Genomic DNA, 57,671 nt, shown 5'->3' on the forward strand with positions numbered 1-57,671 from the left:
GACCACAAACCGGTAAAAAAGTGCAATGCTCAGGCGGCTAAAAGTTCTTTTGCGTTCGCCAGCGTGTTGCGAGTGACCTCACTTCCACCCAGTAAACGTGCCAGTTCCTGCAGGCGTGAGCGTTTGTCCAGGCTCTGCATATGGGTTTCAGTCATTTCGCCATCGGTTTCTTTGCTGACGAAGAAGTGCTGATGGCCACAGCCTGCAACCTGCGGCAGGTGAGTCACACACATCACCTGAGTTGATTCACCCAGCTGGCGCAGCATTTTGCCCACCACGGCGGCAGTTGGTCCGCTAATACCAACATCGACCTCATCGAAGATCAGGGCCGGGGTATCCATCTTACGAGCGGTAATCACCTGAATAGCCAGCGCGATGCGCGACAGCTCACCGCCGGAGGCCACTTTCGCCAGCGGCTGTAGCGGCTGGCCGGGGTTGGTGCTGACGCGGAAATCAATGCGATCGCCGCCTTCCGCCGTCAGGTGCTCAGGGTTGAACTGTAGATCGATAGTGAAGCGGCCGTGCGGCATTGACAGCGCGTGCATACTTTCGGTGATTAGGCGCCCCAGCTCTTCGGCAAAGTGCGCGCGGCGTTCATGCAGCTGTTCGGCGCAGTGCAATGCGGCTGCGTGGTGTTCGCTTACCGCCTGCGTCAGTTCATCCTGATCGCTTTCCTGCTGGTCCAGCAGTTGTTGTTCTGCCAGCAGCTGCTGATGGAAGGAGGGCAGCTCCTTCGGCGCGATATGATGCTTGCGGGCAAGGCTGATCTGCCGCGACAGGCGCTGTTCCAGCTCCTGAAGGCGATTAGGGTCCAGATCCAGCCGATCGCAGTAGTGGCGCAGCTCGTCGCTGGCTTCGCTAATCTGGATCGCAGCCTCTTCCAGCATGCCAAACACGCCGCTGAGTTTGTCATCCATCTCGGTAAGCTCGCCCATCAGTTGACGAACGGTATACAGCTGGCTTTGCAGATTATGATCTTCGCCATCCGCCAGCATCAGCAGCGCCTGCTGGCTGACGGAGAGCAGATGGCCGCTGTTGGCCTGGCGCTTATACTCTTCATCGATCTGCTCGTACTCGCCCTGTACCGGGGCGAATTCATTCAGCTCTTTCAACTGGTACTGCAGCAGTTCGCGGCGCGCTTCCCGCTCCTGTGCCTGCTGCTGATGGTGTGCCAGGTTGCGGCAGCTCTGGTGCCACTGGCGATAGCGCTGCGCCATGTTTTGCAGCAGCAGCGTTTCGCCCGCGTAGGCATCCAGCAGGGTTTTCTGGTGTTCGGGTTTGAGCAACAGCTGATGCGCGTGCTGGCCGTGGATCTGAATCAGCGCCTGGCCCAGTTCACGCAGCTGGGAGAGCGGCACCGAAGTGCCATTGATGAATCCGCGTGAGCGGCCATCGCTGCTGATAACGCGGCGCAGCAGGCACTCGTTGCCGTCATCCAGCTGGTTATCGCTCAGCCAGCGCTGGGCTGAAGGCGTATCCTTCAACGAAAAGCGGGCGCAGATATCCGCACGGGATGCGCCCTGGCGAACCATATCCGCTTCGGCACGACCACCCAGACAAAGCCCCAGCGCGTCAATAGCGATGGACTTACCCGCACCGGTTTCGCCGGTGATTGCCGTCATGCCGCGCTGAAAGTCGATCTCCAGTTCACGAACGATAGCAAAGTTACTGATGGTCAGTTGTGCCAGCATAGTTGCCTTCCTGTATGAAAACACATATATGGTTTTTCATACAGTATATACTGGTTTTATGACCAGTAAAGTAGCCAGGCACAGATTTAGAACAATTTTTTTGACCAGCCAAGTTTTGAGCTTAGCGTATTGAAATAGTTATAATTTTTTGGGTGGATAAGATTGAGGTGGTAATCGCTACGGCGGATCAGCACATCTTCCCCTTCCTGGATCGGCAGGGCGATCTGGCTGTCGCAGCTGATTTCCAGATCGCTGCGCAGGGAGGAAAAGCGCAGGCGGATCGTGCTGCTGCTGTTAATCACCAGCGGTCGCGCCGAAAGGGTGTGCGGGAACATTGGCACTATCGCAATCGCGTCCAGCGATGGAGTTAAGATCGGGCCACCCGCTGAGAGAGAATAGGCGGTGGAGCCAGTCGGCGTGGAGATGATCAGGCCGTCGGAACGCTGCGAAAAGGCGAAACTCTCATCGATATAAACTTCAAACTCAATCATATGGGCGACTTTGCCCGGGTGCAGGACCACTTCATTGATGGCGGTGCCGATGCGCGGTGCACCTGACTGACGGCAAACCTGTGCTTCCAGCAAAAAACGGCTTTCTACAAAGTATTCGCCTTCCAACACGTCCGCCAGCTGCTGCTGGGCGTTGTCCGGGTCGAGATCGGTCAGAAAACCGAGATTACCACGGTTGATGCCGATAACCTTAATATCATAACGCGCCAGCACGCGTGCGGCACCGAGCATATTGCCGTCACCGCCGACCACCACCGCAAGGTCCGCTTTCTGGCCGATTTCGGCCAGCGTGCCGGTTTCCACCCCTTCCAGTTTCAACTCGCGGGCAATCTGGCGCTCAATGATCACCTGATAGCCGCGTGCAGTGAGCCAGCGGTACAGCATTTCATGGGTGGTGAGCGCGGTAGGATGCCGGGGATGACCGACGATCCCGATGCAGTTGAAGTGGTTGTTCATGATTCTGGCATTCCTTACGAGGTAAACTCCCCCGACAATGTGACTGGTTCCCTTGAAACCGCGATTCTGATCCCCATAATAAGCGAACCAGCGATGGAATATGCACAAACGCGGAGAAATTCATGAGTAGTAAAGAACAGAACACACCAAACGAGCAAGTCTCAGACGAAATTGAGATCGAGCAGGCGAAAAACCAGGCTACAGAAGCAGCAGATGGGGTGGACCCGCGCGATGAACGTATTGCGCAGCTTGAAGCCCAGCTGGCTGAATCTCTGGGCGGAGTGCGCGATGCGCAGCTGCGCGCTCAGGCCGAGATTGAAAATATTCGCCGTCGTGCGGAAATGGACGTTGAGAAGGCGCACAAGTTTGCGCTGGAAAAATTCGCTAACGAGCTGCTGCCGGTAATCGACAGCCTTGAGCGTGCACTGGAAGTGGCTGATAAGACCAACCCGGAACTGGCTGCGATGATCGAAGGTATCGACCTGACGATGAAATCGCTGCTGAACGCGGTGGGTAAATTTGGTGTGGAAGTGGTGGGCGATACCAACGTACCGTTCAACCCGGATGTGCACCAGGCGATGTCGATGATGGAATCCGAAGACGTTGCGCCAAACCACGTAATGATGGTGATGCAGCGCGGCTACACCCTGAACGGTCGCCTGTTACGCCCGGCGATGGTTGCGGTGGCAAAAGCGAAAGCCTGATAGTTAAATCATAAAAAAAGCACCGCAAGGTGCTTTTTTTATCGCGGTTATTCAGGAAGATGTGGCGTCCAGTCTATCGGCGCTTCATTCCGTTCAATCAGCCACTGATTGGTTTTAGAGAAGTGCGCGGAACCGAAGAAGCCACGATGGGCCGACAGCGGGGAGGGGTGCGGAGCCTGTAAAACGTGGTGGCGCTTCCGGTCAATAATGCTGCCTTTCTTCTGCGCATGGGTACCCCACAGCAGAAAGACCACGCCTTCGCGATGCTGATTGATTGCGGCAATCACGTTATCAGTAAAGGTTTCCCAGCCAAATTTAGCGTGTGAGTGCGCTTTGCCACCTTCAACGGTCAGAACGGTGTTGAGCAGCATGACGCCCTGATGCGCCCAGCTTTCCAGAAAGCCGTGATTAGGCCGCTGAAACCCGGGAATATCCGTCACCAGCTCTTTGTACATATTCACCAGTGACGGCGGTACCGCCACGCCCGGCAGGACGGAAAAGGCCAGGCCATGTGCCTGATTCGGGCCGTGATAAGGGTCCTGGCCCAGAATAACCACTTTTACCTGCCCCAATTCCGTCAGGCGAAAAGCGTTAAACACGTCTTTTTGTGGCGGATAAACCGTTTTGCCGGCCGCACGCTCTGCGGCGACCGCAGCCAGCGTTTCCCTGAAGTAAGGTTTCTCTTTTTCCTCAGCCAGCACATCGTGCCAGGTCATGGTATTGACCATCGCCAACTCCTTTAAGTCTGTAGAACGCGTAGCTTAGCGTGGTTTGATAAGGGGTTAAACTTAAAAAATAATTGAATATTTACAAAAATATTAGAAATTCAAGTCAAGGGAATATTGATATAAAACAGAATGTTACTTTCTGAGCCCTAATTGACGATTTCCATCAGTTGATTTGGGTCAAAGAGGGGAGCATTTGGGGCTGATATACAGAAGACTGGTTTATCCATTCAACCGTGCGCAGTTTCAATCTGCGCCCACTGCCTGGGAGGCAACATCATGATTACCGGAATTCAAATTACTCAAGCAAAAAATAGCGCACTGCTGAATTCATTCTGGCTGCTGGACAGCGAGAAAGCGGAAGCTCGCTGCGTATGTGCGAAATCTGGCTACAGTGAAGATCAGGTTGTGCCGGTCAGCGATCTGGGGCAAATCGAATATCGCGAAATTCCGCTGGAAGTTAAACCCGAGGTGCGTGTAGAAGGCGGTCAGCATCTGAATGTGAACGTACTGAGCCGCGAAACGCTGGAAGAAGCGGTTAAGCATCCGGAAAAATATCCGCAGCTGACTATCCGCGTATCAGGCTATGCCGTGCGTTTCAATTCTCTGACGCCGGAACAGCAGCGTGATGTGATTACCCGTACCTTTACTGAGAGTTTATAAGCGATAATCACCGGATTTTATTGGTGAGCTGTTGATAAACGCATCACGCCAGCATTCGGTTTAATTTACTGATTGCTGGCGTTTTTTTTATCTTTCAGCAAGCTTTGACGTTAGCCGGGAAACGGGTAATGAATACAGTGCCTCATTTTCGCTTCAACGGCTTGTTTTTACCGCTAAGGGGCAAAAAAAAACCGCCCATCGAAGGCGGTTTTTTGTTATGCAGTGTGATTATTCAGCACCGTCGGTTTTAGCAGCGCTTGGCTTGCGGCGTTTACCAATGTTTTTGGTATCGCGGTGACGCAGTTTAGCGCGCGGCTTCTCGTCTTCTTTCGCCTTTTCTTTTTTCTCTTTGCGCTTCGCCAGCACCTTTTTAGATGGTTTGCCTTTCAGCTTCTCATTTGGTGGACGGGTAGTCGGGCGCAGTTCTTCGATGACGCGCGACTTCAGCGGCTCCTGGATATAGCGACTGATTTTGCCCAGCAGCAGGTGATCGTGCGCTTCAACCAGCGAGATAGCGATGCCTTTCTTACCGGCACGGCCTGTACGACCAATGCGGTGCAGATAGGTATCTGCCGTTACCGGCATATCGAAGTTGAATACGTGGCTGACATCATCGATATCAATACCGCGCGCGGCGATATCAGTAGCGACCAGTACGTTAACGCGGCCTTCAATAACACGCTTGATGGCCTCGTTACGCTTGGCCTGCACCAGTTCCCCTTCGAGGTAGCTGGTATTGATCCCGGCTTCACGCAGCCACGCGCAGACTTCATGAACGCGCTCACGCTTACGCACGAAGATCACTGCACGGGTCACTTCCGGCTGTTTAAGCAGGTGAATAAGCAGGGCGGTTTTATGCTGCGTATCATCCGCACGGTAATACCACTGCTGGATTTTTTTACGCTCGCGGCGCGCCGGATCGGCTTCAACTTCGACCGGCTCGTTCAGAATACGCTCGGCGAAGTCCTTGATGGCTTCCCCTTCCAGCGTGGCGGAGAACAGCAGCGTCTGTTTACGCCAGCGCGTTTCGGCGCTGATAGTCTCAATATCCTGCGCAAAGCCCATGTCCAGCATGCGGTCGGCTTCATCAAGGATCAGGGTTTCAACCGCGCGGCAGTCAAAGTTCTCTTCTTTAATGTACTGCAGCAGACGTCCGGTGGTGGCTACCACCAGATCCTGGTTTTCGCTGAAGACTTCCGCGTGGTTCATAAATGCCACGCCGCCGGTAATGGTCGCGATGTCCAGGTGGGTATGTTTAGCGAGTTCACGTGCCTGCTCGGCAACCTGCATGGCCAGTTCGCGCGTTGGCGTTAAAATCAGAACGCGCGGAGGGCCGGACTTCTTACGCGGGAAGTCGAGCAGGTGCTGCAGGACGGGCAGCAGGTAGGCCGCAGTTTTGCCTGTACCGGTTGGTGCCGAACCCAGAACGTCGCGACCCTCCAGTGCTGGCGGGATCGCCGCGGCCTGAATGGCAGTGGGGCGCGTGAAGCCTTTTTCCTGCAGAGCTTCCAGCAGGCTTTCGTCTAGTTCGAGTTCGGAAAAAGTGGTTACAGTCATGGTCTACCTCAGTTTGGGGCGCTGATTATAGACAGATTGAACGCGATCTTCATCTGTTTGTATCGGGTTAATGACTTTTCCTTCGTCATGGTTTGCCCTATGCTAGCGCCGTTTCTCTTTCAGGTCAGTCAAATGTCGCAACAGAAAGCCATTCTCCGTGCCAACGGGTTTACCTTTAAACAATTTTTCGTCGCGCACGATCGCTGTGCCATGAAGGTGGGGACCGACGGCGTACTGCTTGGGGCCTGGGCTCCGGTTGCTAACGTCCGCCGCGTGCTGGATATCGGTACGGGCAGCGGTCTGATTGCACTGATGCTGGCGCAGCGTACCGCGGAATCGGTACAGGTTGATGCCGTCGAGCTTGATGCGGCGGCGGCAGAGCAGGCGCAGGAAAACGTTGCCGCGTCGCCGTGGCCGGACCGAATTCGGGTTCATCAGGCTGATATTCTTGAATGGACGACGGGTTGTGAACAGCGTTATTCGCTGATTGTCAGCAATCCGCCCTATTTTGCACCGGGTTCGGACTGTGCGACCCCGGAACGCGCTTCCGCCCGTTATACCGGCGCGCTCACGCATGAAGCACTGCTGGGCTGTGCCGAGCAGCTCATCACGGAAGACGGATTTTTCTGCGTGATCCTGCCGGAATCTGCCGGGAGTGCGCTGGTTGAGATTGCCCTACAGCGCGGCTGGCATCTGCGGTTCCGCACCGATGTGGCAGATAACGATACCCGGCCACCGAACCGCGTCATGCTGGCGCTATCGCCACAGGCGGGTGAGCAGATGCTGGATCGTATGACGATTCGCGGGCCGGATCAGCACTACTCTGAGGCGCACTGTAGTCTGACCCGCGACTTCTATTTATTCCGCTAATCGGGGAGCCAGCACCGTCGGTCTGGCTTCGCCCAGTGCTTCAGGATAGTCGAGCGTATAGTGCAGGCCGCGGCTTTCTTTGCGATCGAGGGCGCATCGCACCATCAGTTCGGCAACCTGTACCAGATTGCGCAACTCCAGCAGGTTGTTAGAAATGCGGAAATTGGCGTAGTACTCGTCAATTTCCTGCTGCAGGGTGTTAATGCGCCGCAGCGCGCGTTCCAGGCGTTTAGTGGTGCGAACAATCCCCACGTAGTCCCACATAAACAGCCGCAGTTCATGCCAGTTATGCTGGATCACCACGCGCTCATCGGAATCGTCCACGCGGCTTTCATCCCATACCGGAAGCGCCGTCACTATTTCAACGTCAGCCAGGCGGCGATCGATATCTTCCGCCGCTGACCAGCCGTAAACAAGGCACTCCAGCAGAGAGTTTGAAGCCAGGCGATTTGCGCCGTGCAGCCCGGTATAGCTGACTTCCCCAATGGCATACAGCCCGCTGAGATCGGTTTGTCCCTGCTGATTTACCATCACGCCACCGCAGGTATAGTGCGCCGCCGGAACGATAGGGATCGGCTGGCTGGTGAGATCGAAGCCCAGCGTCAGCAGCTTTTCGTAAATGGTAGGGAAATGCGCGCGGATAAAGTCCGGCGGCTGATGGCTGATGTCCAGATACATGCAGTCAGCACCCAGCCGCTTCATTTCGTGGTCAATCGCCCGGGCTACGATATCACGCGGCGCCAGTTCGCCGCGTGCATCGAAGTCCGGCATAAAGCGGGAGCCATCAGGACGTTTTAGCAGTGCGCCTTCACCGCGGAGAGCTTCAGTCAGCAGAAAGTTTCGGGCATCAGGATGGAACAGGCAGGTGGGGTGGAACTGATTAAACTCAAGATTGGCGACCCGACAGCCGGCACGCCATGCCATCGAGATACCGTCGCCGGAAGCGACATCCGGATTGGTGGTGTATTGATACACTTTTGCTGCGCCGCCGGTTGCCAGCACCACGGCCCGCGCACGGCAGGACTCCACTTTTTCACGTTTGCGGTTCCAGATATAGGCGCCGACTACCCGGCGTTCACCCGGCAGGCCGATCTTGTCGGAGACGATCAGGTCAACGGCGTTGCTTCGTTCAATCAACGTAATGTTGGGGTGGCTAAGCGCCTGGCTGACCAGGGTTGTTTCAACGGCTTTGCCGGTGGCGTCGGCGCTGTGCAGGATACGGCGGTGGCTATGGCCGCCTTCGCGAGTTAAGTGATAAGGCTGCTCGCTGTTTCCTGCCGTCTCTTTGTCGAAAAGTACGCCGTTATCAATCAGCCACTGCACGCAGTGGCGGGCATTACTGGCGATAAAAGAAACGGCATCGCGATCGCACAGCCCGCTGCCGGCGATGAGCGTATCCTCAATATGGGATTCAATGCTGTCAGTTTCATCAAACACCGCCGCAATGCCGCCCTGAGCATAAAAAGTTGAACCTTCGCTGACCGGGCCTTTGCTGAGCACGGTAACGCGGTGTTTTGCCGCAAGGCGCAGCGCCAGAGAAAGGCCAGCTGCACCGCTGCCAATAATCAAGACATCACAGCTGTAATCGGAAGAATGCGTCATGGTGTTTAATTTACTAAACAGGTTGTTTGCTGAGCATAGCATTCAAATTAATCAGGCAAAAAGGCTTTTTATCGACCAGTGTGCAGAGTGTGAGCTGTATTAAGATGTGGAAATTTGCCGCGTACATCAGGCTTAACACGCAATTCAGGGTTATTAATAGTGTGAGCCGAAGCTTTTTGAAGCGATTAGAGGGTGAAAAACCTGGCCCCATGCGTTACTCTGCGGGCGTTATCAGGGTGATGAACCATGAGTTCAGGTTTCAAAGAAAGGCAGTGGCCTACAAATCGGTAAGAATGCATAAAAAAGCGAGCTGATTTGTAAATATGTCCTGATGACCTCACAAAAATAATGGCGTAATGGAACTTCTCCAATGAAAACCACTCAAATCGCGTGCTTGCTCGAAAACAATATTGGGTTATCACTGGGAGTTTGGTTACGCGTGGAAACAGATTTGGGGAGATTTTACCTCGGATGAGCGAGCAGTTAACGGATCAGATTCTCGTTGAGCGTGTGCAGAAGGGCGATCAGAAGTCATTCAATTTACTGGTAGTACGCTACCAGCATAAAGTGGCAAGCCTGGTTTCCCGCTATGTACCTTCAGGAGATGTTCCTGACGTTGTGCAGGAATCATTTATTAAAGCCTATCGTGCGCTGGAATCGTTCCGGGGAGATAGTGCTTTCTATACCTGGCTCTATCGAATTGCCGTCAATACGGCTAAAAATTATCTGGTGGCTCAGGGGCGTCGTCCGCCGTCCAGCGATGTGGACGCTATCGACGCAGAAAATTTCGAAAGTGCGGGAGCGCTGAAAGAAATTTCGAACCCTGAGAACTTAATGTTGTCAGAAGAACTGAAACAGATAGTTTTTCGTACTATCGAAACGTTACCCGAGGATCTGCGCATGGCGATTACACTGCGCGAACTTGATGGCCTGAGCTACGAAGAGATAGCGGTTATCATGGATTGTCCGGTGGGTACGGTTCGGTCACGAATTTTTCGTGCACGAGAAGCTATTGATAATAAAATTCAACCGCTTATCCAACGTTAGTAATAACGTACACAGGAAGGGTATTGAGGCATGCAGAAAGAACAACTTTCCGCTTTAATGGATGGTGAAGCACTGGATACCGAGCTGATGTCGGCTCTCAATTCCGATGCAGCACTACAGAAAAACTGGGAAAGCTATCATCTGATCCGCGATACGCTGCGTGGCGATGTCCCACAGCTGCTGGATTTTGATATCGCTGCCCGCGTGGCCGCGGCTATCGAAGATGAGCCAGCGAAAACTGTCATCCGATTGATCCCGGAAGCTCAGCCGAAACCCGAAGAAGCTGCAGCGATGCCGTTCTGGGGCAAATTACGTCCATGGGCTGCTCAGATTACTCAGGTTGGCCTGGCCGCCTGCGTTTCACTGGCGGTCATCGTCGGCGTTCAGCAGTACAATAAGCCCGTTGTAGGCCAGTCCTCCGATTCTCCGGCGTTTAATACGCTGCCGATGATGGGGCAGGCTTCGCAGGTTAGCCTTGGCGTGCCGTCTGAAAACGCAACCAGCACCAGCAAAGTCAATCAGCAGGTGCAGGATCAGCGTCGTCGCGTGAATGCACTGCTGCAGGACTATGAGCTTCAGCGTCGTCTGCATGCAGAACAGCTGCAGTTCGATCAAAATCCTGACCAGCAGGCTGCTGCTCAGGTTCCCGGTAATCAGTCCTTAGGAATGCAACAGCAGTAATGAAGCAGCTTTGGTGTGCCGTCAGCCTTCTGGCTGGCAGCCTGATGTACTCCTCTGTCGCCCCGGCACAATCTCCGTCCGGGGCGCTGTTACAACAGATGGAGCAGGCAAGCCAGTCTCTCAGTTATGAACTCGCCTATATCAATGTCTCCAGACTGGGGATCGAATCCCTTCGCTATCGTCATGCGGTCATTGACAACAAAACCTACGCACAGCTGCTGCAAATGGATGGGCCTCGTCGAGAGATCATTCAGCGCGGCAGTGAAATCAGCTATTTCGAACCAGGCCTGGAACCCTTCACCATGGCTGGCGATCATATCGTTGATTCGCTGCCTGCGCTGGTTTATGCCGATTTTCAGCATCTTGCCAGCAACTATGATTTTGTTCCGGTTGGCCGCACGCGTATTGCCGATCAGCTTTGTGAAGTGATTCGAATCGTCTCTCGCGACGGTACCCGTTATGGTTATGTTGTCTGGCTGGACAGTGAAACTAAACTGCCGCTGCGTGTTGATTTGCTCGATCGCGATGGTGAAACGCTTGAGCAGTATCGCGTGATCAGTTTTGCCGTCGATCAGGGCGTCAGTAAGTTGATGCAGGGACTGGAAACTGCGAACTTGCCGCCTTCGCTGTCGGTGCCTGCGGGTAACAAGGTGGCGTTCAACTGGAAGGCAGGATGGTTACCGGCCGGAATGAAGGAAGTGGCGCAGAGCCGACGCCAGATCCCATCGCTAAACCGCCCGGTAGAATCGCGCCTCTACTCTGATGGTCTGTTCAGCTTCTCGGTAAACATTACTCTTGCCGATAAAAACAGCACCTCTCAGCAATTGCGCACTGGGCGTCGTACGGTGCAAACTGAAGTGCGTAATAATGCGGAAATTACCGTAGTGGGTGAATTGCCACCTGCTACTGCTAAACGCATTGCTGACAGCATTACTTTAGGTACGACACCATGATGAGAGAATGGGCTACGGTTGTCTCGTGGCAAAACGGCGTGGCTACGCTGCATTCGGAAATTAAAACCTCCTGCAGCAGCTGTTCCGCGCGTAAAGGCTGCGGCAGCCATATGCTGAACAAGCTTGGTCCGAAAAATGCCCATGTGATGAAAATTGCCAGTGCCGAGCCGTTGATTCCAGGCCAGCGTATTGAGTTGGGTATTGCTGAATCCAGCCTGCTGAGTTCGGCGCTGCTGGTTTATATGTCGCCGCTGGTCGGATTGTTTATTATTGCCGGGTTGTTCCAGATGCTGTTCCACAGCGATTTGGCCGCTGCCTGCGGTGCGCTGCTGGGCGGTATTGGTGGTTTTATCATCGCCCGCGGTATTTCCAGCGTGCTGGGCCGTTCCGCTTCGTACCAGCCGGTAATTCTCAGCGTGGCACTGCCGCCGGATGCGCTGCACGTCTCCACCGATGCCTGATCCTTATCGCCTCTGCCCCGGTCAGTACCTGGCGGGCAGAGTGATACCTCGCCTAATATTTGCGCAATTCTTTGTTTCCACGCCGTTGCTGGTACTATTGGCACCCCGCGATGATTCCACCCCTTTGATATGTAGTGTAGAATGCAGCCTTTCGGGCCTCTGTTCGCCTGTGATATCACGCTCTCCTGATTTTATATCGCGAGAGTTCCAGAATTTGTAAGGCAGAAAAACCTCAATAATGAAGCACATAAGAAACTTTTCGATCATCGCCCACATTGACCACGGCAAATCGACGCTCTCTGACCGTCTGATTCAGATTTGCGGTGGCCTGACCGAACGTGAAATGGCTGCACAGGTTCTGGATTCCATGGATTTAGAACGTGAGCGCGGCATTACCATTAAAGCGCAGAGCGTTACCCTCGATTATCACGCTCCTGATGGACAGACCTACCAGCTGAACTTCATCGATACCCCGGGACACGTTGACTTCTCTTACGAAGTTTCCCGTTCTCTGGCGGCGTGTGAAGGCGCACTGCTGGTGGTTGATGCCGGTCAGGGTGTTGAAGCCCAGACGCTGGCAAACTGCTATACCGCGATGGAAATGGATCTGGAAGTGGTGCCGATTCTGAATAAGATCGACCTGCCAGCTGCCGATCCTGAGCGCGTTGCTCAGGAAATTGAAGATATCGTTGGCATCGACGCTACTGATGCAGTGCGCTGCTCGGCGAAAACCGGCGTTGGCGTGCCCGACGTACTGGAACGTCTGGTACGTGATATTCCGCCGCCGGAAGGCGACCCGGAAGGCCCGCTGCAAGCGCTGATTATCGACTCCTGGTTCGATAACTATCTGGGCGTTGTGTCGCTGGTGCGTATCAAGAACGGCACCATGCGCAAGGGCGACAAGATCAAGGTGATGAGCACCGGTCAGGTTTACAACGCCGACCGCTTAGGTATTTTCACACCAAAACGTGAAGATACCGACGTGCTGAACTGTGGCGATGTAGGCTGGCTGGTCTGTGCGATTAAAGACATCCTCGGTGCGCCGGTGGGCGATACCCTGACGCTGGCACGTAACCCGGCGGATAAAGCGCTGCCTGGCTTCAAAAAAGTGAAGCCACAGGTTTACGCCGGTCTGTTCCCGATCAGCTCCGACGACTATGAAGCCTTCCGCGACGCGCTGGGCAAGCTGAGCCTGAACGACGCTTCTCTGTTCTACGAGCCGGAAAGTTCAACGGCCCTGGGCTTTGGTTTCCGCTGCGGCTTCCTTGGTCTGCTGCACATGGAAATTATCCAGGAACGCCTGGAGCGTGAGTACGATCTCGAACTGATTACCACGGCGCCAACCGTAGTGTATGAAGTACAAACCACCGATGGTCAGATTGTCTATGTCGACAGCCCAGGCAAACTGCCGCCGCTGAACAATATTGAAGAGCTGCGTGAGCCGATTGCAGAATGCCATATGCTGCTGCCGCAGGAGTACCTCGGAAACGTGATTACGCTGTGTATTGAAAAACGCGGCGTGCAGACCAACATGGTTTACCACGGTAATCAGGTTGCGCTGACCTATGAAATTCCAATGGCGGAAGTGGTGCTCGATTTCTTCGACCGCCTGAAGTCGACTTCACGTGGCTATGCGTCACTGGATTACAACTTTAAGCGCTTCCAGGTCTCTGACATGGTGCGCGTGGATGTGCTGATCAACAGCGAGCGTGTTGATGCGCTGGCGCTGATCACCCACCGTGATAACTCGCAGTATCGCGGCCGCGAACTGGTCGAGAAGATGAAAGATCTGATCCCTCGTCAGCAGTTTGACATTGCGATTCAGGCGGCGATTGGTACGCACATTATCGCTCGTTCAACCGTTAAACAGCTGCGTAAAAACGTTCTCGCCAAGTGTTACGGCGGTGACGTCAGCCGTAAGAAAAAGCTGCTGCAGAAACAGAAAGACGGTAAGAAACGCATGAAGCAGGTGGGTAACGTTGAGCTTCCGCAGGAAGCGTTCCTTGCCATTCTCCACGTAGGTAAAGACAGTAAATAAGCCCACATTTAGGGCTTTGAGGGAACTGGAATGGCTAATATGTTCGCCCTGATTCTGGCGATAGCAACGCTGGTCACCGGGATTATCTGGTGTATCGACAAGTATAAATGGGCACCGGCCCGCCGGGCGAAGCGCGCAGCGGCAAAAGCCGAAGGCACGCCAGAAACCAAAGCGGATAAACAGCCGGGCTGGGTAGAAACTACGGCATCGGTGTTCCCTGTACTGCTGGTGGTTTTCGTGGTGCGTTCATTTATTTTTGAGCCGTTCCAGATCCCTTCAGGATCGATGATGCCGACGCTGCTGATCGGGGATTTTATCCTCGTGGAAAAATATGCTTATGGCATCAAAGACCCGATCACCCAGACTACGCTGATCCCAACCGGGCATCCTAAGCGTGGTGACGTGGTGGTATTTAAATACCCGAAAGATCCAAGTCTGGACTATATTAAGCGTGCCATTGGTGTTCCCGGCGATCGGGTTACCTACGATCCGCTGAGTAAAACGGTATCAGTCACGCCTGGCTGCGGTGGTGGCAAGTGTGAAACCGCGCTGCCGGTGACTTACTCTGACGTAGAGCCAAGCGACTTTATCCAGACCTTCAGCGGTTTTAACGGCAATGAAGCCGGCAATGGTTTCTTCCAGGTGCCGCAGGGTGAATCCATGCCTGGTGGTCTGCGCCTGGCAACGCGTAATGAAACACTTGGCGACGTGACTCACCGGATTCTACTGGTGACTCAGATGCCAAGCCAGGCCGCTTCTTACTATCAGCAGCCAGGCCAGGAGCAGTCCACGTGGGTTGTGCCGCAGGGCATGTACTTTATGATGGGCGACAACCGAGATAACAGCGCCGACAGCCGCTACTGGGGCTTTGTCCCGGAACGCAATCTGGTGGGTAAAGCGACGGCTATCTGGATGAGCTTCGAAAAACAGGAAGGCGAATGGCCGACCGGCGTACGTCTGAGCCGGATTGGTGGCATTCACTAATACTCATCGTAGGGTGAGTATATTTAACGGTTGGCTTCCCGCTTTGGGGAGCCACTGCACACGAAACAGATCGTGTTGGTGTTCAGGCTCAGCCCTGTTCCGTGTGCAGCATAATTGACGCATTCAGAAATTGGTAACGCATGAACCCCATCGTAATTAACAAGCTTCAACGCAAGTTGGGCTACACTTTTACTCATCAGGAATTGTTACAGCAGGCACTGACTCACCGTAGCGCCAGCAGCAAACATAACGAGCGACTGGAATTTCTGGGCGACTCTATTCTGAGCTATGTCATCGCCAATGCCCTTTATCATCGCTTCCCGCGCGTGGATGAAGGCGATATGAGCCGTATGCGAGCCACGCTGGTTCGCGGTAATACGCTGGCGGAAATGGCACGAGAGTTTGACCTCGGTGAATGCCTGCGCCTTGGGCCGGGCGAGCTGAAAAGCGGCGGTTACCGTCGTGAATCGATTCTGGCTGATACGGTCGAAGCGCTGATCGGAGGGGTATTCCTCGACAGCGATATCAGAACGGTTGAGCAGCTGATCCTCAGCTGGTACGCCAGCCGTCTTGAGCAGATCAGCCCGGGCGATAAACAAAAAGATCCGAAAACGCGCCTGCAGGAGTTTCTGCAGGGTCGCCATCTGCCGTTGCCATCCTATCTGGTGGTGCAGGTCCGTGGCGAAGCGCACGATCAGGAATTTACTATCCACTGCCAGGTAAGCGGCATGGCAGATCCGGTTGTGGGAACCGGTTCAAGCCGTCGCAAAGCTGAGCAGGCAGCGGCCGAACAGGCGCTGATTAAGCTGGGAATTGAATGAGCGAACAAACCACCCATTGCGGCTTTATTGCTATTGTAGGCCGTCCAAACGTCGGTAAATCGACCTTGCTGAACCAGCTCCTGGGGCAGAAGGTTTCCATTACCTCGCGTAAACCGCAAACCACCCGCCACCGTATTATGGGCATCCACACCGAAGGTGCCTATCAGGCGATTTACGTGGATACCCCTGGTCTGCATATGGAAGAAAAGCGGGCGATTAACCGCCTGATGAACCGTGCAGCCAGCAGTTCTATCGGCGACGTTGAGCTGGTGATTTTTGTCGTTGAGGGCACCAAATGGACCGCCGACGACGAAATGGTGCTGAACAAACTGAAAGACAACAAAGTACCGGTGCTGTTGGCGATCAACAAGGTCGACAATATCACTGATAAAAGCATTCTACTGCCGCATCTGCAGTTCCTGAGCGAGCAGATGAACTTTATGGACGTGGTGCCGATTTCGGCTGAAAAAGGCAATAACGTTGATACGATTGCGAATATCGTTCACAAGCTGCTGCCGGAAGCGGAGCATCACTTCCCGGAAGAGTACGTGACCGATCGTTCTCAGCGCTTTATGGCTTCTGAAATCATCCGTGAAAAGCTGATGCGTTTCCTCGGAGCAGAACTGCCGTACTCGGTGACCGTCGAGATTGAGCAGTTCGTCTCTAACACGCGCGGCGGCTATGATATCAATGGCCTGATCCTCGTTGAGCGTGAAGGGCAGAAGAAGATGGTCATCGGCAATAAAGGCGCCAAGATCAAAGTGATCGGTACGGAAGCGCGTAAAGATATGGAAGAGATGTTCGAGGCGAAGGTGCACCTTGAGCTGTGGGTTAAAGTGAAGTCCGGCTGGGCGGATGATGAACGTGCCCTACGCAGCCTGGGCTATACTGACGACCTCTGATTTTGATGGAAGGCTGGCAACGCGCATTTGTTCTGCACGCACGCCCGTGGAGCGAAACCAGCCTGCTGCTCGATCTGTTTTCTGAACAGCACGGCAGGGTGCGGGTCATGGCGAAAGGTGCCCGCTCCAAACGTTCCAGCCTCAAGGGTGCTCTGCAACCCTTCACCCCTCTGCTGGTACGCTGGGGAGGGCGCGGCGAGGTGAAAACCCTGCGCGGCGCTGAACCCGTTTCGCTGGCGCTTCCGCTCAGCGGTACTACCCTCTACTGTGGCCTGTACGTCAACGAACTGCTCACCCGCGTGCTGGAGCACGAAACAGCCTTCAACGAACTCTTTTTTGACTACCTGCACTGTATTCAGGCACTGGCGGCAACGTCCGGCTCGCCGGAGCCTGTGCTGCGCCGCTTTGAGCTGGCAATGCTGGGGCATCTCGGCTACGGCGTGGATTTCATGCACTGCGCCGGAAGCGGTGAAGAGGTCGCCGATGAGATGACCTACAGCTACCGGGAAGAGAAGGGCTTTATTGCCAGCCTGGTGGTCAACAACCGCAGCTTCACCGGTCGACAGCTGCGCGCGCTCTGGCAGCGAGAATTCCCCGATGCCGACACCCTGCGGGCGGCCAAGCGTTTTACCCGTATTGCACTCAAACCCTATCTCGGCGGCCGGCCGCTAAAAAGCACTGAGCTGTTTCGCCAGTTTCTGCCGAGAAAACGAGCGGACACTCCGCCTGCGGCAGACGAATAGCGACAGGTCATACCCCTGCGCCCGTCGAACGTTGTACACTCGATAAAACATTCGCGATTACCAGAGGACCCCATGGCTGAGTTACTGTTAGGCGTAAACATTGATCACGTTGCTACCGTACGCAACGCTCGCGGTACTAATTATCCCGACCCGGTTCAGGCGGCATTTGTCTCAGAGCAGGCGGGTGCTGACGGCATTACCGTCCATTTACGTGAAGACCGTCGCCACATCACCGATCGCGATGTGCGTATTCTGCGCCAGACTATTCAGACCCGTATGAATCTGGAAATGGCCGTTACCGATGAGATGATCGATATCGCCTGCGAGATCGTGCCGCACTTTTGTTGCCTGGTCCCAGAAAAACGTGAAGAGGTGACCACCGAAGGCGGGCTGGATGTGGCCGGTCAGCTGGAAAAAGTGACGGCTGCGGTTAAGCGCCTGAACGATGCCGGCATCCTCGTTTCTCTGTTTATTGACGCCGATCGTGGGCAAATCGACGCCGCTGTGGCTTCCGGTGCCCCTTATATTGAAATCCATACCGGGGCTTACGCCGAAGCGGCAGAAGGCCCGGCGCGCGATGCCGAGCTGGCACGCATTGCCGAAGCGGCAACCTATGCTGCAGGTAAAGGACTGAAGGTCAATGCCGGTCACGGCCTGACCTACCATAACGTTCAGCCTATTGCCGTGCTGCCGGAGATGCACGAGCTGAACATTGGCCACGCGATCATTGGCCGTGCGGTTTTCAGTGGCCTGGCGGATGCAGTTAAAGAGATGAAGCAGCTGATGCGGGAAGCGCGTCGCTAATGGCTATTCTTGGCCTGGGTACGGATATTGTGGAGATTGCCCGCATTGAAGGGGTGATCTCACGCTCGGGGGACCGGCTGGCGAAGCGGGTGCTCAGCCCCAATGAGTGGGCGCAGTACCAGGCGCATCAGCAGCCGGTGCGGTTCCTGGCCAAGCGTTTCGCGGTGAAGGAGGCGGCGGCAAAAGCCTTCGGCACCGGTATTCGTGGCGGTCTGGCGTTTAATCAGTTTGAGGTTTACAACGACGAGTTAGGCAAGCCGGGGTTAAGATTCTTCCAGCACGCGCAGGAAGTGGCAAAGAAGCTGGGCGTGATGCACGTTCATGTTACCCTGGCCGATGAGCGCCACTATGCCTGTGCGACGGTAATTATTGAAAGCTAACCCGCAGGGTGCAGCACCACGAATTTATCCCACAGCTGGTCGTTCGTCTCTACCCGCTGTGGGTCAACAATAATGGTGTTATCAATCGGGCAGACCTGCTGACAGGTGGGCGCATCGTAATGGCCTACGCACTCTGTACAGCGATCGGTGTCGATCTCGTAATACTCCACGCCCATCGAAATCGCTTCGTTGGGGCATTCAGGTTCGCACATATCGCAGTTGATACAGCGTTTGGTGATCAGTAGAGCCATCTTGGATGAGGTGCCGTTAAATTAATTTAATCAGTAGGTTAACAAGTTGATAAATCTGGAATTCATTAACTTACTGTTGCAAATTCAATGCCGCGCACTGTATCACAATTAGCTGATAGCCCCAATAACGTCGATGTTTTAGCCGCATAAAGACATTAAGACGGTTATTAGCTTTCTGGTTCTATATTCAAGTCAACTTCTTAACCAGCGCCTCACTGTGCCGAATATGGCTAGTTGCACGTTCAGGATCGCGCTGGATCAGTGCCATAAACAACAGATCGGTTAGTGCCAGCTGTGCCATAGTGGAGGATATAGCGGCACTGCGGGTGGTTTGCTCCTCTGCCACCGTATAGAGACAGTGAGACGCCGCCTGCTGTAGCGTATTCGGTGTAAAGCCGGTAAAAGCCAGCACCGTGGCGCCAATCCGTTGTGCTTCCTGCGCCGCCAGGTTGATTTCCCGTCGCTCGCCGGTGTAGGAGATCGCCAGCAGCACATCGCCGGGGCTCATCGCCTGCACGCTGGCCAGCAGTGCATGCATATCCTGCTCTGCAACCGCGCTGATACCAATCTTCATCAGCTTCCACGAAAAATCTTTTGCCACCAAACCGGAAGCGCCAATACCCACCAGAACAATACGCTTCGCGTTTCGCAGCAGGCGCAGCGTCTCCAGCAGCATCTCTTCACTGTTGATATCCAGCGTGGCGCGAATGGCGGACATCTTTTCCGTAAACAGCTTTTCGCCCACGGTTTTAAGGGGGTCGTCGCTGAGAATCAGGTTATGCACGGTAATCGCGTCTTTGTCTGCCAGCGACTCACTGAGTGCCAGTTTCAGCGCCGGGAAACCTTTATAGCCCAGCTTTTGGGCAAACTTCACCACGCTGGACTGGCTGACGCCGGATTCATCCGCCAGCTTTTGTGAACTCAGGTGGCGTGCGCGGTCCGGCTGCGACAACAGGTAGTCAGCCAGGCGGCGCTCATTGAGTGCCAGGCTGGGATACAGCTGACGAATACGCAGCAGTGAACTCATCTCTTTTCCTCTTGCCAATTCGAACTCATCACGTTGAATTGGCAGCAATGATAACAGGCATGACGCAAAGTCTAACCTATTGATTAGCAGTTTCCATTCTTTACCGGGCCAAAATGCAATGCCCTCAGGGGAGGCCGAGTTGCGTGCCGGATTTTTCTGCATCTCGTCGTTCTACTAACGTTTACAATGATCTTAGTGTAAAAACGGTTTATTTTGAATAAAATATTCAACAAATGAAATGTCTGTTCGAATTAAAAATTCAGTCAAGGGGGAAGAATGGATCTGGGTTCACTGGTGTCAGAAACCCGCAATGCGGACACTCTTGACCTCGACAGCCTGTCAACGCTGGAGATGGTCAGCAAATTTAACCAGCAGGATGCCACCGTGGCTGCGGCGGTAAGCCTGACTCTGCCACAGGTAGCAAAGGCCGTTGACGCCGCCGCCGCCGCACTATCTGCCGGTGGTCGCATCATCTATATGGGAGCAGGTACAAGCGGCCGCCTTGGCGTGCTGGATGCATCCGAATGTCCGCCGACCTTTGGTGTATCACACGATCTGGTGATTGGTTTGATTGCCGGGGGGCCGGGGGCGATGTTTAAGGCCGTTGAGGGTGCTGAAGACGACGAACAGCTCGGCGTGAGCGATTTGCAGGGGCTGGATCTCAGCCCTGATGATATGGTGATCGGCCTGGCCGCATCCGGCCGCACGCCTTACGTCATCGGTGCGCTACGCTATGCCCGCCAGCACGGATGTCGCACGGCAGCAATTTCCTGCAATCCCGGATCGCCAATTGCCCGCGAAGCGGAAATTGCTATTTCGCCGGTGGTAGGACCGGAAGCGCTAACGGGATCCACCCGCCTGAAGTCTGGTACTGCACAAAAGCTGGTACTGAATATGATCTCCACCGGTGCGATGGTGAAAATCGGCAAGGTCTGGCAAAACCTGATGGTCGATATGAAAGCCACCAATATTAAACTGGTGGATCGCGCGCGTCGTATGGTGTGCGAAGCGACCGGTTGTACTCCGCAGCAGGCCGATGACGCATTAGGGCAGGTCGACTATGAAGCTAAAACGGCCATCCTGATGATCCTGGCCGATCTGCCAGGCTCCGAGGCGCGCGAGCGGCTTGCCAGGCACGGTGGTTTTCTTCGCGCCGCGCTTAACGAGCGCTAAAAGCGAGTTCTTCACTCACTTCTGACTACACTTATTCTCTGTACGCTACGGGTGTAGCGTGCTTTGCTGCTGGTGAACTCAGCCCGACGGCGAAGACGTGAGTAACGGGCCGATCGGGGAGGCTGAACAACAGCTTCCTCTTCACCCAATTTTAAGATTTATTGACTGCGAGGAGTAAGGTTTGACAACCGGTCAGGAACGACGCGTTATTTTTTTTGACCTCGACGGTACGCTGCACAAGCAGGATATGTTTGGTACCTACATGCGCTGGATGCTGCGTCGTCAGCCATTAAACCTGCTGCTGGTATTACCGCTGCTGCCGGTGGTGGCTGGGGGACTGTTATTGCGCGGCCGTGCTGCCCGCTGGCCAATGAGCCTGCTGCTGTGGTCCATTACCTTTGGTCACAGCGAGCAGCGTCTGCAGCAGCGGGAAAATGAGTTCGCCAGCTGGTTTCGCCAGCGCGTGAAGGCTTTTCCGGTGGTGCAGCAGCGCCTGACGGACTACCTCAACAGCGATGATGCCGACGTTTGGTTAATCACCGGATCGCCGCAGCCGCTGGTGGAGCAAGTGTATTTCGATTCCGCGTTTCTGCCGAAGGTTAAACTGATCGCCAGCCAGATGTCCCGTGCCAGGGGCGGACGGGTGCTGGCGCTTCGCTGCCTGGGGCACGAAAAGGTCGCGCAGCTGGAAGAGCAGATCGGCACGCCACTTCAGCTCTACAGTGGGTACAGTGACAGTAATCAGGATAACCCGCTGCTGTTCTTCTGCCAGCACCGTTTCCGCGTAACCCCCGTGGGGGAGCTGCAACAGCTGGAATAAGCGCGGTCTGTCGGGCGTAATCAGTGTATAATGTCGCGCTTTTTTTCCGCTGGAGACTCAGGTGAGCGACAATAATGATGAATACTGGATGCGCCACGCGCTGATGCTGGCCCGCCGAGCCTGGGACGAAGGTGAAGTTCCGGTTGGCGCGGTGCTGGTTCATGAAGGGCGGGCGATCGGCGAAGGCTGGAACCGGCCAATCGGCCATCACGATCCTACCGCGCATGCGGAAATCATGGCGTTGCGGCAGGGTGGGAAAGTCATTGAAAATTACCGACTGCTTAACACCACGCTGTACGTAACACTGGAGCCGTGCGTGATGTGTGCGGGGGCGATGGTTCACAGCCGCATCGGCAGGCTGGTGTTTGGTGCACGCGATGGAAAAACCGGTGCGGCAGGCTCGCTGCTTGATGTACTGGGGCATCCCGGCATGAACCATCAGGTGCAAATAGAAGAAGGCATTCTGGCGACGGAGTGTGCGGCGATGCTAAGCGACTTTTTCCGCCATCGGCGCGCGGAGAAAAAAGCGCAGCGTCAGGCGGGGAAGGCGATTTAGCCTCAGTTCATCGCCAGCTGCGGCGGAACGGCAGGGTAGGCGTTACCCAACTCGGCCTCGGTTGCGGCCTTCTGCGCCAGCTTTCTTTCCTGATCTTCCAGGTATCCCACCAGGCTTATCTGATACTTACGAATATTCTCGACATACGCGTAGGCTTCGTGCCCGCGCGCATAGCCATAGGTGGTCTGGCTGTAGTAACGCTTCTGGCTTAACATCGGCAGACGCAGCTTTACATCTGCCCAGCTGTCAGGATTACCCTGCTGTTTTTCCGTCAGCTTGCGCGCATCCAGCATATGGGCATAACCCATATTGTAAGCGGCGAGGGCGAACCAGATGCGTTCATCATCCGGGATTCCTGCCGGCACTTTCTCCATCATCTTTACCAAATACTCGCTGCCGCCGCGTACGCTTTGCTCGGGATCGGTACGGTCCGTCACGTTCAGGCTGTCTGCGGTATTACGCGTTAACATCATCATCCCGCGCACGCCGGTTGGCGAGGTAGCCTGGGGGTTCCAGTGTGATTCCTGGTAAGAGATTGCCGCCAGCAGTCGCCAGTCGATGCTCTGCGCATATTTCTCAAACAGCGGCTGGATCGCCGGTAGCGTGCCATCGATGGCTCGCAGGAATGTCCGGGTATCAACATAGTCAAAAGTACCGACGTGGCCGAGATACTTCTCATCCAGACGCGCCATTGCACCTTCTTCGCCCATCTCGTTATAGAAGTCGAGCATCGCCGCATTCAGGCTGTCGTCCTGTTCCCGCTGGATATACCAGGTGACGGGCTCTTCATCGGTGATATCAAACGCCACCGCCAGCTGCGGATGGATACGCTGCATCAGGCCAATAGTGACCGAATCACCCACCGTATAATCGATTTTGCCATCGGCAACCGCCTGCAGCAGCGTCTGCGGCGTTTGATCGGTGGAGATCGCCCAGTCGAGGTCCGGGTACTGATTTTCTTTCGAACCGCGCAGGGTGGAAAGATAGGCTGAGCCGGATGCGACGATCAGCCGTCCTTTCAGATCGCCGAGGTTCTTCGGTCTGGCTGCGCCGATGCGGTACACCAGCTGCTGCGAAACGGAATAGTAGGTCGGACCGGCGCGAAAATGTGCCAGACGCTCATTGTTGTAAATTAAACCGGCCGCCAGCACATCAGCTTTGTCATCTTCCAGATCGTCAAACAGATCGCTCAGGTTCGGGCGCACGGTTACTTCCAGCTTCACGCCGAGATAATCGGCAAAGCGTTTTGCCAGCTCGTAGTCCATACCGGCCGGTGATTTATTGACGGTGTAATAGGTCAAAGGAGAATTTATCGTGCTCACACGTAAAACTCCTCGCGATTTTATCTGCGCGATGCGGTCGGTTGCACCGCCGTACCAGGGTATCGACGGCCACAGTGCAAGCGCGAGCAGCACCATAACCAGCCCGATGAGCAGGTAATTTAATTTTAGGCGTTTCAAATAGTTATCTCTCGGTAGCTCTCAGGTATCTGTCTTTTACGGCAGTATTTATTGGCTATAATTGCTCCTGAGCGTGGGGCATTTTGCTCAAGTCCGCGTGGCATCGCAACTTAAATCAACCTGAATCGTGTAATTTTCAGCCAATTCTGGATGTCGATTAATTCTGCGCAAACGGTTTCGTAACCGGTGGGGATTCTCTATAATAGCGCCCGTTTTCCCTGTTGCGCCCAATGAAGCGTCGCCCGGCGCTTCGAGACGAGAGATCTTTAATGATGGAAATTCTGCGTGGTTCGCCCGCCCTGTCGGCATTTCGTATTAACAAACTGCTGACCCGCTTTCAGGACGCTCACCTGCCGGTGAGTGATATTTACGCCGAGTACGTCCATTTCGCCGATGTCAGCGCGCCGCTTGATGCGGATGCGAAAGCGCGCCTGCAGCGCCTGCTGAAATACGGTCCTTCTCTCGCTGAGCATACCCCGGAAGGCCGCCTGCTGCTGGTGACCCCGCGTCCCGGCACGATCTCCCCGTGGTCATCCAAAGCGACCGATATCGCCCACAACTGCGACCTGCCGCAGGTTCTGCGCCTTGAGCGCGGCCTGGCCTTCTATATTCAGGCTCCACAGCTGACCGATGCACAGTGGGGGGCTTTGGCCGCTCTGCTGCACGATCGTATGATGGAAACCGTGTTTACGGATCTGAATCAGGCCGAGCAGCTGTTCGCACACCATCAGCCCGCGCCGGTACAGAGCGTGGATGTGCTGGGTGAAGGTCGTGATGCACTGGTTCAGGCCAATATCAAGCTGGGCCTGGCACTGGCCGAGGATGAGATCGACTACCTGCTGGCCGCGTTTGAAAAACTGGGGCGCAACCCGAACGACATCGAGCTCTATATGTTTGCCCAGGCAAACTCCGAGCACTGCCGTCACAAAATTTTCAATGCCGACTGGGTGATTGACGGTGAGCAGCAGCCGAAGTCGCTGTTCAAGATGATCAAAAACACCTTCGAGAAAACCCCGGACCACGTGCTGTCTGCCTATAAAGACAATGCCGCGGTGATGGAAGGTTCTCAGGTCGGCCGTTTCTACGCTGACCGTCAGGGTGCCTATGACTTCCATCAGGAAGATACGCACATCCTGATGAAGGTAGAAACCCATAACCACCCGACGGCAATTTCTCCGTGGCCGGGTGCCGCGACCGGTTCCGGTGGCGAAATCCGTGATGAAGGCGCAACCGGACGCGGCGCGAAGCCGAAAGCCGGCCTTGTTGGCTTCTCCGTGTCTAACCTGCGTATCCCGGGCTTCGAACAGCCGTGGGAAGAGGATTTCGGCAAGCCGGAACGTATCGTTACCGCGCTGGATATCATGACCGAAGGCCCTCTGGGCGGTGCGGCGTTTAACAACGAATTTGGTCGCCCGGCGCTGAACGGCTACTTCCGTACTTATGAAGAGCGTGTTAACAGCCACAACGGCGAAGAGCTGCGCGGCTACCACAAGCCGATCATGCTGGCCGGTGGTATTGGTAACATCCGTGCCGATCACGTGCAGAAAGGCGAAATCACCGTGGGTGCCAAGCTGATCGTACTGGGTGGCCCGGCGATGAATATCGGTCTGGGCGGCGGTGCCGCGTCATCTATGGCTTCCGGCCAGTCCGATGCCGACCTCGACTTCGCCTCAGTTCAGCGCGACAACCCGGAAATGGAACGCCGCTGCCAGGAAGTGATCGACCGCTGCTGGCAGATGGGTGAAGCAAACCCTATTCTGTTTATCCACGACGTCGGCGCGGGCGGTCTGTCCAACGCCATGCCGGAACTGGTCAGCGACGGCGAGCGCGGTGGCCGTTTCAATCTGCGCGATATTCTCAATGACGAACCGGGCATGAGCCCGCTGGAAGTCTGGTGTAACGAATCGCAGGAGCGTTATGTTCTGGCGGTTGCACCTGAGAGCATCGAACTGTTTGACGAGCTGTGCAAACGTGAACGCGCTCCGTATGCGGTGATCGGCGAAGCTACCGAAGAGATGCACCTGTCGCTGGCTGACAGCCATTTCGACAATACGCCAATCGATCTGCCGCTGGACGTGCTGCTGGGCAAAACGCCAAAAATGACCCGCGATGTTGCCAGCCTGAAGGCTAAAGGCGACGCGCTGGTTCGCGACAACATTTCTATTGCTGATGCGATCAACCGCGTTCTGCACCTGCCGACCGTTGCGGAGAAAACCTTCCTCGTGACTATCGGCGACCGTACCGTCACCGGCATGGTTGCGCGCGATCAGATGGTGGGACCGTGGCAGATCCCGGTGGCTAACAGCGCGATCACCACCGCCAGCCTTGACAGCTACTACGGTGAAGCAATGGCGCTGGGCGAACGTGCGCCGGTTGCCCTGCTGGACTTCGCTGCATCCGGCCGTCTGGCCGTGGGTGAAGCGCTGACCAACATCGCAGCGACCCAGATTGGTCCGCTGACGCGTATTAAACTTTCCGCTAACTGGATGGCCGCCGCTGGTCACCCGGGTGAAGATGCGGGCCTGTATGAAGCGGTCAAAGCCGTCGGCGAAGAGCTGTGCCCGGCGCTGGGTATCACAATCCCGGTGGGCAAAGACTCCATGTCGATGAAAACCCGCTGGCAGGAAGGGACCGAGCAGCGCGAGATGACCTCTCCGCTGTCGCTGGTGATCACCGCCTTTGCCCGTGTGGAAGACGTGCGCAAAACCGCTACGCCACAGCTGCAAACCGTGGATAACCGCCTGCTGCTGATCGACCTTGGTCAGGGCGTTAACGCGCTGGGCGCAACGGCACTGTCTCAGGTTTATCGTCAGTTGGGTGACAAACCTGCCGACGTGCGTGATGCGAAACAGCTGGCCGGGTTCTGGAACGCTATCCAGACGCTGGTGGCCAATGACAAACTGCTGGCTTACCACGACCGTTCAGACGGCGGCCTGCTGGTGACGCTGGCAGAAATGGCCTTTACCGGTCACTGCGGCGTTGAGGCAGATATTGCCGCGCTGGGCAGCGATAGCCTGGCTGCGCTGTTTAACGAAGAGCTGGGTGCGGTGATTCAGGTTGCTGCCGCAGACTGCGCGGCGGTTGAGCAGGTGTTTGCTGCCAACGGACTGGGAGACTGCGTTCACGTGCTGGGTCGTGCGGTAGAGGGCGATTGCTTTGTGATCACCTCCGGCGATTCTGCGGTGTACAGCGAAAGCCGTACCACGCTGCGTACCTGGTGGGCTGAAACCACCTGGCAGATGCAGCGCCTGCGTGATAACCCGGCCTGTGCCGATCAGGAACACGAAGCTAAGAAAGACAACAGCGATCCGGGCCTGAACGTCAAACTGACCTTCAAGCCGGAAGAAGATATCGCTGCACCGTTTATTGCCACCGGCGCGCGTCCAAAGGTTGCCGTGCTGCGCGAGCAGGGCGTTAACTCCCACGTTGAGATGGCGGCTGCTTTCCACCGTGCCGGATTTGATGCGGTTGACGTGCATATGAGCGATCTGCTGGCGGGCCGTCGCGGTCTGAGCGACGTTCAGGCACTGGTTGCCTGCGGCGGCTTCTCTTACGGCGATGTGCTGGGCGCGGGTGAAGGCTGGGCGAAATCGATTCTGTTCAACAGCCGCGTGCGCGACGAGTTCGAAACCTTCTTCCACCGTCCGCAGACGCTGGCGCTGGGCGTGTGCAACGGCTGCCAGATGATGTCGAATCTGCGTGAGCTGATCCCGGGTAGCGAAGAGTGGCCGCGCTTTGTGCGCAACCAGTCCGAGCGTTTTGAAGCCCGCTTCAGCCTGGTCGAAGTGGCGGCCAGCCCGTCGCTGCTGCTGGATGGTATGGTCGGTTCCCGTATGCCGATTGCGGTTTCGCACGGTGAAGGCTTTGTGGAGGTGCGCAGCGATGCACATCTGGCACAGCTTGAGCAGAAAGGGCTGGTGGCACTGCGCTTTGTCGATAACTTCGGCAACGTGACTCAACAGTATCCGGCTAACCCGAACGGTTCTCCAAACGGCATTACGGCGGTGACTAACGAAAGCGGTCGCGTAACGATTATGATGCCGCACCCGGAGCGCGTGTTCCGCACCGTCAGCAACTCCTGGCACCCGGCAGAGTGGGGCGAGGACAGCCCGTGGATGCGTATTTTCCGCAATGCGCGTAAGCAACTGGGCTGATACCTGTGTGAGTAGCCTGCTGTAAATCAGCGGGTTAATGGCAGGTTTGAAAAAGCCACTGTCTTTTGGGATGGTGGCTTTTTTTTGTCAGTGACATTTCCGAAACGGGTGTCAAGATGAAAAGCTTTGCTGGGATTGCGGTGAACGAGGGCCAGCCTGCGCGGCTACCGGGCGGTCCTCGCGCCGCTTTGCGGTGCCTTCGGTTTCGGTATCGGGCCTTGCGGATCGGCGTGGAGCGGGCGTCCTGCCCGCGCCACGCCTGAGCCCGGCATCCCTGCCGTTCTCTCCGGTCCCGCTACCTGCACCTCAGCGCTGCGGATTGCCCGTCAGCCGCCCAGGCTGGCCCTCTTCCGGAATTTGTCGTCGCTTCTTATCTGAATTTAGACGGATTACAGTCATGAGTATTGACCTGGTCGGTAAGTTGATTTCGCTTTCATTAGCTGAATGGGCGGTTGGTTTCTCTGCCGTTTTCTCCGGCCCCGCTGCCTGCACCTCAGCGCCGCGGATTGCCCGTCAGCCGCCCAGGCTGGCCCTCTTCCGGAAATTGCCGTCGCTTCTTATCTGAATTGAGACGAGGTCAGTCATAAGTATTAACTGGTCGGCAAGTTGATTTCCCTTTCATTAGCTGAATGGCTAGTAGGTTTCCCGGACTGTCTCGTTATCTGGAGAGGGCAATGTGGGCCATTTCCATCATTGGAAAATCGAAGGAATGTCGAAAGACGATCTATTAAAGCAGCGACTCCGATAGCAAAGCGCAGACGGGTTGGTCCTGGAAACGGGCAATCCGCAGCGCTGAACGTAACGAGGGAGCCAGGATTTGCTCGCATGGACGCGAGCAAAAGGCGCAGCCGGGGCAGGAAGCCCCGAACCCGCCAGCCCCAAAACCACCAGCCCCAAAACCACCAGCAGCAGCCCCCTGTTGCATTTCCCCGACAATCCCCTCAAATTAGCGTCTCCAAACGGCGACACTTAACTCGTTGATTTAAATGGCACGATTCACACATCGCTAAAAGTGTTACTTTTCAGCGACACTCAGCCAGACCGACTGGTCAAAACGATCGCGAATAAAAGAGAACGACATCATAAAAAATCACCATTTTATAATAAGTTAAAACATAATTTGAAAAACTGGCACGATGATTGCTATAATCTATTCAGCGGCTCATTCACCTGGTTATGACAGCCCTGCGTAAGCGGTCAAGTGCCCATAACGCCCAGAATGACGCACAAAACGGAGCCTGTCGTCCACCCCACCGATAATCGTTCACTCTGTGACGTTATCAAACATCGGACGCAACGTTGAGTTAGGCTCCACCTATTCAGCCTCGCTGCTCACCTGCAGCGTCGCCCGATGGCCGGTTCAGTGAACCGGCCATTTTCATTTCATCGCCTGACTTTCCTCGCAGCCCACTCTCCGCTAGCATCACTGATAACCTGAACAAGAGATCTCTCCGTGAAGAAATGGCGTCTGTTTCCACGATCCCTGCGTCAGCTGGTGCTGATGGCGTTTTTACTGGTGTTATTACCGCTGCTGGTGCTGGCATGGCAGGCCTGGGAAAGCCTGTCGGCGCTGAGCGATCGCGCTGCGGATACTAACCGCACCACCCTGACCGATGTGCGGCGCAGTGAAGCGATGGCGCGCACCGCGCTGGAACTGGAGCGCAGCTATCGACAGTACTGCGTGCTGGATAACCCGATGCTGCAAAAGCTCTATCAAACTCAGCACAGCCGCTATTCGCAAATGCTTGATGCCCACGCGCCGGTGCTGCCGGACATCCGTACCTATCAGGCGCTGCGTCAAAGTCTGACTCAGTTAAGCCAGATAAAATGCGACAACAGCGCACCGGTCAAGGCGGCAGCCGAGCAGCTGGAGGCATTTTCTTCCGCTAACGCGCAGCTGGTGCAGACAACTCGTGAAGTGGTCTTCTCGCGTGGTCTACAGTTACAGCGTGAAATTGCCGATCGGGGTCAGTATTTTGGCTGGCAGGCGCTGACGCTGTTCCTGCTCAGCCTCGGGCTGGTGGTGTTGTTTACCCGCATGATTATCGGGCCGGTGAAAGCTGTAGAACGGATGATTAATCGCCTGGGTGAAGGGCAGCAGCTGGAACAGAACCTGATGTTTAAAGGCCCGCGCGAAATTCGCTCTCTTGGGCAGCGCATACTGTGGTTGAGCGAGCGGCTGACCTGGCTTGAGTCCCAGCGGCATGAGTTTCTGCGCCATATCTCTCATGAGCTAAAAACGCCGCTGGCCAGCATGCGTGAAGGCACGGAACTGCTCGCCGATCAGATAGTTGGACCTTTAACCGCCGACCAAAAAGAGGTGGTGAGCATTCTCAATGACAGCAGCCGCCGCCTGCAAACGCTGATTGAGCAGCTGCTGGACTACAACCGTAAGTTAGCCGATGGCCCGCTGCCGCTTGAGGATGTGCCGCTGGCACCGCTGGTTGAAACGCTGATTGCCAGCCACAACCTGACGGCTCGCGCTAAGATGATGCATACCGAAGTCGATCTTCAGCTCGCCAGCTGCCGGGCTGAGCCGACATTGTTACTGCGGGCGATCGATAATCTTTATTCCAATGCTGTACACTACGGCGCAGAATCAGGCCGTATCTGGATCCGCAGCCGCCAGCAGGGAGGCCGGGCAATCATTGAAGTTGCCAACACCGGCACGCCTATCCCGGACGCAGAGCGGGCGATGATCTTTGAACCTTTCTTCCAGGGCAACATGCAGCGGAAGGGGGCCGTTAAAGGCAGTGGGCTGGGGCTGAGCATTGCCAAAGATTGCCTGCAGCGTTTACAGGGTGATTTACAGCTGGTTGACAGCAAGGAAGCGGATGTTTGCTTCCGTATCGAATTAAATACCACCGCCGGGAATAACTAGTCATGCGTTTTTCACCTTTATCTGCTCTGTTGTCTCTGGATCGAACCGGCAAACTCGCTGCGGTGTCACTGCTGACTTCACTGATATCTGGCTGTAGCCAGATGCCAGAGAAGAACAGCAGTCTGACGCATGATTCGTTCAGCGAAACTCAACGCCGCGTTGTGGATTTCCAGGAGGTTTCCTGCGGCCAGGTCTGGACCTTTAACAGCGTATCGGTGGTCAATAATCCGCTTTACTGGCTGCGAACGATGGACTGTGCCGAACGCCTGACACCAGCCGAAGCGCGGGCAGAAGCGCGTCGCTGGCCAGCGGATAACTGGCAGAGCCGGTTTAAACAGGCCGTACTGCTCAGCAACGGTAATATCACGCCGGTGGAACGCCGCCAGTATTTGCAGCGGCTTGATGATTACAGCTACGACTACCCCACCGCCGTGCGCCCGTTGCTGACCCTGTGGCGGGAAGGGCAGGGATCGCTGCTGCAACTATCCGCAGAGCGCACGCGCTACGCGACGCTGCAACAAACCAGCGATGCGCAGCTTGATGCGCTGCGCCAGCAGGACATCGCGCTGAATCAGGAACTGGCGGTGACCCGGCGCAAGCTGGATTCCCTGACCGATATTGAACGTCAGCTCTCATCACGGCGCTCGCCTGATGCCGCCGACAGCAGCCATGCCGCGGATAAATCCGCACCGGACGATGCGACATCGTCCGGCAGTAAATCAGAAGATGATGGAACGCCATGATAAAAAAATCAGCCCGGCTGCTGCTGGTGGATGACGACCCCAGCCTGCTTAAACTCCTTGGTATGCGCCTCAGTAGTGAAGGTTTTGCTGTTACCACCGCCGAAAGCGGCCCGGAAGCGCTGCGGGTGCTGGACCGCGAAACTATCGATCTGGCGATTAGCGATCTGCGTATGGATGAAATGGACGGGATGGCGCTGTTTGCCGAAATCCAGAAACGTCATCCCGGCATGCCGGTCATCATTCTTACCGCTCACGGTTCTATCCCCGATGCCGTTGCCGCTACGCAACAGGGTGTGTTCAGCTTTCTGACCAAGCCGGTGGATCGCGATGCGTTGTATAAAGCCATTGATGAGGCGCTGGCGCACCGGGTGCCAACGACGGATGAGTCGTGGAGCGAAAATATTGTCACCCGCAGTCCGCTAATGCTGCGTCTGCTGGAACAGGCGCGGATGGTGGCGCACTCTGACGTTAGCGTGCTGATTAACGGCCAGAGCGGAACCGGAAAAGAGATCCTGGCGCAGGCGATCCATGCGGCCAGCCCGCGTGCGGGCAAAGCATTTATCGCGATTAACTGCGGTGCCCTGCCGGAGCAACTGCTGGAATCCGAGCTGTTTGGCCATGCGAAAGGGGCTTTTACCGGGGCGGTGAGCAGCCGGGAAGGGCTGTTCCAGGCCGCGGAAGGGGGAACGCTGTTCCTCGATGAAATTGGCGATATGCCGCAGGCGCTGCAGGTCAAACTGCTGCGTGTGCTGCAGGAGCGTAAAGTGCGCCCGCTGGGCAGCAATCGCGATTTGGATATCGACGTGCGTATTATCTCCGCTACCCATCGCGATCTGCCAAAAGCGATGGAGAAAAAAGAGTTTCGCGAAGATTTGTTCTATCGTTTAAACGTGGTCAACTTGAAAATCCCCGCACTGCATGAGCGAGCCGAGGATATCCCGCTGCTGGCCAATCATTTGCTGAAGCAGTCGGCCGCGCGGCACAAACCGTTTGTCCGCAGTTTCTCCAGCGATGCGATGCATCGCCTGATGGCCGCCAGCTGGCCGGGAAATGTCCGCCAGCTGGTGAATGTGATTGAACAGTGCGTGGCGCTGACGTCGGCGCCGGTCATTGGTGAGGCGCTGGTCGAGCAGGCGCTGGCCGGAGAAAATACCGCATTGCCTACATTCGCGGAAGCGCGGAATCAGTTCGAGCTTAACTACCTGCGCAAGCTGCTGCAGATGACCAAAGGAAATGTCACCAATGCCGCCCGAATGGCAGGGCGCAATCGCACCGAGTTTTATAAACTGTTGTCGCGACATGAACTGGACGCTGGCGATTTTAAAGAATAATTTTCAGTGCCGTTTTTGCTATCAATTATGGTAGTTTAGCTGCCTGAAAAAAGAGACAGACCGCGCCGCGTGACCTGTCCGGTGAAGTTAATCGTTGATTACCCGTCCGTTACCGGAGGGAGAAATAAGGGTCTGCTATGAAAAAGATCGATGCAATTATTAAGCCGTTCAAACTGGATGACGTGCGCGAAGCGCTGGCGGAAGTCGGCATCACCGGTATGACGGTAACGGAAGTTAAAGGTTTTGGCCGTCAGAAAGGCCACACCGAGCTGTATCGTGGTGCTGAATATATGGTCGATTTTCTGCCAAAAGTGAAAATCGAAATCGTTGTGGCTGATGATATTGTCGATACCTGCGTCGATACTATTATGAACACGGCGCAAACCGGTAAAATCGGTGACGGTAAGATTTTTGTGTTTGATGTGGCGCGCGTTGTGCGTATCCGCACCGGTGAAGAAGACGAAGAAGCGATTTAATCGCTGTTTTTCACTTGCGTAACAGGGCCTGAATATTCAGGCCCTGCTCATTTCTGGCGTTACGATCGGCAGAAGGGTTGGTTACAGCGCTTTGTGCGGGCCAAAAACTTCATAATGAATACGATCGTGCGAAACGCCCAACTGTTGTAGCTGCTGCTCAACCGCTTCCATAAAGCCTACCGGACCACATAAATAATATTGCATAGCCGGATCGCTGAGCATGGACTCCAGCGGTGACAGGTTGATAAGTCCATGCGTGTTGAACTTCTCTTTATCCTGAGCTGTGGGATGACTGTACCAGATATGCTGCGTAAATCGCGGCAGATGCGCTCCGGTTTCCGTGACCTCTTTCGCAAAGGCGTGCGTGCTGCCGTTATCGGCGGCGTGGAACCACTGCACCGTCGACGGATGTCGGCTCTCCGCCAGCTGATGCAGCATCGCCAGCATCGGCGTTAGCCCCACGCCTGCGGAAATCAGCGTAACCGGTGTTTCCGGCTTCACGTCGAGGAAGAAATCACCGGCCGGTGGAGCAACGCGCAGATGCGTGCCCACTTTCTGCTGATGTAGCCAGCTGGACATCGTCCCGCCTTGTTCATGGCGTACGGCAAGACGATAATTTTTGCCGTTCGGTGAGCGGGTGAGTGAATACTGACGAATTTCTTTGTTTTCAAATGAAGGATCGTCCACCCACAAGGCAAGATACTGCCCCGCGCGATAGCTCGCGACAGGCTGGCCGTCGGCCGGTGTCAGCACAAAACTTTTGATTACCGCGCTTTGTGGGGTGATTTCGCTAATAACGAATTCTCGCGTCCCCCTCCAGCCACCGGGTTTCTGCTCGGAAAGTTCATAAATCTGCTCTTCACGCTGCACGAAGATTCCGGCCAGCACGCCATAGGCTTTGCCCCAGGCCTCAAGAACCTCTTCACCCGGATGCAGCATTTCATCAATGCTGGCCAGCAAGTGCGTACCGACAATGTTGTATTGCTCAGGCCGAATGGCAAAACTGGTATGCTTTTGGGCTATTTTTTCCACGGCGGGGCCAAGCGCCGCCAGATTATCGATATTGCTGGCATAGGCGCAGACGGCATTAAACAGCGCTTCCCGCTGGTGGCCGTTGCGCTGATTGCTCATATTAAAAATATCTTTCAGTTCGGGATTGTGGCTGAACATACGATCGTAAAAGTGGGCCGTCAGGCTTGGTCCGAGTTCGAGAATGGCGGGAATGGTGGATTTGACGATGGCAATGGTCTGATTATCTAGCATAGTGAACTCCCTGATTTTATAACGTGTATTTCAGATGCATTAATTTTCGGGAAATTGCATTGTAAATACCCATCTGAGAATCAGGGTTATTTATCCGTGCTGATGGCGTGGGCTTGTTGAACAAGCTGCAAGTTGATAATGAGGAAAACTCCGTAACCAACTGCTTGCAAAAATGATATCTAAGCCTTGCTGGCTCTGAAGCCAATCGTTTGCGCAAAAAGGCGGTCATGGCGCTATTCAACGGCAGGGTAACAGTTTAAACTGTTGCCCAACACCCCGAAGTTCCTTATTAAAAGTCAGTTGAGTCAGGAGATGCAGATGTTAAAGCGTGATATGAACATTGCCGATTACGATGCCGATTTATGGCAGGCGATGGAGCAGGAGAAAGTGCGTCAGGAAGAGCACATCGAGCTGATTGCTTCAGAAAACTATACCAGCCCACGTGTAATGCAGGCTCAGGGATCCCAGCTGACTAACAAATATGCCGAAGGGTATCCGGGGAAACGCTATTACGGTGGCTGTGAGTACGTGGATATCGTTGAGCAGCTGGCTATCGACCGCGCTAAAGCGCTGTTTGGTGCCGACTATGCCAACGTGCAGCCGCATTCCGGTTCGCAGGCGAACTTCGCTGTTTACACCGCGCTGCTGCAGCCGGGCGATACCATTCTGGGTATGAACCTGGCACACGGTGGTCACCTGACCCACGGTTCCCCGGTTAACCTGTCCGGCAAACTGTATAAAGTCATTCCTTACGGTATCGATGAAACCGGCAAAATCGACTACAACGAGCTGGCCGAACTGGCTAAACAGCACCAGCCGAAAATGATCGTAGGCGGCTTCTCCGCATACTCCGGCGTGTGTGACTGGGCTAAAATGCGTGAAATCGCTGACAGCGTTGGCGCATACCTGTTCGTCGATATGGCCCACGTTGCTGGTCTGATCGCTGCTGACGTTTACCCTAACCCGGTACCACACGCACACATCGTGACCTCGACTACCCATAAAACCCTGGCGGGTCCTCGCGGTGGTCTGATCCTGGCTCAGGGCGGTGACGAAGATCTGTATAAGAAACTGAACTCAGCGGTATTCCCTGGCGGCCAGGGCGGCCCTCTGATGCACGTTATCGCCGGTAAAGCGGTGGCGTTCAAAGAAGCGATGGAGCCAGAGTTCAAAACCTACCAGCAGCAGGTTGCTAAAAACGCACGAGCGATGGTTGAAGTGTTCCTGGAGCGTGGCTACAACGTAGTTTCCGGCGGCACCCATAACCATCTGTTCCTGCTGGACCTGGTTGACAAAAACCTGACCGGTAAAGAAGCCGACGCCGCTCTGGGCCGTGCTAACATCACCGTCAACAAAAACAGCGTGCCTAACGATCCGAAGAGCCCGTTCGTGACTTCCGGTATTCGCATCGGTTCTCCAGCTGTAACCCGTCGTGGTTTCAAAGAAGCTGAAGTGCGCGAGCTGGCTGGCTGGATCAGCGATATTCTTGACAATATCAATGACGAAGGCGTGAGCGAGCGCGTGAAGAAGCAGGTTCTGGATATCTGCGCCCGCTTCCCGGTATACGCATAATCCGCTAGCAGCTCCTTTACTGCGAGCCGTTGCACAGATAACGGGGCACTTTGTGTCCCGTTATTTTTTTATCTGTCCACACGGTGTAGAGTACCGCCGAAACTTACTCTGTCGGATGGAACATGACGATACGATCGACGTACTGGCTGGGGCTGGGCTACTTCACTTATTTCTTTGCCTACGGCATCTACCTGCCATTTTGGGGCGTCTGGCTTGAGGGCAGCGGCATGAAGCCTGAGCAGATCGGTCTGCTGCTTGGCTGCGGCATGATCGCTCGCTTTACCGGCAGCCTGTTGATTGCCTCCCGCGTCACCAATCCTTCCCAGCTGGTCAATGCGCTGCGTCTGCTGGCGCTGATTACCCTGCTGTTCGCCCTGGGATTCTGCTTCGGCTCGCATTGGCTCTGGCTGCTTTTCGTGATGGTGGGCTTTAACCTTGTGTTTTCACCGCTGGTGCCGCTGAGCGATGCGCTGGCTGCCACCTGGCAGCGGCAAATCGCGCTGCCCTACGGACCGGTGCGGCTATGGGGATCGCTGGCGTTTGTTATCAGCTCGGCATTGACCGGTGTACTGGTCAATCAATTCTCTTACCAGGCGATTCTGATGCTGCTGTGCGCAGGCTGCGGCGCGATGCTGGCCGGGATGCTGCTGCGTCCGGCGGTGATGCCGCAGGGCACCTCGAAGCAGGGCAGCCACGCTGGCTGGCAGGTGTGGCTGCAGATGCTGCGGGAGAATGCCGTCTGGCGTTTTATGCTGTGCGTGACGCTGATGCAGGGAGCGCATGCGGCCTATTATGGTTTTAGCGCGATCTACTGGCAGCAGGCGGGCTATTCGGCCAGCGTCGTGGGTTATTTGTGGTCGCTGGGCGTCGTGGCTGAGATTGTCATTTTTGCTGCCAGCAACCGGCTGTTTCGCCGCTGGCGCGCCCGCGATCTGCTGCTGCTCTCCGGCATTGCGGCGATTGTTCGCTGGAGCCTGATGGCAGCCACCACCGATCTGGGCTGGCTGATTGTGGCGCAGATCCTTCACTGCGGCAGTTTCACCGTTTGTCATCTGGCGGCAATGCGCTTTATTGCTTCCCGTGAGGGCTCGGAGGTCATTCGTTTGCAGTCTCTTTACTCAGCGCTGGCGATGGGCGGCGGCATTGCGATTATGACCATGGTCTGCGGCGTGTTATTCCAGCATCTGCACGGCGGGGTCTTCTGGGTGATGGCGCTGCTGGTGGTGCCGGCTTTGTTCCTGCGGCCAACGATCCGTTAATCAGGATTCCAGCAGCGCACGGATGCTGCGCTGCTGGTGCTCGCCCAGCGGCAGCTCCGCGTGGATCAGCGGCGGTGAGAATAGCGGCAGGGTGGTGACATAGGGAGTAATTACCAGAGAAATTCCCTTTGGTGCACTGTTACGCTGATAATCGTCAACCGTCAGGTATTTAATATTCAACGGCAGCAGCGTTAGCTCACGCAGCTGCTGCTCAACGCAGCGTTCGAGTTCCTGGTCATAACCGGTCAGCAGCAGGACCTGCTTTTCCTGCAGGGCGCTCTCCTGCATCAGCCAGGCACCAAAGATAATCGCCGTCAGTCCCAGCTCTTCTTCAGAAAATCGCAGCGAGAACTGTTGTTCGAATTCAACCAGGGCGGCACGGGTCGTTCGCAGCAGGCGCGGATACTGACGCGCCACGTCTTCCACCAGGCTGTGATCGATGCCAACAGTGAACCGTACACGCTCCAGCGCCTGCGCCAGATGGCTGAACAGCTGGGCACAGAGTTCATCATGGCAGCTGAACTGCATGCCCGATAGCTGCTGAAAACGTAGAATAAGCTGTTGAATCGCCAGCAGTAGCCGGGCTTCATAGTCCCCAATCGGCTGGCTGATGCTGGGGATGTGCAGCTGGCTAAACAATAGCGCCAGCGGGATGGCATCATCCGCCGAGGTTTGCTGATAGCCCTGCCGATGCCAGCAGCGAAGGATCTCCTGCGCCAGTACATATTCCGTTTTGGCACTCAGCCAGCTTGTCTGTTCAGGGTTAAAGTCCACCAGGCAGTCATGGGCGAGGGAGTACTGCAGGTAGATCTGCAAAAAGTGGCGGTCGCGTGCGTTGAAATCCCGCATAAGCTGCCGGGAACAGTGCTGGATCAGCGCCTGTAAATTATGCTCATCATACAGCGCCTTGCTGACCTCGTTACGCTGCAGGTGGTGTTTGATCCTCGGGGTGAAATAGTGGCAGACAAAATCAGGCGATAGCCGCAGTGCACGACGTAAACCGTGCAGCAGACACAGGCGCTGATTTAGCTGTGCGCCGATCAGCCGTAGTGACCCCTGTTGATCCTGTTCGATAATCAGCTGGTGATAACGCTGGATCTCCAGCGTAACCTCCGCTATATCTTGCCGGGCTACCGCGTCTTCTACCCCGTTCAGCTGGCAGTAAATTTCCAGCGTAACGTCAGGTTCAGGAAGACAAAGCATTAAAATGAGGTGGCAGCGCCGTTGCTGACGGGAAAAAACAGAGGTTTCTGGTGAGTAATCACTCGTCATCTGCACTCCCGCTAAACGTATCTTGTGTTAATCCTAGCCTGACTCCCTGCGGCTGTGGAGGGTCTGCGGACGTTTATTCGGCGCTTTTAAATACAGGTCACAAAAATAATCGGGAAATCCTGGAATGGGGTTGAATTTGTTACGTTATAACAGATACATTGTTGGGCTGATGCTGGTTGTGGGTGCCGTACCGGCGGCGTGGTCGCACCCGCACAGCTTTATTGATATGCAAACCACGCTGGTCCACCAGGGTGACACTATTACCGGGCTGAGAATGCGCTGGGTGATGGATGAAATTACCTCCGCCGATCTGCTTTACGATGCCGCCGACGCTAAACCCGGTTCGGTTATCTGGAAGAAACTGGCGGCGGAAGTGATGGCTAACGTGCTGGGTCAGCACTACTTCACCGAGTTCTGGCATCAGAAGCAGCCGGTGAAATTTGAGAATCTGCCGCCGGAGTATCATCTGTCCCGGCAGGGCCACCAGGCTGTACTGGAATTCGTGCTGCCGCTGGCGCATCCGCAGCCGCTGAAAGGCCAGCGCTTTGTCTTCTCCACTTTTGACCCAACCTACTTCGTTGATATGTATTACGACTCGGAAAAATCGTTGAAAATCCCTGATGAACTGGCGAAAGAGTGCCATTTTGAACTGAAAACGCCAAAACCTGATGCTTCGATGCAGGCGTATGCGCTATCGCTGGATAAGGCGGATGCGCCAGCGGAAGAGATGGATTTGGGTCGTCAGTTTGCTCAAACGGTAACGCTGGTATGTCAGTAAATATCCTGTCTATGCAGGCGCGCAGCTGGCGGCAGCTGTGGCCGCTGTATCTGCTGATAATTGTGCTGCTGGCCTGTGCGCTGCTGGTGTGGCAGTTCTGGCCGCAGATCCTGTTACAAAGCGTGCTCTGGCAGAAAAATCTGCACCAGCAGATGACTGCGCTGCTGCAACAGGTTGCCAGCCATCCTCAAAAGGCGGGGCTGACGCTGATGGGCTTCAGCCTGCTGTATGGCGTTTTGCACGCGCTGGGCCCGGGGCATGGCAAAGTCGTGATCGCTACCTTCCTGGCCACGCATCCTACCCGGGTAAAAACCAGCCTGCAGCTGACGATGATGGCTGCGGTGGTGCAGGGCGGCGTGGCCATTGCGCTGGTTACGATAATGCTGGTGGTGCTGAAACTCTCTTCGCGGCAGCTGCATCTCAGCAGCTACTGGCTGGAAAAAAGCAGCTATCTGCTGGTGGCCGGTCTGGGAGTATGGCTGTGCTGGCGTGCGGCCAGGAAGCTGATGCGCACGCTGCGGACCTCGGGCAAGACTGGCGGCATCACTATTCATCGCATTGTGCCAACCGATCACCAGCACAGCGAAAGCTGCGGCTGCGGGCATCAGCACGTACCGGACAGCGCTCAGCTTGCCACCGCCGTGGGTTGGAAAACGAAAAGTCTGGTAGTGATGTCGATGGGGATGCGTCCGTGTTCCGGGGCGATCATGATGCTGCTGTTCTCGAAGGTGATCGGGGTATACGGCTGGGGCGTACTGTCGGCGATTGCGATGGCGCTGGGTACGGCGCTGACCGTTTCCGGCATGGCGCTGCTGGTACAAATTTCCCGAATTCTGGCGCTACGTCTTAGCCGGGATCGTCCTGCTGCGGGCTGGCAGAAGGTCGCGCTGAACTGCCTTGCGCTGAGCGGAGGGATACTGCTGCTGGCGGCGGGTATTGTACTGTGGCTGAGCGCGCAGCCAGATATTTCGGGGGGCATCCGCCCGCTGTTTACCCGTTAATTTTGGGCATAAAAAAGGCCGACGTCAGGTCGGCCTTCGTGAGACGGGTAAAAATTAACGCTTTAGCGCTTCGCTCAGCTCTTCACGGATGTTAGCCAGGATTGATTTCACCACGCGCGGGTTACCGGCAACGATGTTTCCTGAAAGCATATAGCCGTGTGCGCCAACAAAGTCGGTGACCAGACCACCGGCTTCACGAACCAGCAGTTCACCGGCGGCAAAATCCCACGGCTTCAGGCCGATTTCGAAATAGCCGTCAACGCGGCCGGCGGCGGTGTAGGCCAGGTCCAGCGCAGCAGAACCGGTACGGCGGAAATCTGCACACTGGGTGAACAGTTTGCTGACGATGTTGATATAAGGGGTGGCGTGCTGCTTCAGCTTGAACGGGAAACCGGTCGCCAGGATGGTACCATCCAGATCGCGAGCGGTGCTGCCGCGCAGGCGGTAGCCGTTAAGCTGTGCGCCCTGGCCGCGAACGGCGCTGAACAGTTCATTACGCATTGGGTCATAAACTACCGCCACTTCGGTGCGGCCTTTAATGCGCACGGCGATAGAGACAGAGAAGTGAGGCAGGCGTTTGATGAAGTTGGTGGTGCCATCCAGAGGGTCGATAATCCACTGTATATCCTGGTCTTCACCGGCTAACTCACCACTTTCTTCAGTAATAATGGTGTGTTTCGGGTAAGACTTGCGAATCACCTCGATAATCTGGCGTTCCGCTTCGCGGTCAACATTAGTCACAAAGTCGTTGCTGCCTTTCTGGCTGGCTTCGACTGCGTCCGGGGTTTCATAGTTCTTAGCAATTACGTTTCCGGCCTTGCGCGCAGCGCGCACGGCGATGTTGAGCATCGGATGCATGTAGTGTCGTCTCACTGGATGTTAAAGAACGGTATCTCTTACTACCGCCAGCCTGCCGGTTTATTGGCCGCCGCAGTAGTTGGATATAAAACGGCGCGTACTATAGCAGGGAGAACGGCAAATGTCCTGAAAATATGATAGCATCGTTAAATTATTCCTCACACCTGACACTCTCATGCTGCAAAATATCCGAATCGTACTGGTTGAAACGTCCCACACCGGCAATATGGGCTCCGTAGCCCGTGCCATGAAAACCATGGGTTTAACAAACCTTTATCTGGTCAATCCGCTGGTTAAGCCTGACTCGCAGGCCATCGCTCTGGCTGCCGGTGCCAGCGATGTGATTGGTAATGCCACCATTGTCGATACCTTTGATGAAGCGATTGCCGGCTGCAGTCTGGTTGTCGGCACCAGCGCGCGTTCCCGTTCGCTGCCCTGGCCGATGCTGGACCCGCGTGAATGTGGCCTGAAGAGTGTGGAAGAAGGGCAGCAAGCGCCGGTTGCACTGGTGTTTGGCCGTGAACGCGTAGGTCTGACCAATGAAGAGCTGCAAAAATGCCACTACCACGTGGCGATTGCCGCGAACCCGGAATACAGCTCGCTGAATCTGGCGATGGCCGTCCAGGTGATTACCTATGAAGTGCGCATGGCCTGGCTACAATCGCAGGAAACCGAAGCCGCCGAAGTGACCGAATCGCCTTATCCACTGGTGGACGATCTTGAGCGTTTTTACCAGCATATGGAGAAGATGATGGTGGCCAGCGGCTTCATTCGCGAGGCGACGCCAGGACAGGTGATGAGTAAAATGCGCCGTCTGTTTACCCGTGCCCGCCCGGAAAAAGATGAGCTAAACATCCTTCGTGGCATGCTTTCATCCCTTGAAAAAAAGCGGGAAAATTGATTGGTTTTCATTTAAATCAATAAGTTAATACTTGAGTAAAACACTTGGTTAAATAGTTGAGTGTTTTACTCGGTTAAATACTTGACCAAATTACTCAGGAATGGCAGACTTGCGTCCATATTTTGTTAACACCCATCCAGGGTTATAACCGAGGTCGTAAAGCCATGAGACTGACATCCAAAGGCCGTTATGCTGTTACCGCTATGCTTGATGTTGCACTGCACTCTCACGAAGGTCCTGTACCTTTAGCTGATATTTCAGAGCGTCAGGGCATCTCCCTTTCTTATCTTGAGCAGCTGTTTTCTCGTCTGCGCAAGCATGGTCTGGTTGCCAGCGTACGTGGTCCGGGTGGTGGTTATCTGCTGGGTAAAGGTTCTGATGCGATCGCGGTTGGCGCAGTGATTACTGCCGTTGACGAATCCGTTGACGCCACCAAATGCCAGGGCAAAGAAGGCTGCCAGGGCGGCGAACGTTGCCTGACCCACGTGCTGTGGCGCGATCTGAGCGAGCGCATCAGCGACTTCCTGAATAATATTACGCTGGCCGAGCTGGTGAACAACCAGGAAATCCTGGAAGTTGCCGACCGCCAGAACAATAATGAAATTCGTCGCATCCCGAACGGTCGTATGCACGAAACAATTAACGTTAATCTGCGCGCCTGATCCTCACTCAATCGCGTTTCCAGCGTCGTGCAGATTATGTATCCCTGAGCTTTCAGATTGTCGTCCGGTGACAGCGGGTTGAAAGCTCAGGGAAAACCTGTACGGAGCTTAACGCGCAATGAAATTACCGATTTACCTCGATTACTCCGCCACCACTCCGGCCGACCCCCGCGTTGCCGCGAAGATGATGCAGCACCTCACCCTTGATGGAACCTTCGGTAATCCGGCCTCCCGTTCTCACCGTTTTGGCTGGCAGTCAGAAGAAGCCGTAGACATCGCCCGTAACCAGGTTGCTGAACTCATCGGTGCCGATCCCCGTGAAATCGTGTTTACCTCCGGTGCAACCGAAGCCAATAACCTGGCGATTAAAGGTGCCGCTGAGGCGAATCAGGAAAAAGGCCGTCATATTGTTACCTGTACCACGGAACATAAGGCCGTGCTGGATACCTGCGCACAGCTTGAGCGCGAAGGCTACAGCGTCACCTGGCTCAATCCACAGGCTGACGGCGTTATCGATCTTGCTCAGCTTGAAGCCGCGCTGCGTGATGACACGGTACTGGTGTCAATCATGCACGTTAATAACGAAACCGGTGTGATTCAGGATATTGCCGCCATCGGCGAACTGTGCCGCTCCCGCGGCATCCTTTTCCATGTTGACGCTACTCAAAGCGTGGGAAAATTGCCGATCGATCTCACTACGCTGAGCGTCGACTTAATGTCCGTATCCGCCCATAAGATTTACGGCCCAAAAGGCATTGGCGCGCTATACGTTCGCCGCAAGCCTAAGGTACGAATTGAGGCTCAAATTCACGGCGGTGGCCACGAACGCGGTATGCGTTCCGGCACGCTGCCGGTGCATCAGATTGTAGGCATGGGTGAAGCCTATCGTATTGCCAAAGAAGAGATGGCCGAAGAAATGGCGCGCCTTGCTTCACTGCGTGCACGCTTCTGGACGGGAATCAGCGCAATTGAACAGGTTCATCTCAACGGTTCGTTTGAACACGGCGCGCAAAATATTCTCAACGTCAGCTTCGGCTACGTTGATGGCGAATCGCTCATTATGATGCTGAAGGATCTGGCCGTTTCATCCGGCTCCGCCTGCACCTCAGCCAGCCTGGAGCCTTCCTATGTGCTGCGTGCAATGGGCGTGAGCGACGATCTCGCCTACAGCTCGCTGCGTTTCTCGCTGGGTCGATTCACCACCGTTGAAGAGATTGACTATGCGATCGCGCTGATCGTGAAGTCAATTGCGAGGATGCGTGAGGTTTCCCCACAGTGGGCGGCGTTTAAAGCAGCAGGCGTTGCTGCTGCCAGCTAGACGTTAGCTTACAGATTCGCGTTATGCCAACGGGCCGGATTAACTCTTCGGCCCGTTTCACATTCAGCATAAAAGCACGGCATGAGAGCATGCGGTGAAAACATCTTTCCCGCATTTCTGTTAGTCTGGTGCGTCGATTTTGAATAGCATCTGTCCTGCGGCAAATCGCAGAGGCCGGGGATCTCCGGTCCACGACGTGAAAAAATGATAAGGAGCCATGCGATGACCACCTCTGTTATGAACATTACCCTGTCAACGGCTGCGGCCGATCCGCGCTGGGGCGAAAAAGCGACCCTAACCAGTAATGACAGTGGAATGACGATCCATCTCACCGGCAAAGATGCACAGACCACCATCCAGCGCGCCGCGAGAAAAATTGGCGGGCAGGGGATCCGTAATATCAGCCTGAGCGGCGACGGCTGGGATCTGGAAAACAGCTGGGCATTCTGGCAGGGCTACCGCGCGCCGAAAGGGTCGCGCCAGGTTGAATGGGCCGCACTGAATGAGGCTGACACCAAAGAACTGAACAGCCGCCTGAAGATCGTTGACTGGGTGCGTGACACCATCAATATGCCGGCGGAAGACCTGGGGCCAGAACAGCTGGCGACCCGCGCGGTCGATCTGCTGTGTGATGTCGCCTGCGACAGCGTCAGCTACCGCATCACCAAAGGCGAAGACCTGCGCCTGCAAAATTATGCCGGTCTGCACACCGTCGGGCGCGGTTCTTCCCGCAGCCCGGTGCTGCTGACGCTGGATTTTAATCCGTCGGGTAAAGAAGATGCACCGGTGTTTGCCTGCCTGGTCGGTAAAGGTATTACTTTCGATACCGGCGGCTACAGCCTGAAGCAGAGCGGTTTTATGGACTCCATGAAATCTGACATGGGCGGCGCGGCCACCCTGACCGGCGCGCTTGCGCTGGCGATTACCCGTGGCCTGGATAAGCGCGTGAAGCTGATCCTCTGCTGCGCGGATAACATGGTCAGCGGCAATGCCTTCAAGCTTGGCGACATCATCCACTACCGCAACGGCAAAACCGTTGAGGTAATGAATACCGACGCTGAAGGCCGTCTGGTTCTGGCCGATGGGCTGATTGACGCCAGTGCGCTGAAGCCAAAACTGATCGTCGATGCCGCCACCCTGACCGGTGCGGCGAAAACCGCACTGGGTAACGACTATCACGCGCTGTTCAGCTTTGACGATGCGCTGGCGCAGTCGCTGCTAAACTGTGCTGAAAAAGAGAGCGAGCCGTTCTGGCGCCTGCCGCTGGCGGAATTCCACCGCAGCCATCTGCCGTCAAACTTTGCCGACCTCAACAACATCGCCAGCCCGGCACACTCTGCCGGTGCCAGCACCGCCGCTGCATTCCTGTCGCACTTTGTCAGCGAATATAAGACCGGCTGGCTGCACATTGACTGCTCCGCCACCTACCGTAAAGGTGCGGTGGATCAGTGGTCTGCGGGTGCAACCGGTCTGGGCGTGCGCACTGTCGCTAACCTGCTGCTCAGCCACGAATAATGGCGATCGGGCGATCTTCCTTTACGGATCGCCCGCTAAAACATAGCCCGTAAACGAAAAGAACCTGACGATGAACGAACTTAACCCGCGCCTTGAAGAGGTGCTGAAGCTGGCCGCCGGTGAACCGGCACACCGCCCCGAGTTTTTCTCCCTGCTGATGGATGCCAGCGTGGTGGTCCCGGGCGAAAGCGCCGAGGCCGGTTCTGCTATTGATGCCAGCACGCCGGTGGATTTGCAGCACTGGGAAAAAGACGACGGTACCAGCATTATCCCCTGCTTCACCTCGGTCAGCGCACTGGAGCAGGCGGTCAGCGGCGAGCAGGCTTATCTGGTGATGCCAGTGCGTACGCTGTTTGAAATGACGCTCGGTGAAACGCTGTTCCTGAATCCAAAACTGCCGGAGGGGAAAGAGTTTTCGCCGCGTGAAATTGCCGATTTACTGGGCGATCACGGCAGCGCGCTCAGCCAGCAGACCGTGCTGGAAGGCGGGACACCATTACTGCTGTCGGAAATTGCCGAGCCGCCTGCGCAGATGATTGACTCGCTGACACAGCTGTTTGCCAAATACAAATCGGTGCGCCGCGCTTATGTAGCTCACATTAAAGAGAGTGCCGACCAGCCAGCAAACCTGCTGATTGGTATCGAAGCCGACGGCGACATTGACGCGATCATTCAGGCGGCGGGAAGCGTGGCAACCGATACCATGCTGGAAGATGAGCCGATCGATATTTGCCATGTTGTGGAAGGCGATAAGGGCATCAGCCACTTCTTTATCGCCCATATCAAGCCTTTCTACGAACGCCGCTGGGGCAGCTTCCTGCGCGATTTCAAAGTGGTAAATCTTTAAGTTCCTGCATCAAAAAAGGCGACCAGTCGGGTCGCCTTTCTACTGAAGTACTAAAGGGGCTTACAGCGAATCGTTGACGATCGGTAGATCGTTGCGGCTGCCCCATTCTCCCCAGGAACCGTCATACAGCGTGACCTCTTTCGCGCCCAGACTGGTCAGCGCCAGAATCACTACCACCGCCGTCACCCCGGAGCCGCAGCTGGCGATAACCGGCTGGGCCAAATCGACGCCCTGCCGATCGAAGATTGCGCGCAGTTCGGCGGCGGGTTTCAACTGGCCTTCGCTGACCAGGCTATTCCACGGCACGTTCAGACTGCCGGGAATGCGGCCACGATGCAGACCCGGACGGGGTTCGTCAACTTCACCGTGGAAGCGGTTTGCCGCGCGGGCATCAATAATCTGTGCGCCACCTTCATGACTGACCAGCAGCACATCGGTTACGCGTTTAACCCGATCGCCGTCTGTGACTTTCGCGTCAAAATCACCTTCCGTCAGGCTGACTTCACCGCTTTCCAGCGGCAAGTTCGCTTTCTTCCATCCAGCCAGCCCACCGGCCAGAATTGACACCTGCTCCGCGCCAAAATAGTTCAGCATCCACCAGGCGCGCGGTGCGGAAAACAGATTGCCTTCATCGTAAACCACCAGATGTTTATCTGCACTGACGCCCAGTTCACGCATGGCAACGGCAAAAGCTTCAGCACGCGGCAGCATATGAGGCAGGGCGGTGCTGTGGTCGGAAAGCGCTTCGATATTAAAGAACGGTGCACCGGGGAGATGGGCAGCCAGGTATTCAGCGGTCACATCACGCGTTAATTCCTGACCGGGCGGCAGCATGCGCGCATCCAGAACCTGAACATTTTCATCGGTAATATGCTCCGCCAGCCACTCGGCGGTCACAAACAGGGAACGGGTCGTCATAGCGTCCTCATCGTTGACAGTGTTTTGCTGAGTGTCAGCGATTTTACCCTCTACCACAAGGGTAAATCCCGGTACTGGGAGACAGCTGGCAAAATGCCTGCGTGGAGGAATAGAAATTGCACAGATTACCTATTACTATTTTAGAGAAATTGTAACACGGGTTGACGGTCATCCAGATGCAGCGGCCAGGCAAGGGGAACTGTCAGAATAAATGCATAATGGAATATAAGGTTGGTTCTGATGGATGTGCTCAGGCTGCTACTGCGTTTACCTTTTCTGCTGCTGAAGGGCCTTTGCTGGCTGATTTCTCGCCTGTTGCGGCTGCTGGGATATCTTCTTCGCCCGCTGCTTGGTGAGATTAACTGGCAGGCACCACGCTGGGCGGCGGCATTCGGCCGCGGTTTTAACCGTCTGGAGCAGGGCGTTATTCGCCATCCTAAAATCATCAGCCTGAGTCTTATCCTGCTGTTGGGCCTGGCGGCGGCGGGTTGGTATGGCTGGAACCTTTGGCAAAACCGCCCTAAGCCAATAGACGTTGCGCCGATCGCGATACAGCAAACTCATGTCGAAGCCTCCAACCCGCAGGCGCTGGATTATCAGGCGGCAACCCTCCCTAAACAGCTTCTGACTCTCAGCTTTGATACCTCTGCCGCACCGATTGAACGCGTCGGCAAGTCGGTTGATAAAGGTATCAGTATTAAACCGGCGTTGGATGGCGAATGGAAATGGTCCGATGCGCAAACGCTTATTTTTACGCCGAAAGCCCCGCTTTCGCTAGGTGCCAGCTATCAGGTAGACCTCAATCCGAAGACGCTGCTTGCTCCACAAATCCAGCTGGAACAAACCCGCTATGACTTCAGCGTACCCGCTTTCGACTATCAGCCCGGTGAGGCCGAATATTACCAGGACCCACAGAATCGCGGCCAGCACAGTGCCATTTTTAACCTGCGTTTTACCGCGCCAGCGGATGTCGCCAGCGTTGAAAAACAGCTTTCGTTGGGTGTTTCAAGCGCGAAGGGACAGGCTGAAAAGCCGCTAAAATTCACCGTCAACTGGGATGATAAAAAACTTAACGCCTGGGTACGCTCCGAACCGCTGGTGGCGATGGATCACGGTGGTGTGGTGCATCTGAAAATCGGCGAACCGCTAAAATCGTCGTTGCCTGGAAACAGTATTGAGCGCAAAGGTGAAAGCTGGGTTAGCGTGCCAAACCTTTACAGCCTGAGCGTCAGCGATGTCAGTGCGCAGGTGGTTGATAAACCGGGCAGCCCGAGTGAAAGGGCGCTGATCGTCGGTTTCAGCGATGCAGTGGCGGATAATGAGGTTGGCAAAGCGGTCAAAGCCTGGCTACTGCCGCAGCACGATCCGCGCTCTGAGGCAAAAAATGCGGATCAAATTGAGTTCACCGAATGGAATCTCGACAATATCGATCGGGCCGTTTTACAGAAATCACCGCAGCTTCCGTTAAGCCTCAATGATGCTGAAGACGATTATCAGCCTCAGTTCAGCTTTAAATTTGATGCTCCGGCCCAGCGCTATCTTCTGGTGCAGGTTGATGCGCTGGTGACCTCCAGCGGCGGCTACAAAATGCCGCAAAAAGTCTGGCAGGTGGTGCAGGTGCCGGACTATCCGCAGATGCTGAGTTTTGCCGCCCAGGGGGCGCTGCTGCCGGTGAACGGCGATAAGCATATTAGTGTGGCGGCGCGTAACGTTCCGGGGATGAGGCTGGATATCAAGCGGGTGATCCCGAGTCAGCTGCAGCATATCGTCTCCTTTAAAAGCCGTGAATATGCCTCCGCTGATTTTAACCGGCTGAACGATGAGTATTTCACTGAACACTTCCGTTATCAGACCGCAATTGGCAATCAAAAGCCGGGGGAAGTCAGCTATCAGGGGATCGATCTTTCGCGCTACCTCTCTACCGACAGCGCGTCCCATCGCGGTGTGTTCCTGCTTTCCCTGTCGCCGTGGTCGCCAGAGCAAAAAGATGCGCAGCCGGGGGAAGATGAATATCAGGAAGGGGATGAAGAACAGCAGAGTATCGGCGACTCGCGTTTCGTGGTGGTGACCGATCTTGGAATCATTGCCAAGCGCGCGCAGGATAAATCCCGCGATCTGTTCGTTCAGTCCATCAGCAGCGGTCAGCCGGTAGCGGATGCCCTGGTGTCCGTGGTAGCAAAAAACGGAGAGAAGCTGCTGACCCGCCGGACGGGGGGCGATGGTCACGTCCGTTTCCCACCGCTGGAAGCTTATACCAACGAGCGCCAGCCGGTGATGTTCCTGGTTGAAAAAGAAGGGGATGTGTCGTTCCTGCCCAGCGGGCGTGACAACGATCGCGGCCTCGACTTCTCGCGTTTTGATGTTTATGGCGAATCCACACCGGAAGACTCGCGAACCCTCAGCAGCTACCTGTTCTCCGATCGCGGCGTTTATCGCCCCGGTGATACCTTTAATATCGGCCTGATTACCCGCGCTGCCGACTGGTCAGTGCCGCTCAACGGCATTCCGGTGCGGGCAGAAATTCACGATCCTCGCGACAAGCTGATGCGCACTGTACCGCTGACCCTCAACGCCAGCGGTTTCAATGAACTGAGCTTTACCACTGACGAAAATGCACCAACCGGCGAATGGATGATCTACCTCTATCTGCCGGGCAAGGATGATGATTCCACCCGCCTTCTGGGCAGTACGGCGGTGAATATCAAAGAGTTCGAGCCGGATCAGCTCAAGGTTAAGCTGTCGCTGACGCCGGACAGGCATTCAGGCTGGGTCAAACCCGGCGAGCTGAAGGCCAGTATTGATGTGCAGAACCTGTTTGGTACGCCGGCGCAGGGGCGTCGTGTCGCTTCGAAGCTGACGTTGCGTCCGGTTTATCCGGCCTTTGATCGCTATCCTGACTATGCCTTCTATGAAGCGCGCCCGGCCGGTGAAGGATTCGAAACCGAGCTGCAGGACAGCACCACGGACGACAGCGGTTCAGCAAATATCGCGCTGGACCTCAGCGGCTGGGAAGATGCCACCTGGCAGCTGCAGCTGCTGTCGGAAGCCTTTGTTGCCGGCGGTGGGCGCTCCGTCGCTGCTACGGCACGCACGCTGGTTTCACCTTGGGACTATCTGGTGGGCTTCAAGCCGGACGGCGATCTCAGCTTTATTCGCCTCGGTACGCAGCGCAGCGTAAATCTGCTGGCGATCGACCCGTCGCTTGAGCCCATAGCGCTTGGCGACCTGAAGCTGGAACTGCTTGAGCAAAAATATCTGTCGGTCCTGACGCGGCAGGAGTCCGGCGTTTATAAATACCAGTCGAAACTGAAGGAAATTCCGGTCAGTGAGAACCGGTTTGAACTGGCGGCATCCGGTACGACCTTACCGCTGATGACCAACCAGCCGGGTGACTACGTGCTGGTGGTGAAAAACGCCAAAGGGGATGTGCTTAACCGTATCGCCTACAGCGTTACCGGCGACGCCAATATCAGCCGTTCGCTGGATCGTAATGCTGAGCTGAAGCTGAAGCTCGATCGCGGTGAGTATCAGCCGGGCGATGAAATTGAAGTGGCCATCAATGCGCCTTACACCGGCAGCGGTCTAATCACCATCGAGCGGGAAAAGGTGTATAGCTGGCAGTGGTTCCATACCACGACCACCAGTTCCGTGCAGAAGATTCGCATTCCGGCCGGGCTGGAGGGCAATGCCTATATCAACGTGCAGTTTGTGCGCGATATTAACTCTGATGAAATCTTTATGAGCCCGCTCAGCTACGGTGTGATACCGTTTAAAATCAGCAACCAGGCGCGGAAAAATGCGCTGGCGCTGAGCGTGCCGGACGTGATCAAGCCGGGAGATAACCTGCCTGTTACGGTGACCGCCGACGGCCCGCAGCAGGTTGCGGTATTTGCGGTTGATGAAGGAATTCTGCAGGTGGCGCGCTATCGACTGACCGACCCGCTGGATTACTTCTTCCGCAAGCGCGAACTGAACGTGGAAAGCTCGCAGATCCTCGACCTGATCCTGCCGGAGTTCAGCAAGCTGATGTCGCTGACTTCCGCACCGGGCGGTGACGGCGGTGAAAGCCTGGATCTGCACCTGAATCCGTTTAAACGCAAGCGCGATAAGCCGGTGGCGTTCTGGTCCGGCATTACCGAGGTGAACGGACAGGCGCAGTTTACCTGGCCGGTCCCGGACTACTTCAACGGCAAAATCCGCGTGATGGCGATTTCTGCCACCGCCGGAAAAATCGGTAAGGCACAGACCTCCACCACCGTGCGCGATGACTTTATCCTGACACCGAACGTTCCGGCGATGGTGGCACCGGGTGATGAGTTTGACGTCAGCGTCGGCGTCAGTAACAACCTTGAGGGACAGGGAAGTGAAGCGCTGCCCGTCAAGATCAGCGTCACGCCACCGTCACAGCTGGAGGTGGTCGGTAGCGCAGAGCAGTCCCTGCCGCTGGCGGCGAAGCATGAAGGCGTGGTGACCTTCCGCCTGCGGGCGAAAGCCGCGCTCGGCGATGCTCCGCTGGTGTTCCGCGCCGGTTACGGCGATAAAACCAGTCAGCGAACCTTGAGTACCTCGGTGCGCCCGGCGGTGCCTTATCGTACCCAATCGGTTATGGGGCGCATGAACGGCAGACAGCAGCAGGTGGATAACCTGCGCCAGATGTTTGATGCCTATGCACAGCGGCAGGCGGCAGTGTCTTATTCACCACTGGTACTGACTAGCGGGCTAGCCCGCTATCTGGCGGATTATCCTTATTACTGTTCTGAACAGATCGTCAGCCAGTCCATCCCGCTGCTGTTGCAGAGTGAGCACCCGGAACTCCGTGGCAGCCTGTCGAACGATAAAGTCCGGCAGCAGCTTAAAGGCATTCTCGACGTGTTGCGCTCGCGGCAGAACGGCGATGGGGCTTTCGGGCTTTGGACAGCATCGCCGCAGGCCGATCCGTTCGTGACGCCGTACGTCGTTCAGTACCTGCTGGAGGCCAGAGCAGCGGGCTATCCGCTGCCTGCCGATATGCTGGATGAGGCCAACGTGGCGCTGCGGACCCTTGCCAGCAGTGGCTATGAGGATCTGTATCATCTGCGCCTGCGCGCCTGGGCGATTTACCTGCTGACGCGGCAGGGCGAAATCACCACGAACGCGCTGGCTTCGGTGCAGGAAACGCTGCAAAAGCGCTTCCCTGACGGCTGGAAAACCGACCTCGCTTCGCTGTACCTGGCTTCTTCGTGGAAACTGCTGAAAGCGGATGATGAAGCAGAGCGACTGTTGCAGCCCAGCTGGCAGGCGCTGAGTAAGGCTTATGACAAGAGCTGGTGGACGCAGAACTATTACGATCCGCTGGTGACGGATGCCACGCGGCTGTACCTGATCGTTCGCCACTTCCCGGAGAAAGTGGACGCCATCCCACCGCAGGTGCTGGAGAATATGGTGCAGGCGCTGCGTGAAGAACGCTACACCACCTTCTCGTCGGCGATGAGTATCCTGGCACTGGAAAGCTATGCCGGGCAGGTGGCACAGCACAATGATGTGCAGGGCCTGAAGATTAATCAGATCGGCGGTGACAATAAGGTTCCGCAGCTCATTTCTTCAATTAAAGGCCAGTTCAGCCAGGGTGAGTTCAGTTCTGCTGCGCGCTCGATTCAGTTCGGTAATCCGAACAGCGCACCGGCATGGTATGTGGTGACGCAGGCCGGATATGACCTTGCTGCGCCGCAGAAAGCGATCTCACGCGGGCTGGAAATTACCCGCGACTATACCGATGCGGCTGGAAAACCGATTGATAAAGTGACGCTGGGCCAGACGATCTCGGTTCATCTGAAGGTGCGGGCGAATTCCCAGCAGGCACTGAGTAACCTTGCCGTCGTCGATCTGCTGCCGGGTGGGTTTGAAGTCGTACAGCAGACCCCGCCGCCGCCGGAAAACGCTGAGGAGGAGGGCGAGAGCGAAAACAGTGGCGGATGGAGCTCGCCGCTGGCGGCCGATGGCTCAACCTGGTCGGTGGACTACAGTGATATCCGCGAAGATCGGGTGATCGTTTATGGCAGCGCCACGCGTGAGGTACAGGAGTTTGTTTATCAGATTAAAGCCACCAATACCGGCAGCTTCGTGATCCCGCCAGCCTACGGCGAGGCGATGTACGATCGCGATATTCAGGCGATGTCCGCCGCGCAGGGGAAAATTCAGGTGGTGGCGGCTGAGCCGTCAGCCGCACCGTAACGCGGCTGATGAAGTTAACAAATCGGGCTGGTTTAAAGCGGCTGTTGCAAAATGCTGCCGCAGTAGTGGTATTGCTGGCTCTGTTTCTGCTGGGCTGGCGGCTGTGGCCGCACCCGCCGCTTTCGCAGGGGTTACCGCTGTCGACGGCCTGGTACGATCGTCATGGCCAGCTGCTGCGTTTACAGCTCGCCACTGACGATCGCTACCGTCAGTGGACGCCGCTGGCGGACATGTCGCCGCTGGCGATCGACGGTATTCTGCTGCATGAAGATCGCTGGTTTTACGCTAATCCCGGTTTTAATCCGGTCAGCCTGCTGCGTGGGTTCTGGCGCAGCTATATCACCGGTGGCAGCAAGCAGGGGGGATCGACAATCACCATGCAGCTGGCGCGCATGAAGTGGCAGCTGAATACACGAACTCCCGGAGGAAAGCTGGTGCAGCTGCTGCGCGCTGTGCAGCTTGAGCTGAGCTACTCCAAGCACGATATTCTGGAAGCCTATCTGAATTACGCCCCTTACGGTCGTAATATTGAAAGTTTGGGTGCCGCCAGTCTGATCTACTTTAATAAACCACCCGCAAAGCTGACGCTGGCCGAGGCATTAACGCTGGCCGTGCTGCCGCAGTCGCCCAGCCTGCGCATCGATCCGCGAAGCGGCGAACTCAGCCCGGCGCTAATGCAGGCGCGCAATCGTCTGTTTGCCCGCTGGCAGCAATTTTATCCCACCGATAACGGCCAGCAGGCGTTGTTTCGCCTGCCGATGACTCTGCGCCAGCCGCAGGCGCTGCCGTTTATCGCGCCACATTTTATTGAACAGCTACAGCCTGGAGAACGTGCGCTTCGGGTTGACACGACGCTGGATGCCACGCTGCAAACGCTGGTTGAGCGACAGGTTCGCGCCTATATCTTACGCAACCAGAATCGGGGAATTCATAACGCCGCGGTGATGCTGGTGGACAGCCGTGATATGGGCGTGCGGGCGCTGGTCGGTTCGGCGGATTATTTCAACCGGCAGATCCAGGGACAGGTTAACGGCACGACGGCAAAACGTTCCCCCGGTTCCACGCTGAAACCGTTTATTTACGCGCTGGGCATGGAGCAGGGCGTTCTGCATCCCATGACCGTGCTTAAAGATGTACCGTCTACTTTTGGCAGCTACGCACCGGAAAACTTTGACCGGCGTTTTCTGGGGCCGGTGACGGCAACCGATGCCCTGAACTTCAGCCGTAATATTCCCGCCGTGGCAATTGCGGCGCAGCTGCGTCAGCCGAGTTTCTATCAGTTTTTACGGCTGGCCGGTATCAGCAATATGGCGAGTGAAAAACACTATGGACTGTCGCTGGTGCTGGGCGGTGGCGAGGTGACGGCTCAGGAGCTGGCAAGGCTGTATGCCATGCTGGCAAACCGCGGTGAACTGCGTCCGCTGAGGATGCGTGAAAGCGATCCGCTTGATGCTGGTGCCCGGTTATTGAGTGAAGAAGCCAGCTTTATGACTCTTGATATTCTGCGGCAGCATCGTCGCCCCGGCGATACGCTGGCCCAGCGGCCTTCATCGCTGCCGGTATACTGGAAAACCGGGACTTCCTGGGGATTTCGCGATGCCTGGAGCGTAGGGATTTTCGGGCCTTACGTGCTGGTTGTCTGGCAAGGTAATTTCTCCGGTCAGGGGAACAATGCGTTTATTGGCGTGGAAGCCGCCGCGCCGCTGTTCTTCAATATTATCGACAGCATTGCTGCCAGCTATCCTCAGCTGCGGGAGCCCCGGCACCGCTTTCCCCCTCATCTCAAAAAAGTGGATATCTGCCTGCCCAGCGGTAACCTGCCGACTCAATGGTGCCAGCAACGCGGCAGCAGCTGGTTTATCCCGGGTAAATCCCCGATTACCGTCGATACCGTTTATCGTCCGCTGCGGATTGATAACCTGAGCGGTAAAGTGGCCTGCGCACCCTGGGATGAACACAGCAGCCACGTTGAGGTCTTCGAATTCTGGTCCTCCGACCTGGCAAACGTTTTTGCCAGCGCGGGTCTGCCAAAACGGCCACCGCCTCGCGGAGAGTGTCAGCCGGAGTCGCAGAGCGGTTCAGCGCCGCGTATTATCTCGCCGCTAAAAAACACCACCTACACGCTCCGTCAGTCACAGCGCGGGCGCGAAAATATTAGTTTCAGCGCAGTGACCGACGCCGACAGCCGCACGGTTTACTGGTTTGTTGATGATATCTACCTTGGTAGCAGCGCCAGCAAAACGCCGCTGGACTGGCAGCCATCACGCTCCGCCCGGTACAGAATTCGCGCGGTTGACGATCGTGGCCGTGCCGACAGTCGTACGGTGAGGGTAGAAATCATTAATTGATTTCATACGGTTTTGCCGCCGTCGGGTGGTTAATCAGCTACGGGCTGGGTAAAATGGCGTCAGGTGGCGAAAAAAGCCGCGACGCCGATCGTGTTTTTCAACATTTTCTTGAAACTCCGATAGGCATTTCCGCTTATGCACCCTTATAATCTGCGGCCATTTTCCCGGCCGGGACACTTTTCACGGCTAAACTCGACGTATAAAACAGGGGTCAACATGACTATTGAGCGTACCTTTTCCATCGTAAAACCTAACGCTGTGGCAAAAAACGTAATCGGTGCCATCTTCAACCGTTTTGAAAGCGCTGGCTTCAAAATCGTTGGCAGCAAAATGCTGCATCTGAGCAAAGAACAGGCCGAAGGTTTCTATGCTGAGCACCAGGGTAAGCCGTTCTTTGATGGTCTGGTAGAGTTCATGACTTCTGGTCCGGTTGTTGTTTCCGTACTGGAAGGCGAAAACGCCGTTCAGCGTCACCGCGATCTGATGGGCGCAACTAACCCGGCTAACGCTCTGGCGGGTACACTGCGCGCTGACTACGCTGACAGCTTCACCGAGAACGCAACCCACGGTTCTGACTCTGCTGAATCAGCAGCACGTGAAATCGCCTACTTCTTCGGCGAAGGCGAAATCTGCCCACGCACCCGCTAATCAGCGGATGCCAGACCGGCGTCAGGTGTGGTGAATAACCCTGCGGTTTACAATTTATTTTTGTCAGCCGCTTTAACCTTACGTTAGTCGCGAGTACAATTATGCGCCCCGGTAGAGCTTGCTCTCTGGGGCGCTTCTTATTCTATTCACCTGAATTCACCAAAACAGCGCCATAACGTGTAATAACGAGGCCAGAGAACATTATGTCAGATACTATTGTGACGCCGTCGTCCGCATCGCCTGTAACCGTCCAGCCTAAAAAAGACAAAATTAACCTGCTCGATCTGAATCGCCAGCAAATGCGCGAATTTTTCGCCAGCCTGGGGGAAAAACCGTTTCGTGCCGATCAGGTTATGAAGTGGATTTACCACTACTGCTGCGATGATTTCGACGAAATGACCGATATCAACAAGGTCTTTCGTAACAAGCTGAAAGAGGTGGCTGAAATCCGTGCGCCTGAAGTGGCTGAAGAACAGCGCTCTGCTGATGGCACCATCAAGTGGGCCATCCAGGTAGGCGGTCAGCAGGTTGAAACCGTTTATATCCCTGAAAAAGATCGCGCCACGCTGTGCGTTTCCTCACAGGTAGGTTGCGCACTGGAATGTAAATTCTGCTCTACCGCGCAGCAGGGCTTTAACCGCAACCTGCGCGTCTCGGAAATTATTGGCCAGGTCTGGCGTGCCGCTAAAATCATTGGCGCCGCGAAAGTGACCGGTTCGCGTCCTATCACCAACGTGGTGATGATGGGGATGGGTGAACCGCTGCTGAACCTGACCAACGTGGTTCCGGCAATGGAAATCATGCTGGATGATTTTGGTTTTGGCCTGTCTAAACGCCG

At 55.7% G+C, this 57,671-nt stretch carries 48 protein-coding genes (1 of these 48 cut by a window edge); 36 read left to right on the plus strand and 12 right to left on the minus strand.

Features of this window, described 5'->3' with window-relative positions:
• Positions 1–29 precede the first annotated feature (29 nt).
• Positions 30–1,691 carry a DNA repair protein RecN gene (recN, locus tag IBT47_RS16680; RefSeq protein WP_200561560.1) on the minus strand — a complete coding sequence of 554 codons (1,662 nt, stop codon included), beginning with the start codon at positions 1,689–1,691 and terminating at the stop codon, positions 30–32.
• 86 nt (positions 1,692–1,777) lie between these two features.
• The gene (nadK, locus tag IBT47_RS16685; RefSeq protein ID WP_200561562.1) at positions 1,778–2,656 is read right to left on the minus strand and encodes an NAD(+) kinase; all 879 of its coding nucleotides are present in this window, start codon (positions 2,654–2,656) and stop codon (positions 1,778–1,780) included.
• A 122-nt stretch (positions 2,657–2,778) separates the two neighbouring features.
• Here nadK and grpE point away from each other — a divergent pair, with 122 nt between their 5' ends.
• Entirely contained in the window at positions 2,779–3,360 is a 582-nt protein-coding gene (grpE, locus tag IBT47_RS16690) for a nucleotide exchange factor GrpE (RefSeq protein ID WP_200561564.1), read from the plus strand.
• A gap of 47 nt (positions 3,361–3,407) precedes the next feature.
• Here grpE and ung read toward each other — a convergent pair whose 3' ends face one another.
• Positions 3,408–4,088, minus strand: a complete 681-nt coding sequence (ung, locus tag IBT47_RS16695) for a uracil-DNA glycosylase (RefSeq protein WP_105593179.1) — start codon at positions 4,086–4,088, stop codon at positions 3,408–3,410.
• Between the two features lie 276 nt (positions 4,089–4,364).
• On the opposite strand from ung, the gene grcA reads away from it, so the two are divergent.
• Positions 4,365–4,748 (plus strand): autonomous glycyl radical cofactor GrcA, encoded by a 384-nt coding sequence (grcA, locus tag IBT47_RS16700; RefSeq protein WP_200561566.1) that lies wholly within the window; start codon positions 4,365–4,367, stop codon positions 4,746–4,748.
• Between the two features lie 228 nt (positions 4,749–4,976).
• On the opposite strand, the gene srmB is transcribed toward grcA, so the two are convergent.
• On the minus strand, positions 4,977–6,305 hold the full coding sequence (srmB, locus tag IBT47_RS16705; protein ID WP_200561568.1) for an ATP-dependent RNA helicase SrmB: 1,329 nt from the start codon (positions 6,303–6,305) through the stop codon (positions 4,977–4,979).
• A gap of 132 nt (positions 6,306–6,437) precedes the next feature.
• On the opposite strand from srmB, the gene IBT47_RS16710 reads away from it, so the two are divergent.
• On the plus strand, positions 6,438–7,175 hold the full coding sequence (locus IBT47_RS16710; protein WP_200561570.1) for a tRNA1(Val) (adenine(37)-N6)-methyltransferase: 738 nt from the start codon (positions 6,438–6,440) through the stop codon (positions 7,173–7,175).
• Here the strand turns inward: IBT47_RS16710 and nadB are convergent.
• A complete protein-coding gene (gene nadB, locus IBT47_RS16715) occupies positions 7,164–8,777 on the minus strand; it encodes an L-aspartate oxidase (RefSeq protein ID WP_200561572.1) in 1,614 nt (537 codons plus the stop codon). The genes IBT47_RS16710 and nadB overlap by 12 nt on opposite strands.
• 471 nt (positions 8,778–9,248) lie before the next feature.
• On the opposite strand from nadB, the gene rpoE reads away from it, so the two are divergent.
• The 11 genes from rpoE to acpS all read left to right on the plus strand — a co-directional run bounded on the left by rpoE (position 9,249) and on the right by acpS (position 18,591).
• Positions 9,249–9,824 (plus strand): RNA polymerase sigma factor RpoE, encoded by a 576-nt coding sequence (gene rpoE, locus IBT47_RS16720; RefSeq protein ID WP_105593184.1) that lies wholly within the window; start codon positions 9,249–9,251, stop codon positions 9,822–9,824.
• A gap of 30 nt (positions 9,825–9,854) precedes the next feature.
• Positions 9,855–10,505, plus strand: coding sequence for an anti-sigma-E factor RseA (gene rseA, locus IBT47_RS16725; RefSeq protein ID WP_200561574.1), 651 nt, complete (start codon positions 9,855–9,857; stop codon positions 10,503–10,505).
• Complete coding sequence (gene rseB, locus IBT47_RS16730; protein ID WP_200545625.1) at positions 10,505–11,458, plus strand: sigma-E factor regulatory protein RseB; 954 nt, start codon at positions 10,505–10,507, stop codon at positions 11,456–11,458. The genes rseA and rseB overlap by 1 nt, the downstream gene beginning before the upstream one ends.
• The gene (gene rseC / locus IBT47_RS16735) at positions 11,455–11,919 is read left to right on the plus strand and encodes a SoxR-reducing system protein RseC (protein ID WP_200561576.1); all 465 of its coding nucleotides are present in this window, start codon (positions 11,455–11,457) and stop codon (positions 11,917–11,919) included. Before rseB ends, rseC begins: the two co-directional genes overlap by 4 nt.
• Before the next feature lie 238 nt (positions 11,920–12,157).
• Positions 12,158–13,957, plus strand: a complete 1,800-nt coding sequence (lepA, locus tag IBT47_RS16740; RefSeq protein WP_200561578.1) for a translation elongation factor 4 — start codon at positions 12,158–12,160, stop codon at positions 13,955–13,957.
• Positions 13,958–13,987: 30 nt separating this feature from the next.
• Entirely contained in the window at positions 13,988–14,941 is a 954-nt protein-coding gene (lepB, locus tag IBT47_RS16745; RefSeq protein WP_105593189.1) for a signal peptidase I, read from the plus strand.
• A 140-nt stretch (positions 14,942–15,081) separates the two neighbouring features.
• Positions 15,082–15,762 carry a ribonuclease III gene (gene rnc / locus IBT47_RS16750; protein WP_105593190.1) on the plus strand — a complete coding sequence of 227 codons (681 nt, stop codon included), beginning with the start codon at positions 15,082–15,084 and terminating at the stop codon, positions 15,760–15,762.
• Entirely contained in the window at positions 15,759–16,664 is a 906-nt protein-coding gene (era, locus tag IBT47_RS16755) for a GTPase Era (protein WP_200561580.1), read from the plus strand. Before rnc ends, era begins: the two co-directional genes overlap by 4 nt.
• 5 nt (positions 16,665–16,669) lie before the next feature.
• Positions 16,670–17,407, plus strand: coding sequence for a DNA repair protein RecO (gene recO, locus IBT47_RS16760; protein WP_200561582.1), 738 nt, complete (start codon positions 16,670–16,672; stop codon positions 17,405–17,407).
• A 72-nt stretch (positions 17,408–17,479) separates the two neighbouring features.
• Positions 17,480–18,211: a pyridoxine 5'-phosphate synthase gene (gene pdxJ / locus IBT47_RS16765; RefSeq protein WP_200561584.1), complete on the plus strand. Its 732-nt coding sequence runs from the start codon at positions 17,480–17,482 to the stop codon at positions 18,209–18,211.
• The gene (gene acpS / locus IBT47_RS16770; protein WP_105593194.1) at positions 18,211–18,591 is read left to right on the plus strand and encodes a holo-ACP synthase; all 381 of its coding nucleotides are present in this window, start codon (positions 18,211–18,213) and stop codon (positions 18,589–18,591) included. The genes pdxJ and acpS overlap by 1 nt, the downstream gene beginning before the upstream one ends.
• On the opposite strand, the gene IBT47_RS16775 is transcribed toward acpS, so the two are convergent.
• Together IBT47_RS16775 and IBT47_RS16780 are read right to left on the minus strand one after the other, a co-directional pair.
• Positions 18,588–18,842, minus strand: coding sequence for a YfhL family 4Fe-4S dicluster ferredoxin (locus IBT47_RS16775; RefSeq protein ID WP_200561586.1), 255 nt, complete (start codon positions 18,840–18,842; stop codon positions 18,588–18,590). The two genes, acpS and IBT47_RS16775, sit on opposite strands and share 4 nt — an antisense overlap.
• 187 nt (positions 18,843–19,029) lie before the next feature.
• On the minus strand, positions 19,030–19,869 hold the full coding sequence (locus IBT47_RS16780) for a MurR/RpiR family transcriptional regulator (protein WP_105593196.1): 840 nt from the start codon (positions 19,867–19,869) through the stop codon (positions 19,030–19,032).
• Between the two features lie 276 nt (positions 19,870–20,145).
• Between IBT47_RS16780 and murQ the strand changes: the two genes are divergently transcribed.
• The 3 genes from murQ to tadA all read left to right on the plus strand — a co-directional run bounded on the left by murQ (position 20,146) and on the right by tadA (position 22,418).
• A complete protein-coding gene (gene murQ / locus IBT47_RS16785; RefSeq protein WP_200561588.1) occupies positions 20,146–21,042 on the plus strand; it encodes an N-acetylmuramic acid 6-phosphate etherase in 897 nt (298 codons plus the stop codon).
• 181 nt (positions 21,043–21,223) lie between these two features.
• Positions 21,224–21,862: a phosphatidylglycerophosphatase C gene (gene yfhb / locus IBT47_RS16790; RefSeq protein ID WP_105593198.1), complete on the plus strand. Its 639-nt coding sequence runs from the start codon at positions 21,224–21,226 to the stop codon at positions 21,860–21,862.
• Positions 21,863–21,923: 61 nt separating this feature from the next.
• Positions 21,924–22,418, plus strand: coding sequence for a tRNA adenosine(34) deaminase TadA (gene tadA, locus IBT47_RS16795; RefSeq protein ID WP_200561591.1), 495 nt, complete (start codon positions 21,924–21,926; stop codon positions 22,416–22,418).
• A 2-nt stretch (positions 22,419–22,420) separates the two neighbouring features.
• Here tadA and mltF read toward each other — a convergent pair whose 3' ends face one another.
• Positions 22,421–23,878, minus strand: a complete 1,458-nt coding sequence (gene mltF / locus IBT47_RS16800) for a membrane-bound lytic murein transglycosylase MltF (protein WP_105593200.1) — start codon at positions 23,876–23,878, stop codon at positions 22,421–22,423.
• A 269-nt stretch (positions 23,879–24,147) separates the two neighbouring features.
• Here mltF and purL point away from each other — a divergent pair, with 269 nt between their 5' ends.
• The 6 genes from purL (at position 24,148) to glnB (ending at position 33,463) form a co-directional block, all read left to right on the plus strand.
• Positions 24,148–28,032: a phosphoribosylformylglycinamidine synthase gene (gene purL, locus IBT47_RS16805; protein ID WP_200561593.1), complete on the plus strand. Its 3,885-nt coding sequence runs from the start codon at positions 24,148–24,150 to the stop codon at positions 28,030–28,032.
• Positions 28,033–28,429: 397 nt separating this feature from the next.
• Positions 28,430–28,597 carry a hypothetical protein gene (locus tag IBT47_RS16810; RefSeq protein ID WP_200561595.1) on the plus strand — a complete coding sequence of 56 codons (168 nt, stop codon included), beginning with the start codon at positions 28,430–28,432 and terminating at the stop codon, positions 28,595–28,597.
• Between the two features lie 888 nt (positions 28,598–29,485).
• A complete protein-coding gene (locus IBT47_RS16815) occupies positions 29,486–30,913 on the plus strand; it encodes a HAMP domain-containing sensor histidine kinase (RefSeq protein WP_200561597.1) in 1,428 nt (475 codons plus the stop codon).
• Between the two features lie 2 nt (positions 30,914–30,915).
• Entirely contained in the window at positions 30,916–31,656 is a 741-nt protein-coding gene (qseG, locus tag IBT47_RS16820) for a two-component system QseEF-associated lipoprotein QseG (protein WP_200561599.1), read from the plus strand.
• Positions 31,653–32,987 carry a two-component system response regulator GlrR gene (gene glrR / locus IBT47_RS16825; protein ID WP_105593204.1) on the plus strand — a complete coding sequence of 445 codons (1,335 nt, stop codon included), beginning with the start codon at positions 31,653–31,655 and terminating at the stop codon, positions 32,985–32,987. Before qseG ends, glrR begins: the two co-directional genes overlap by 4 nt.
• Before the next feature lie 137 nt (positions 32,988–33,124).
• Positions 33,125–33,463 (plus strand): nitrogen regulatory protein P-II, encoded by a 339-nt coding sequence (glnB, locus tag IBT47_RS16830; protein WP_056238873.1) that lies wholly within the window; start codon positions 33,125–33,127, stop codon positions 33,461–33,463.
• 81 nt (positions 33,464–33,544) lie between these two features.
• Here the strand turns inward: glnB and hmpA are convergent, their stop codons facing one another.
• Positions 33,545–34,726, minus strand: a complete 1,182-nt coding sequence (hmpA, locus tag IBT47_RS16835) for an NO-inducible flavohemoprotein (RefSeq protein ID WP_200561601.1) — start codon at positions 34,724–34,726, stop codon at positions 33,545–33,547.
• A gap of 318 nt (positions 34,727–35,044) precedes the next feature.
• Here hmpA and glyA point away from each other — a divergent pair, with 318 nt between their 5' ends.
• Positions 35,045–36,298 (plus strand): serine hydroxymethyltransferase, encoded by a 1,254-nt coding sequence (gene glyA, locus IBT47_RS16840; RefSeq protein WP_105593206.1) that lies wholly within the window; start codon positions 35,045–35,047, stop codon positions 36,296–36,298.
• A gap of 122 nt (positions 36,299–36,420) precedes the next feature.
• Positions 36,421–37,557 (plus strand): 3-phenylpropionate MFS transporter, encoded by a 1,137-nt coding sequence (locus tag IBT47_RS16845; protein WP_200561603.1) that lies wholly within the window; start codon positions 36,421–36,423, stop codon positions 37,555–37,557.
• Here the strand turns inward: IBT47_RS16845 and csiE are convergent, their stop codons facing one another.
• The gene (gene csiE / locus IBT47_RS16850; protein ID WP_200561606.1) at positions 37,558–38,829 is read right to left on the minus strand and encodes a stationary phase inducible protein CsiE; all 1,272 of its coding nucleotides are present in this window, start codon (positions 38,827–38,829) and stop codon (positions 37,558–37,560) included.
• Positions 38,830–38,998: 169 nt separating this feature from the next.
• Here csiE and IBT47_RS16855 point away from each other — a divergent pair, with 169 nt between their 5' ends.
• Both IBT47_RS16855 and IBT47_RS16860 read left to right on the plus strand, forming a co-directional pair.
• Complete coding sequence (locus IBT47_RS16855) at positions 38,999–39,607, plus strand: DUF1007 family protein (RefSeq protein WP_234471949.1); 609 nt, start codon at positions 38,999–39,001, stop codon at positions 39,605–39,607.
• Positions 39,598–40,608 (plus strand): nickel/cobalt transporter, encoded by a 1,011-nt coding sequence (locus IBT47_RS16860; protein ID WP_200561610.1) that lies wholly within the window; start codon positions 39,598–39,600, stop codon positions 40,606–40,608. Before IBT47_RS16855 ends, IBT47_RS16860 begins: the two co-directional genes overlap by 10 nt.
• A 54-nt stretch (positions 40,609–40,662) precedes the next feature.
• On the opposite strand, the gene suhB is transcribed toward IBT47_RS16860, so the two are convergent.
• Entirely contained in the window at positions 40,663–41,466 is an 804-nt protein-coding gene (gene suhB / locus IBT47_RS16865; RefSeq protein ID WP_105593211.1) for an inositol-1-monophosphatase, read from the minus strand.
• A gap of 175 nt (positions 41,467–41,641) precedes the next feature.
• Here suhB and trmJ point away from each other — a divergent pair, with 175 nt between their 5' ends.
• The 5 genes from trmJ (at position 41,642) to sseB (ending at position 46,709) form a co-directional block, all read left to right on the plus strand.
• Entirely contained in the window at positions 41,642–42,367 is a 726-nt protein-coding gene (trmJ, locus tag IBT47_RS16870; RefSeq protein ID WP_105593212.1) for a tRNA (cytosine(32)/uridine(32)-2'-O)-methyltransferase TrmJ, read from the plus strand.
• Between the two features lie 164 nt (positions 42,368–42,531).
• Complete coding sequence (gene iscR / locus IBT47_RS16875; protein ID WP_105593213.1) at positions 42,532–43,029, plus strand: Fe-S cluster assembly transcriptional regulator IscR; 498 nt, start codon at positions 42,532–42,534, stop codon at positions 43,027–43,029.
• Positions 43,030–43,147: 118 nt separating this feature from the next.
• Positions 43,148–44,347, plus strand: coding sequence for an IscS subfamily cysteine desulfurase (locus tag IBT47_RS16880; RefSeq protein WP_200561612.1), 1,200 nt, complete (start codon positions 43,148–43,150; stop codon positions 44,345–44,347).
• A 222-nt stretch (positions 44,348–44,569) separates the two neighbouring features.
• Entirely contained in the window at positions 44,570–45,862 is a 1,293-nt protein-coding gene (gene pepB, locus IBT47_RS16885; RefSeq protein ID WP_200561614.1) for an aminopeptidase PepB, read from the plus strand.
• A gap of 70 nt (positions 45,863–45,932) precedes the next feature.
• A complete protein-coding gene (gene sseB, locus IBT47_RS16890; protein ID WP_200561616.1) occupies positions 45,933–46,709 on the plus strand; it encodes an enhanced serine sensitivity protein SseB in 777 nt (258 codons plus the stop codon).
• A gap of 60 nt (positions 46,710–46,769) precedes the next feature.
• Here the strand turns inward: sseB and sseA are convergent, their stop codons facing one another.
• A complete protein-coding gene (gene sseA / locus IBT47_RS16895) occupies positions 46,770–47,627 on the minus strand; it encodes a 3-mercaptopyruvate sulfurtransferase (RefSeq protein WP_105593217.1) in 858 nt (285 codons plus the stop codon).
• Between the two features lie 240 nt (positions 47,628–47,867).
• Here sseA and IBT47_RS16900 point away from each other — a divergent pair, with 240 nt between their 5' ends.
• The 4 genes from IBT47_RS16900 to IBT47_RS16915 form a co-directional block, all read left to right on the plus strand.
• Positions 47,868–53,837: an alpha-2-macroglobulin gene (locus tag IBT47_RS16900; protein ID WP_200561618.1), complete on the plus strand. Its 5,970-nt coding sequence runs from the start codon at positions 47,868–47,870 to the stop codon at positions 53,835–53,837.
• A gap of 8 nt (positions 53,838–53,845) precedes the next feature.
• Positions 53,846–56,185, plus strand: coding sequence for a penicillin-binding protein 1C (gene pbpC / locus IBT47_RS16905; protein WP_200561621.1), 2,340 nt, complete (start codon positions 53,846–53,848; stop codon positions 56,183–56,185).
• A 216-nt stretch (positions 56,186–56,401) separates the two neighbouring features.
• Entirely contained in the window at positions 56,402–56,833 is a 432-nt protein-coding gene (gene ndk / locus IBT47_RS16910) for a nucleoside-diphosphate kinase (protein WP_062744669.1), read from the plus strand.
• 203 nt (positions 56,834–57,036) lie between these two features.
• Positions 57,037–57,671, plus strand: partial view of a bifunctional tRNA (adenosine(37)-C2)-methyltransferase TrmG/ribosomal RNA large subunit methyltransferase RlmN gene (locus tag IBT47_RS16915; protein ID WP_105593219.1) — the 5' portion only. Its footprint extends 535 nt past the window's final position; the window shows 635 of its 1,170 coding nt (coding positions 1–635); it begins with the start codon at positions 57,037–57,039; the stop codon falls past the right edge of the window.

The sequence above is a fragment of the Erwinia sp. S43 genome (assembly GCF_016624745.1).
GTDB classification, from domain to species: Bacteria; Pseudomonadota; Gammaproteobacteria; order Enterobacterales; family Enterobacteriaceae; genus Erwinia; species Erwinia coffeiphila.

Bases quoted from the DNA above. Each gene is read 5' to 3' on its own strand.
- recN (WP_200561560.1), bottom strand. From the start codon at position 1,691: ATGCTGGCACAACTGACCATCAGTAACTTTGCTATCGTTCGTGAACTG.
- nadK (WP_200561562.1), bottom strand. From the start codon at position 2,656: ATGAACAACCACTTCAACTGCATCGGGATCGTCGGTCATCCCCGGCAT.
- grpE (WP_200561564.1), top strand. From the start codon at position 2,779: ATGAGTAGTAAAGAACAGAACACACCAAACGAGCAAGTCTCAGACGAA.
- ung (WP_105593179.1), bottom strand. From the start codon at position 4,088: ATGGTCAATACCATGACCTGGCACGATGTGCTGGCTGAGGAAAAAGAG.
- grcA (WP_200561566.1), top strand. From the start codon at position 4,365: ATGATTACCGGAATTCAAATTACTCAAGCAAAAAATAGCGCACTGCTG.
- srmB (WP_200561568.1), bottom strand. From the start codon at position 6,305: ATGACTGTAACCACTTTTTCCGAACTCGAACTAGACGAAAGCCTGCTG.
- IBT47_RS16710 (WP_200561570.1), top strand. From the start codon at position 6,438: ATGTCGCAACAGAAAGCCATTCTCCGTGCCAACGGGTTTACCTTTAAA.
- nadB (WP_200561572.1), bottom strand. From the start codon at position 8,777: ATGACGCATTCTTCCGATTACAGCTGTGATGTCTTGATTATTGGCAGC.
- rpoE (WP_105593184.1), top strand. From the start codon at position 9,249: ATGAGCGAGCAGTTAACGGATCAGATTCTCGTTGAGCGTGTGCAGAAG.
- rseA (WP_200561574.1), top strand. From the start codon at position 9,855: ATGCAGAAAGAACAACTTTCCGCTTTAATGGATGGTGAAGCACTGGAT.
- rseB (WP_200545625.1), top strand. From the start codon at position 10,505: ATGAAGCAGCTTTGGTGTGCCGTCAGCCTTCTGGCTGGCAGCCTGATG.
- rseC (WP_200561576.1), top strand. From the start codon at position 11,455: ATGATGAGAGAATGGGCTACGGTTGTCTCGTGGCAAAACGGCGTGGCT.
- lepA (WP_200561578.1), top strand. From the start codon at position 12,158: ATGAAGCACATAAGAAACTTTTCGATCATCGCCCACATTGACCACGGC.
- lepB (WP_105593189.1), top strand. From the start codon at position 13,988: ATGGCTAATATGTTCGCCCTGATTCTGGCGATAGCAACGCTGGTCACC.
- rnc (WP_105593190.1), top strand. From the start codon at position 15,082: ATGAACCCCATCGTAATTAACAAGCTTCAACGCAAGTTGGGCTACACT.
- era (WP_200561580.1), top strand. From the start codon at position 15,759: ATGAGCGAACAAACCACCCATTGCGGCTTTATTGCTATTGTAGGCCGT.
- recO (WP_200561582.1), top strand. From the start codon at position 16,670: ATGGAAGGCTGGCAACGCGCATTTGTTCTGCACGCACGCCCGTGGAGC.
- pdxJ (WP_200561584.1), top strand. From the start codon at position 17,480: ATGGCTGAGTTACTGTTAGGCGTAAACATTGATCACGTTGCTACCGTA.
- acpS (WP_105593194.1), top strand. From the start codon at position 18,211: ATGGCTATTCTTGGCCTGGGTACGGATATTGTGGAGATTGCCCGCATT.
- IBT47_RS16775 (WP_200561586.1), bottom strand. From the start codon at position 18,842: ATGGCTCTACTGATCACCAAACGCTGTATCAACTGCGATATGTGCGAA.
- IBT47_RS16780 (WP_105593196.1), bottom strand. From the start codon at position 19,869: ATGAGTTCACTGCTGCGTATTCGTCAGCTGTATCCCAGCCTGGCACTC.
- murQ (WP_200561588.1), top strand. From the start codon at position 20,146: ATGGATCTGGGTTCACTGGTGTCAGAAACCCGCAATGCGGACACTCTT.
- purL (WP_200561593.1), top strand. From the start codon at position 24,148: ATGATGGAAATTCTGCGTGGTTCGCCCGCCCTGTCGGCATTTCGTATT.
- IBT47_RS16810 (WP_200561595.1), top strand. From the start codon at position 28,430: ATGAGTATTGACCTGGTCGGTAAGTTGATTTCGCTTTCATTAGCTGAA.
- qseG (WP_200561599.1), top strand. From the start codon at position 30,916: ATGCGTTTTTCACCTTTATCTGCTCTGTTGTCTCTGGATCGAACCGGC.
- glrR (WP_105593204.1), top strand. From the start codon at position 31,653: ATGATAAAAAAATCAGCCCGGCTGCTGCTGGTGGATGACGACCCCAGC.
- glnB (WP_056238873.1), top strand. From the start codon at position 33,125: ATGAAAAAGATCGATGCAATTATTAAGCCGTTCAAACTGGATGACGTG.
- hmpA (WP_200561601.1), bottom strand. From the start codon at position 34,726: ATGCTAGATAATCAGACCATTGCCATCGTCAAATCCACCATTCCCGCC.
- glyA (WP_105593206.1), top strand. From the start codon at position 35,045: ATGTTAAAGCGTGATATGAACATTGCCGATTACGATGCCGATTTATGG.
- IBT47_RS16845 (WP_200561603.1), top strand. From the start codon at position 36,421: ATGACGATACGATCGACGTACTGGCTGGGGCTGGGCTACTTCACTTAT.
- csiE (WP_200561606.1), bottom strand. From the start codon at position 38,829: ATGACGAGTGATTACTCACCAGAAACCTCTGTTTTTTCCCGTCAGCAA.
- IBT47_RS16855 (WP_234471949.1), top strand. From the start codon at position 38,999: ATGCTGGTTGTGGGTGCCGTACCGGCGGCGTGGTCGCACCCGCACAGC.
- IBT47_RS16860 (WP_200561610.1), top strand. From the start codon at position 39,598: ATGTCAGTAAATATCCTGTCTATGCAGGCGCGCAGCTGGCGGCAGCTG.
- suhB (WP_105593211.1), bottom strand. From the start codon at position 41,466: ATGCATCCGATGCTCAACATCGCCGTGCGCGCTGCGCGCAAGGCCGGA.
- trmJ (WP_105593212.1), top strand. From the start codon at position 41,642: ATGCTGCAAAATATCCGAATCGTACTGGTTGAAACGTCCCACACCGGC.
- iscR (WP_105593213.1), top strand. From the start codon at position 42,532: ATGAGACTGACATCCAAAGGCCGTTATGCTGTTACCGCTATGCTTGAT.
- IBT47_RS16880 (WP_200561612.1), top strand. From the start codon at position 43,148: ATGAAATTACCGATTTACCTCGATTACTCCGCCACCACTCCGGCCGAC.
- pepB (WP_200561614.1), top strand. From the start codon at position 44,570: ATGACCACCTCTGTTATGAACATTACCCTGTCAACGGCTGCGGCCGAT.
- sseB (WP_200561616.1), top strand. From the start codon at position 45,933: ATGAACGAACTTAACCCGCGCCTTGAAGAGGTGCTGAAGCTGGCCGCC.
- sseA (WP_105593217.1), bottom strand. From the start codon at position 47,627: ATGACGACCCGTTCCCTGTTTGTGACCGCCGAGTGGCTGGCGGAGCAT.
- IBT47_RS16900 (WP_200561618.1), top strand. From the start codon at position 47,868: ATGGATGTGCTCAGGCTGCTACTGCGTTTACCTTTTCTGCTGCTGAAG.
- pbpC (WP_200561621.1), top strand. From the start codon at position 53,846: ATGAAGTTAACAAATCGGGCTGGTTTAAAGCGGCTGTTGCAAAATGCT.
- ndk (WP_062744669.1), top strand. From the start codon at position 56,402: ATGACTATTGAGCGTACCTTTTCCATCGTAAAACCTAACGCTGTGGCA.